Origin of the sequence: Streptomyces sp. NPDC017520 (assembly GCF_044329855.1) — a bacterium.
Taxonomy (GTDB): Bacteria; Actinomycetota; Actinomycetes; order Streptomycetales; family Streptomycetaceae; genus Streptomyces.
Window position 1 is genome coordinate 748,790 of the sequence record NZ_JBIRKB010000002.1, and the last position, 57,671, is coordinate 806,460.

General features: G+C 71.8%; 41 protein-coding genes (2 of these 41 running past the window's edge). 19 read left to right on the top strand and 22 right to left on the bottom strand.

The window, feature by feature from the left end:
• The 3 genes from ACH4KB_RS07245 to ACH4KB_RS07255 form a co-directional block, all read left to right on the top strand.
• On the top strand, positions 1–492 hold the 3' portion of the coding sequence (locus tag ACH4KB_RS07245) for a hypothetical protein (protein WP_398064457.1). Its footprint begins 78 nt before the window's first position; the window shows 492 of its 570 coding nt (coding positions 79–570); its start codon lies beyond the left edge, outside the window; the stop codon is at positions 490–492.
• Between the two features lie 137 nt (positions 493–629).
• The gene (locus tag ACH4KB_RS07250) at positions 630–1,667 is read left to right on the top strand and encodes a rod shape-determining protein (protein WP_398064459.1); all 1,038 of its coding nucleotides are present in this window, start codon (positions 630–632) and stop codon (positions 1,665–1,667) included.
• Positions 1,668–1,764: 97 nt separating this feature from the next.
• On the top strand, positions 1,765–3,303 hold the full coding sequence (locus tag ACH4KB_RS07255) for a GAF domain-containing protein (RefSeq protein ID WP_398064686.1): 1,539 nt from the start codon (positions 1,765–1,767) through the stop codon (positions 3,301–3,303).
• Positions 3,304–3,523: 220 nt separating this feature from the next.
• Here the strand turns inward: ACH4KB_RS07255 and ACH4KB_RS07260 are convergent, their stop codons facing one another.
• The gene (locus ACH4KB_RS07260) at positions 3,524–3,955 is read right to left on the bottom strand and encodes an Lrp/AsnC family transcriptional regulator (RefSeq protein WP_018958355.1); all 432 of its coding nucleotides are present in this window, start codon (positions 3,953–3,955) and stop codon (positions 3,524–3,526) included.
• 146 nt (positions 3,956–4,101) lie between these two features.
• Here ACH4KB_RS07260 and ACH4KB_RS07265 point away from each other — a divergent pair, with 146 nt between their 5' ends.
• A complete protein-coding gene (locus ACH4KB_RS07265; RefSeq protein ID WP_398064461.1) occupies positions 4,102–5,325 on the top strand; it encodes a nitrate/nitrite transporter in 1,224 nt (407 codons plus the stop codon).
• 110 nt (positions 5,326–5,435) lie between these two features.
• Here the strand turns inward: ACH4KB_RS07265 and ACH4KB_RS07270 are convergent, their stop codons facing one another.
• The gene (locus ACH4KB_RS07270; RefSeq protein WP_398064463.1) at positions 5,436–7,595 is read right to left on the bottom strand and encodes a ThuA domain-containing protein; all 2,160 of its coding nucleotides are present in this window, start codon (positions 7,593–7,595) and stop codon (positions 5,436–5,438) included.
• On the bottom strand, positions 7,592–10,081 hold the full coding sequence (locus ACH4KB_RS07275) for a PQQ-dependent sugar dehydrogenase (RefSeq protein WP_398064465.1): 2,490 nt from the start codon (positions 10,079–10,081) through the stop codon (positions 7,592–7,594). The genes ACH4KB_RS07270 and ACH4KB_RS07275 overlap by 4 nt, the downstream gene beginning before the upstream one ends.
• 414 nt (positions 10,082–10,495) lie before the next feature.
• Between ACH4KB_RS07275 and ACH4KB_RS07280 the strand changes: the two genes are divergently transcribed.
• Entirely contained in the window at positions 10,496–12,067 is a 1,572-nt protein-coding gene (locus ACH4KB_RS07280) for an acyl-CoA synthetase (protein ID WP_398064467.1), read from the top strand.
• Positions 12,057–13,472 (top strand): carboxyl transferase domain-containing protein, encoded by a 1,416-nt coding sequence (locus tag ACH4KB_RS07285; RefSeq protein WP_398064469.1) that lies wholly within the window; start codon positions 12,057–12,059, stop codon positions 13,470–13,472. The genes ACH4KB_RS07280 and ACH4KB_RS07285 overlap by 11 nt, the downstream gene beginning before the upstream one ends.
• A gap of 43 nt (positions 13,473–13,515) precedes the next feature.
• Here the strand turns inward: ACH4KB_RS07285 and ACH4KB_RS07290 are convergent, their stop codons facing one another.
• The gene (locus ACH4KB_RS07290; RefSeq protein ID WP_398064471.1) at positions 13,516–14,781 is read right to left on the bottom strand and encodes an MFS transporter; all 1,266 of its coding nucleotides are present in this window, start codon (positions 14,779–14,781) and stop codon (positions 13,516–13,518) included.
• Between the two features lie 70 nt (positions 14,782–14,851).
• Here ACH4KB_RS07290 and ACH4KB_RS07295 point away from each other — a divergent pair, with 70 nt between their 5' ends.
• The 4 genes from ACH4KB_RS07295 (at position 14,852) to ACH4KB_RS07310 (ending at position 18,719) form a co-directional block, all read left to right on the top strand.
• Positions 14,852–15,007 (top strand): hypothetical protein, encoded by a 156-nt coding sequence (locus tag ACH4KB_RS07295; protein WP_398064473.1) that lies wholly within the window; start codon positions 14,852–14,854, stop codon positions 15,005–15,007.
• A 255-nt stretch (positions 15,008–15,262) separates the two neighbouring features.
• Complete coding sequence (locus ACH4KB_RS07300; protein ID WP_398064475.1) at positions 15,263–15,757, top strand: hypothetical protein; 495 nt, start codon at positions 15,263–15,265, stop codon at positions 15,755–15,757.
• Positions 15,758–15,794: 37 nt separating this feature from the next.
• A complete protein-coding gene (locus ACH4KB_RS07305) occupies positions 15,795–18,095 on the top strand; it encodes a hypothetical protein (RefSeq protein ID WP_398064477.1) in 2,301 nt (766 codons plus the stop codon).
• A 63-nt stretch (positions 18,096–18,158) separates the two neighbouring features.
• Positions 18,159–18,719, top strand: coding sequence for a hypothetical protein (locus tag ACH4KB_RS07310; protein WP_398064479.1), 561 nt, complete (start codon positions 18,159–18,161; stop codon positions 18,717–18,719).
• 52 nt (positions 18,720–18,771) lie between these two features.
• Here the strand turns inward: ACH4KB_RS07310 and ACH4KB_RS07315 are convergent, their stop codons facing one another.
• Complete coding sequence (locus ACH4KB_RS07315; protein ID WP_398064481.1) at positions 18,772–19,392, bottom strand: TetR/AcrR family transcriptional regulator; 621 nt, start codon at positions 19,390–19,392, stop codon at positions 18,772–18,774.
• Between the two features lie 100 nt (positions 19,393–19,492).
• On the opposite strand from ACH4KB_RS07315, the gene ACH4KB_RS07320 reads away from it, so the two are divergent.
• On the top strand, positions 19,493–20,233 hold the full coding sequence (locus ACH4KB_RS07320) for an SDR family NAD(P)-dependent oxidoreductase (RefSeq protein ID WP_398064483.1): 741 nt from the start codon (positions 19,493–19,495) through the stop codon (positions 20,231–20,233).
• A gap of 167 nt (positions 20,234–20,400) precedes the next feature.
• Positions 20,401–21,204, top strand: coding sequence for a potassium channel family protein (locus ACH4KB_RS07325; RefSeq protein ID WP_398064485.1), 804 nt, complete (start codon positions 20,401–20,403; stop codon positions 21,202–21,204).
• A 28-nt stretch (positions 21,205–21,232) separates the two neighbouring features.
• Here ACH4KB_RS07325 and ACH4KB_RS07330 read toward each other — a convergent pair whose 3' ends face one another.
• Entirely contained in the window at positions 21,233–21,370 is a 138-nt protein-coding gene (locus ACH4KB_RS07330) for a methionine/alanine import family NSS transporter small subunit (RefSeq protein WP_398064487.1), read from the bottom strand.
• Positions 21,370–22,902: a sodium-dependent transporter gene (locus tag ACH4KB_RS07335; RefSeq protein WP_398064489.1), complete on the bottom strand. Its 1,533-nt coding sequence runs from the start codon at positions 22,900–22,902 to the stop codon at positions 21,370–21,372. The genes ACH4KB_RS07330 and ACH4KB_RS07335 overlap by 1 nt, the downstream gene beginning before the upstream one ends.
• A gap of 367 nt (positions 22,903–23,269) precedes the next feature.
• Here ACH4KB_RS07335 and ACH4KB_RS07340 point away from each other — a divergent pair, with 367 nt between their 5' ends.
• Entirely contained in the window at positions 23,270–24,313 is a 1,044-nt protein-coding gene (locus ACH4KB_RS07340) for a substrate-binding domain-containing protein (protein ID WP_398064490.1), read from the top strand.
• Here the strand turns inward: ACH4KB_RS07340 and ACH4KB_RS07345 are convergent.
• From ACH4KB_RS07345 to ACH4KB_RS07355, 3 genes are read right to left on the bottom strand one after another with little or no spacing between them, the layout of a single operon-like run.
• Positions 24,297–25,007, bottom strand: coding sequence for a sulfite exporter TauE/SafE family protein (locus ACH4KB_RS07345; protein ID WP_398064492.1), 711 nt, complete (start codon positions 25,005–25,007; stop codon positions 24,297–24,299). The genes ACH4KB_RS07340 and ACH4KB_RS07345 overlap by 17 nt on opposite strands.
• Positions 25,004–26,509, bottom strand: a complete 1,506-nt coding sequence (locus ACH4KB_RS07350; protein ID WP_398064494.1) for an amidohydrolase family protein — start codon at positions 26,507–26,509, stop codon at positions 25,004–25,006. The genes ACH4KB_RS07345 and ACH4KB_RS07350 overlap by 4 nt, the downstream gene beginning before the upstream one ends.
• Positions 26,506–27,834: a uracil-xanthine permease family protein gene (locus ACH4KB_RS07355; protein WP_398064687.1), complete on the bottom strand. Its 1,329-nt coding sequence runs from the start codon at positions 27,832–27,834 to the stop codon at positions 26,506–26,508. The genes ACH4KB_RS07350 and ACH4KB_RS07355 overlap by 4 nt, the downstream gene beginning before the upstream one ends.
• Positions 27,835–28,329: 495 nt before the next feature.
• Between ACH4KB_RS07355 and ACH4KB_RS07360 the strand changes: the two genes are divergently transcribed.
• From ACH4KB_RS07360 to xdhC, 4 genes are all read left to right on the top strand, one after another.
• A complete protein-coding gene (locus ACH4KB_RS07360) occupies positions 28,330–28,485 on the top strand; it encodes a hypothetical protein (protein WP_398064496.1) in 156 nt (51 codons plus the stop codon).
• A 225-nt stretch (positions 28,486–28,710) separates the two neighbouring features.
• The gene (locus tag ACH4KB_RS07365) at positions 28,711–30,174 is read left to right on the top strand and encodes a xanthine dehydrogenase small subunit (protein ID WP_398064498.1); all 1,464 of its coding nucleotides are present in this window, start codon (positions 28,711–28,713) and stop codon (positions 30,172–30,174) included.
• On the top strand, positions 30,171–32,597 hold the full coding sequence (gene xdhB / locus ACH4KB_RS07370) for a xanthine dehydrogenase molybdopterin binding subunit (protein ID WP_398064500.1): 2,427 nt from the start codon (positions 30,171–30,173) through the stop codon (positions 32,595–32,597). The genes ACH4KB_RS07365 and xdhB overlap by 4 nt, the downstream gene beginning before the upstream one ends.
• A gap of 1 nt (position 32,598) precedes the next feature.
• Positions 32,599–33,489, top strand: a complete 891-nt coding sequence (xdhC, locus tag ACH4KB_RS07375) for a xanthine dehydrogenase accessory protein XdhC (protein WP_398064502.1) — start codon at positions 32,599–32,601, stop codon at positions 33,487–33,489.
• A gap of 124 nt (positions 33,490–33,613) precedes the next feature.
• Here xdhC and ACH4KB_RS07380 read toward each other — a convergent pair whose 3' ends face one another.
• From ACH4KB_RS07380 to ACH4KB_RS07400, 5 genes are all read right to left on the bottom strand, one after another.
• Complete coding sequence (locus ACH4KB_RS07380) at positions 33,614–35,134, bottom strand: AMP-binding protein (RefSeq protein WP_398064504.1); 1,521 nt, start codon at positions 35,132–35,134, stop codon at positions 33,614–33,616.
• The gene (locus ACH4KB_RS07385; RefSeq protein ID WP_398064506.1) at positions 35,131–35,427 is read right to left on the bottom strand and encodes an acyl carrier protein; all 297 of its coding nucleotides are present in this window, start codon (positions 35,425–35,427) and stop codon (positions 35,131–35,133) included. The genes ACH4KB_RS07380 and ACH4KB_RS07385 overlap by 4 nt, the downstream gene beginning before the upstream one ends.
• A 61-nt stretch (positions 35,428–35,488) precedes the next feature.
• Positions 35,489–36,517, bottom strand: a complete 1,029-nt coding sequence (locus tag ACH4KB_RS07390; RefSeq protein ID WP_398064508.1) for a 3-oxoacyl-ACP synthase III family protein — start codon at positions 36,515–36,517, stop codon at positions 35,489–35,491.
• A gap of 10 nt (positions 36,518–36,527) precedes the next feature.
• The gene (locus ACH4KB_RS07395) at positions 36,528–37,856 is read right to left on the bottom strand and encodes an amidase (RefSeq protein WP_398064509.1); all 1,329 of its coding nucleotides are present in this window, start codon (positions 37,854–37,856) and stop codon (positions 36,528–36,530) included.
• Between the two features lie 79 nt (positions 37,857–37,935).
• The gene (locus ACH4KB_RS07400) at positions 37,936–39,330 is read right to left on the bottom strand and encodes an MFS transporter (RefSeq protein WP_398064511.1); all 1,395 of its coding nucleotides are present in this window, start codon (positions 39,328–39,330) and stop codon (positions 37,936–37,938) included.
• A gap of 288 nt (positions 39,331–39,618) precedes the next feature.
• On the opposite strand from ACH4KB_RS07400, the gene ACH4KB_RS07405 reads away from it, so the two are divergent.
• Together ACH4KB_RS07405 and ACH4KB_RS07410 are read left to right on the top strand one after the other, a co-directional pair.
• Entirely contained in the window at positions 39,619–40,335 is a 717-nt protein-coding gene (locus ACH4KB_RS07405; RefSeq protein ID WP_398064513.1) for a 4'-phosphopantetheinyl transferase, read from the top strand.
• Between the two features lie 751 nt (positions 40,336–41,086).
• Entirely contained in the window at positions 41,087–42,487 is a 1,401-nt protein-coding gene (locus tag ACH4KB_RS07410) for a helix-turn-helix domain-containing protein (RefSeq protein ID WP_398064515.1), read from the top strand.
• 25 nt (positions 42,488–42,512) lie between these two features.
• Here the strand turns inward: ACH4KB_RS07410 and ACH4KB_RS07415 are convergent, their stop codons facing one another.
• From ACH4KB_RS07415 to ACH4KB_RS07445, 7 genes are all read right to left on the bottom strand, one after another.
• A complete protein-coding gene (locus ACH4KB_RS07415) occupies positions 42,513–44,261 on the bottom strand; it encodes an acyl-CoA dehydrogenase family protein (RefSeq protein WP_398064516.1) in 1,749 nt (582 codons plus the stop codon).
• A complete protein-coding gene (locus ACH4KB_RS07420; protein WP_398064518.1) occupies positions 44,258–44,602 on the bottom strand; it encodes an acyl carrier protein in 345 nt (114 codons plus the stop codon). The genes ACH4KB_RS07415 and ACH4KB_RS07420 overlap by 4 nt, the downstream gene beginning before the upstream one ends.
• A 446-nt stretch (positions 44,603–45,048) precedes the next feature.
• Positions 45,049–46,392, bottom strand: coding sequence for a cytochrome P450 (locus ACH4KB_RS07425; protein WP_398064520.1), 1,344 nt, complete (start codon positions 46,390–46,392; stop codon positions 45,049–45,051).
• Positions 46,393–46,523: 131 nt separating this feature from the next.
• Positions 46,524–47,294 (bottom strand): SDR family NAD(P)-dependent oxidoreductase, encoded by a 771-nt coding sequence (locus ACH4KB_RS07430; protein WP_398064522.1) that lies wholly within the window; start codon positions 47,292–47,294, stop codon positions 46,524–46,526.
• 32 nt (positions 47,295–47,326) lie between these two features.
• Positions 47,327–48,415 carry a guanitoxin biosynthesis L-enduracididine beta-hydroxylase GntD gene (gene gntD, locus ACH4KB_RS07435; RefSeq protein WP_398064524.1) on the bottom strand — a complete coding sequence of 363 codons (1,089 nt, stop codon included), beginning with the start codon at positions 48,413–48,415 and terminating at the stop codon, positions 47,327–47,329.
• A gap of 197 nt (positions 48,416–48,612) precedes the next feature.
• The gene (locus ACH4KB_RS07440) at positions 48,613–55,119 is read right to left on the bottom strand and encodes an amino acid adenylation domain-containing protein (protein WP_398064526.1); all 6,507 of its coding nucleotides are present in this window, start codon (positions 55,117–55,119) and stop codon (positions 48,613–48,615) included.
• A protein-coding gene (locus ACH4KB_RS07445) for an amino acid adenylation domain-containing protein (RefSeq protein ID WP_398064528.1) crosses the window boundary here: on the bottom strand, positions 55,116–57,671 show its 3' portion. The gene runs 678 nt beyond the window's last position; only the last 2,556 of its 3,234 coding nucleotides appear in the window; its start codon lies beyond the right edge, outside the window — the gene reads right to left on this strand; its stop codon occupies positions 55,116–55,118. Before ACH4KB_RS07445 ends, ACH4KB_RS07440 begins: the two co-directional genes overlap by 4 nt.

Here is a 57,671-nt window from a genome sequence, read left to right on the forward strand (position 1 = left end):
CTGGTCGACCAGGCCCGGCAGGAACTGAGCGCCTCGCTCGCCGACATGCGGGAGGCCAACCGCCGCTGGCAGGCCATGGTCCGGGCGCCCCGGGGGCGAGGGTCACTGCGGCGCTACCGCTCGGTGCTCGGCGAACCGGAGGCGATTCTGCCGCGCCGGGTCGGGGAGCTGGAGTGCGAGGCGCTGCTGTGGCCGGTGCCGCTCTGGCCCGACCTGCGGTTCGAGGTGATGGCCGGGCCCGGCGGGGCCGTGTGGAACGAGTGGCTGGTGCGGGCCCCGGGCGCGGCCGGACCGGAGCTGACCTCTCCGGACGCGCTGCTCCCGTGGTCGTGCACCGTGGACGAGGCGGCCCGCGCCTTCCCCCCGGCCCGGCCGATGGAGGGCAGCGCCCCGACCCGGTGGTCGCTGGCCGTCACCGACCCGGCCACCGGCGGGGAGCGGGTCGCGGAGTTCACCTGGGGCCTGTTCCAGCGGCTGCTACCGGGCCGTTGAGCTGAGGTGTCGTCAGCTCCTCCCCCCCTTCCGGCTCATCCCAACGCGCGCGACGGGCCGGACAGCGCCAAAGTTGTGAAGAGAGATACCGGCTGCCGCCGGTGCCCCCCTCCATCCGCGCGCTCGGGAGAATCGCCGTGACCGTCAGCCTTGAGCAGTTGCAGCGTTGCCACGTCGCCGTCGATCTCGGGGCCGCGAGGACCCGGGTGTACGTCAAGGGGCTCGGCCTCGTCGTCGACGAACCGAGCGTCGCCGCCGTCAACACCCGTACCGGCTCCCTCATCGCCGTCGGTGCGCTCGCCGAGCAGATGACCGGTCGCACCCCCGATTACATCCGGGTGGCCCGCCCGGTCTCCGGCGGCACCGTCGTCGACATCGAGATGGCCCAGCGGATGCTGCGCCATCTGCTGGGCGACAAGCTCCGCCGTCAACTGCGCCGCAAGCCCCGGCTGCGCGCCGCCGCCTGCACCCCGCACGAGGCCGACCCGCTGGCCCAGCGCGCCACGGTGGAGACCCTGGTCGGGCTCGGCGCCCGCCGGGTCGAGCTGGTGGACACCCTGATCGCGGCGGCCGTGGGCTGCGGGCTGCCGGTCGAGCAGCCGACCGCGACCATGATCATGGTGTGCGGGGCCGCCACCACCCAGATCGCGGTGCTCTCGCTCGGCTCGATCGTGACCGCCGTCCGGATCCCGGTGGGCGGCAACGCGATCGACGAGGCGATCATCCAACACCTGCGCCAGCACCACGAGCTGGTGCTCCCGAGCCAGTCCGTGCGCCCGCTCCAACTGGCGCTGCACGGCAACGGCCTCCAGCTGACCGGCCCCGCCCTCACCGAGATCCACGGTCGCGACGTGGCGACCGGGCTGGCCCGCTCTGTGCAGGTCGACACCGCCGCCGTACGGCAGGCCATCCACACGCCGCTCACCGCGGTGCTCGACGGGGTGGGCAAGGTGCTCCGCGACTGCCCGCCGGACCTGGTGGCCGACCTCGCGGACCGGGGCATCATGATGGTGGGCGGCAGCGCGCTGCTCCCGGGCCTCGACCAGATGCTGCGCGACGCGACCGGGATGCCGGTGCACATCGCGGAGCGTCCCGACGTCTGCTCGGTGCTCGGTCTGGGCGCGATGCTGGACGGCAAGATCCAGCCGATGGTCCTCAACCCGCTGGCGGGGTGAGCGCGTCGGCAGGGACGGGGTGGTGGAACGGCCGACGCGGGCGGAGCCTGTGAAGGGGCCCGTGGAGCCCGGCCCGGCCGACGCCGGGCGGCTGCCGATGCTCCTGGAGGCGCTCCTCGACGTCGGCAGCGACCTGGAGCTGGGCTCCACCCTCCAGCAGATCGTGGACACCTCCACCGCCCTCACCGGGGCCCGCCACGGTGCGCTCGGTGTGCTGGACCCGGACCGCGACCGGGTCGAGGAGCTCTACACCGCCGGGATGACGGAGGCGGAGCGGCAGCACCTCGACCTCTTGCCGGACGACTCCTCCGGGGGGCCGGCCGCCCTGGTCGAGGCCGCTCTGGTCGAGGAGGACCGGCAGGAGCGTCCCCCCGGCGGTCCCCCGGCGCGCGGCTTCCTGCGGGCGCCGATCCTGGTCCATACCGAGGTCTTCGGGCATCTCTGTCTCGCCGAGAAGCCGTCGGGGCCGTTCAGTGACACGGACCGGGCCCTGCTGCGGGTCCTCGCCGCCCAGGCGGGCATCGCGATCGGCAACGCCCGGCTGTACGGGACGGCCCGGCAGCGCGAGCGCTGGATCGCGGGGGCGGCGGCCGTCACCACGGCCCTGCTGACCGGTACCGACGCGGCCGACGCGCTGATGACGGTGGCCGAGCGGGCCCGGGTGCTGGCGGGTGCGTCGGCCGGGGTGATCCTCCAGCCGACGGAGGAGGGCGGGATGGAGATCGTCACCGCGTCCACCCTGGACGATCCGGCGGGCATCGTCGGCACGGTGATCGAGCCCGGCTCCGCGGTGCTGGTGCAGCTGCTCGGCGGCGAACCGGTCTTCGTCGAGGACTCGGCCACCGACCCCCGGATGACCACCGGCGTACGCTCCCGCTTCGGACCGAGCATGATGCTGCCGCTCCAGAGCGGCGGGCGGCTCATCGGCACGCTCGCCCTGCCCCGGCGGCGCGGCGAGCGGCCGTACACGGAGATGGACCGGCTGCTGGCGACCCAGTTCGCCTCGCAGGCGGCGCTGGCCCTGGTGCTGGCGGACGCGCAGGCCGACCGGGAGCAGCTCGCGGTGTACGAGGACCGTGACCGGATCGCCCGTGACCTGCACGATCTGGTGGTCCAGCGGCTCTTCGCCACCGAGATGATGCTGGAGTCGACCCGCCGCCGGGCGGCGTCGGAGGAGGCCGGCGGCTCAGAGGCGGAGACCGGCGGCAGCGTAGAGACGCAGACCGATGAGCTGCTGGGGCGGGCCGTGGACGAGCTGGACTCCACCATCCAGGAGGTCCGCACCGCGATCTTCGCGCTCCAGCAGCCGCCGGCCGGGGCCCCGAGCACCTTCCGGGGCCGGGTGCTGCGCGAGACCGGGGGCGCGGCGGCCCTGCTGGGTTTCCCGCCGTCGGTGCGGTTCGCCGGGGCGGTGGACGCGCTGGTGGACGAGGAGACGGGGCGGCAGCTGCTGGCCGCCCTGCGCGGGGCGCTGGCCGCCGCGCACCGCAGGCCCGGGGTGTCGGCCATCGAGGTGGAGGTGGACGCCACGGTCCGGCTGCCGGACGGGCGGACCGGGGTGCGGCTGGTGGTCGCGGACGACGGGCGCGGCGAGGACGGCCGTCCGACGACGGTGACCTGGCAGACCCCGGCCTGACCCGGCGGCCCCGGTGGCCCGGCGGCCCCGGTGGCTCCGGTGGCTCCGGCGGCTCCGGCGGCTCCGGCGGCTCCGGCGGCTCCGGCGGCTCCGGCGGCTCCGGCGGCTCCGGTGGCTCCGGTGGTTCCGGCGGCCCGGCGGCCCGGCGGCCCCGGTGGCTCCGGTGGTTCCGGCGGCCCGGCGGCCCGGCGGCCCCGGTGGCTCCGGCGGCTCCGGCGGCTCAGTGCTTCGGGGCCGCCCGCAGGGCGATCCGGGTGTTGGAGTGGGCGATGCCCGCCTCCCGTTTCAGCCGGCGCAGCAGGGTGTCCAGCGCCCCGGGGTCGGCGACGGTGGCCCGTACGAGGTAGTCGTGGCCGCCCGTCACGTGTACCACCTCCGTGATTCCGGGCAGCATCAGCACCGAGCGTTCGAACTCCTCGTTCGTCGTGTCGAGCCGCAACGTCACATCGATGAAGACAACCAGGCCCGAACGGGTGTCGGCGGCCGGGTCGACGATGACGGTGAAGCCCCGGATGACCCCGTCGCGGCGCATCCGGCGGACGCGGTCGCCCGCCGCGTTGGCGCTGAGCCCCACGCGTACGCCCAGATCCCGGTACGAGATCCGCGCGTCCTCCTGGAGAATGCCGAGGATTTCCCTGTCCAGCCGATCCATACCGTGATTGTCCCAGTTCATGGCAGTATCGGCTGGTGGAGACCGCCGGAGACCGCCGGAGACCGCCGGGTGCCCCGGGCCCCGCTGTCCCCCCGGTCGGCGCAGCCCAGCGGGCCGTGCGGCGTCCCGCGCCCTTGACTGGTCGGGTGGACACCTCCGCCAAGCAGTCTCCCGAGCCGCCCGTCCCGGCGGCAGCCGCACCTCCGTCGGCCGCGTACCGCAATCTCGTCCTGGCGACGGTCGGCTTCGCGCTGACCTTCTGGGCGTGGAATCTGATCGCGCCGATGTCCGGGGAGTACAAGGACCGGCTGGGGCTCAGCTCGTTCCAGCAGTCCTTCCTGGTGGCCGTGCCGGTGCTCGTGGGGTCGCTGGGCCGGATCCCGGTGGGGGCGCTGACGGACAAGTACGGCGCGAAGCTGATGTTCCCGCTCGTGTCGGCGCTGACGATCGTGCCGGTGCTGCTGCTGATCCCGGCGAAGAACTCCTACGGGGCGATGCTCGCGGTCGGCTTTCTCCTGGGGCTCGGCGGGACGACGTTCGCGATCGGCGTTCCGCTGGTCAACTCCTGGTTCCCGCCGGCCAAACGGGGCTTCGCCCTGGGGGTGTTCGGGATGGGCATGGGCGGGGTGGCGCTGTCGGGCTACTTCACGCCGCGCATCGCGAAGCACGGCGACGATCTGCCGTTCCTCGTGGTCGCGGGGGCACTGGTGGTGTACGCGCTGGTGGCGGCCGTCCTGGTCAGCGACCACCCCGGCCGGAAGGTCCCCACGGACACGCTGGCGCACCGGCTCGGCGAGGCCGGGAAGCTGCGGGTGACCTGGGAGCTGTCGGCCCTGTACGCGATCGGCTTCGGCGGCATCGTGGCGTTCGGGGTGTATCTGCCGACGTATCTGAAGACCTGGTACGAGATGTCGCCGACCGAGGCGGGCACCAAGGCGGCCGGGTTCGCCCTGGTCACGGTGGTCTTCCGGCCGATCGGCGGCTGGCTCTCGGACCGGGCGCACCCGGCGCTGGTGACCTCGGTCGCCCTGCTGCTGGCCGCGCTGATGGCGATCGTGCAGGCCTTCGAGCCGCCGCTGAACCCGGTCGGCACGATCGCGCTGCTGGCCATGGCGGCCGGGCTCGGCACCGCGAGCGGCAGTGTGTTCGCCCTGGTCTCGCAGGTGACGCCGCAGCCGAAGGTGGGCAGCGTGACGGGCATCGTCGGGGCGATGGGCGGGCTGGGCGGCTTCGTGCCGCCGCTGGTGATGGGCGCGATCTACAGCGCCAAGGACAGTTACGCGATCGGCTTCATGCTGCTGTCCGATCTGGCGCTGGCGGGGTGCGTGTACGCGTACGGGCGGATGCGGACCGTCCAGCGCGAGGAGTGAGGCCTCGCAACGGAGAGACCCGGTCGCGGCAGGAGCCGGTCAGGGAGAGAGCATCGGAACGGCCGCGTTCCCGCCGGAACGCGGCCGTCCGCGCGAGGGCTCCGGTGCGGTCAGCCGCGCTGCCGGAGCTGCTGTTCGAACCGGTCCGCCCAGTACGCGGTCCGGTCGAGGTAGGCCGTCTCGGCGGCCTCACCGGTCTTGCCGTACGCCCCCTCGTAGGTCTCGTAGCCGTGGCCCGGGGGCGGGCTGGAGGAGGCCGGTTCGATGGAACTTCCCTCGTGCCACTCGTTGAACGAGGTGACGGAGACCCAGGTGGGGTTCCCGCCGATGGCCGGGTCGAGGGCGTTGTTCCACTCCAGGTCGTAGGAGGCGCCGTCCGCGCGGCCCAGGGTGGGGGTGGTGTTGCCGGGCACGGCCCGGTCGTCGAGGTAGCCGGGGGCGACCGAGGGGGCCCAGACCAGGCCGTTGGCCTTGGCGTAGTCGCCGGCGTTCTTCCAGCCGGGCGCGGTGGCCCCGGCGATGCCGTCGTAGGTGTAGATCCCGCCGAAGTGGTCGACCTTGCTGGTGTCGGTGGTCTGGGCGAGGACGATGGCGGTGTCCTTGACGGCGTCCAGCGCCGACCAGTCCTGGATCCTCAGGCTCTCGAAGACGTAGTAGGCGTTGCGGTCGCCGTTCGCCGCGTCCCGGTAGAAGGCGGGGTGGTCGCCGAACTTCCCTTCCAGATAAGCGATGTCGTCGACGACGGATTCGGCGGTACGGCCGCTGTAGGGCTCGATGTGCCAGGCGACCTCGATGCCGTGGCGGGCGGCGGCGTCCATGACGTCACCGGCGAGGGAGTCCTCGTATCCCCCTTGCCCCCACCAGCTGTAGACGATGACGCCCGCGCCGGACCGCTGGATCCACTTCATGTGCTGGTCGACGGCTCCGGTGATGTCCCCGGAGTCGTACGGGCCGAGCTTCGGGTAGAGGTCGGCTCCGATGGAGTCCGGCGGGGTGTGGCCGCCCTGCTGCCAGTGCCGCCAGCTCCCCGAGCCCTCGGGGGTGCCGTACCAGGCGTAGTAGAAGAGGTGCACGTTGGACGAGCCCTCGTCCTCGGTGGCCGGGGCGCGGGTCAGGGTGAGGCGGTCGATGTCGAAGAGGGCGCCGGCTCCCCCGGTGAACCGCAGGAACAGCGGGCCTGTTCCGGCGGTCAGGGTGGTGGTGACCTCGGTGAAGGTCTCCCAGCCGCCGGTCGGGGCGACGTACGCCGAGCCGAGGAGCGGCCCGGTGGCGGAGCCGGAGCGGACCTCGATGGTGCCGCCCGCGCCGGCCGAGGAGACCCGGGCGGTGAAGGCGGTGGCCCCGGCGGTGTCGAGTGCGGAGTAGCCCGCCCAGTCGCCGTGGTCGATGTAGCCGAGGGTGGCTCCCCCGCTCGCCGAGCCGTGGGCGGCGCTCTGGACGCCGGAGGAGGAGGTGTACGCCTCCGCCTCCGCGCTGTCGCCGCCCGGGCCCGGTCCGCCCGCACCGCAGTCGGCCTCCACGGCTCCGGCCGCGTACTGGACGCCGCCGAGGAGCAGTTGGCGGAAGTCGGGGTCGGCGAAGGACTCGATGGTGTGGCCGAGTCCGGTGTAGAAGGAGCGGCCCTCCTGCTGCTGGTGGCACCAGGTGATGGGGTGGTCGCCGCCCATCTCGCCGCCGCTGTAGCTGGATTCGTCCAGGGACTGGAGGACGTGGACGTCGGAGCGGGGGTTGGAGCGGTAGTTGTACCACTCGTCGGTCCGCGTCCAGGTGTCGTCCAGGTGCGCGGTCGCCGGGTGGACGTGGTCCTCGGTGGTGAGGCGGGCCTCATGGATCGCGGGGTGACTACGGAACCAGGCGCCGACGAGGTCCTCGTACTCCGGCCAGTCGTACTCGGTGTCGGCCGCCGCGTGGACGCCGACGAATCCGCCGCCGCCGTCCACATACCCCTTGAGGGCGCTCTGCTGGGTGCCGTTCAGGACGTCGCCGGTGGTGGAGAGGAAGACGACGGCCTCGTACCCGGCGAGGTTCGCCGGGGTGAAGGCGGTCGCGTCCTCGGTGGCGGTCACGGTGAACGCGTTGGCCGCGCCGAGCTGTTGAAGGGCGGTGATGCCCGCCGGGATGGAGTCGTGCCGGAATCCGGCAGTCTTGGAGAAGACGAGGACCTGGTAGGGGTCGGCTGCTGCCGCGCTCTGCACTCCGGGGCTCAGGAAGGCCGCCCCGAGGGTGAGGGCCACTGCGCAGGCGAGGCGGCGTACGCGGGATCGTCTCATCGGTGGTCCACCTGCGCTCCCTGCGTGTTGAACGTGAAGGCGTCCAGGTCGAAGAGGCTGCCCCGGCCTGTCGGGCCCTTGAAGACGAAGAACAGCTCGGTTGTCCCGGCGGGGGCGTTGTTCACGTCCGCCGTGACGTTCACGAAGTTCTCCCAGCCGCCCGTCGGGGCGACGGCGAGCGAGGAGAGCAGCGTCCCGGTGGCGGAGCCGGCCCGCACCTCCAGGGTGCCGCCCGCGCCGCCGGAGGAGACCCGCGCGGTGATGGAGGTGGCGTTGGACAGGACGTACGGCGTGAAGGAGACCCAGTCGCCGTCGTCCGTGTAGCCGACGGTCGCACCGCCCTCGGCGGGGCCGTGCGGGGCGACCTGGATGCCGTTGTGGGCGGCGAAGTGCTCGCCCTGGCGGTGGCGCGGCTGGAGGACGGAGTCGCTGTGCGTGGTGAGCCCGCTCGTGTCGGTGTACTCGGCATCGAAGACCCCGTAGATGTTGGCGGCGGTGTCGTGCTCCCCGTCGACGGGGACGTCGATGGTGCCGGAGCAGCCGTTCTTCGAGGTGATCTGGTGGCGGTGGCTGTCATGGCCGAGGAGGTAGGTGACCTTGACCTTGGAGCAGTCGATCGTGCCGTCCTCGGGGTCGCTGACGCTCACGGTGAAGGGAACGGAGTCGCCGAAGGAGAAGAGCGAGCCGTCCGCGGGGGTGTTGAGCGTGACGGTGGGAGCGCTGTTGCCCGCCGTCACGACCAGGCTCGCGGAGCCGGTGAGCCCTGCGGGGTCGGTGACGGTCAACGTCGGGCGGAAGGTCCCGGCGGTGGTGTAGGTGTGGGTGGGGTTGGCGGCGGTGGAGGTGGTCCCGTCGCCGAAGTCCCAGGCGTAGCTGAGGTTTCCGCCCTCGGGGTCGGCGCTGCCGGCCGAGGAGAAGGAGACCGCGAGCGGGGTGGGTCCGGTGGTCCTGTCGGCGGCGGCCCTGGCGACCGGGGAGCGGTTGTTGCCCGCGAGGTACTCGACGCGGTACAGGGCCTGGTTGTTCGCGCCGGTGCCGTAGTCGAGGACGTACAGCGCGCCGTCGGGTCCGAACGCGGAGTCCATGACCTGGGTGCCGGTCCACGGGAAGGTGTCGATGGTTCCGGGCGATCCGTCAGCCTCGATCTCGACCGGCTTGATCCACTTGCGGCCGTACTCGGTGGCGAAGAAGCGGCCGTCGAGGGAGGCGGGGAATTTCACGGCCGAGTCGAGGTCCGGGTCGAAGTTGTACACGGGTCCGGCCATCGGGGACTCCGAGCCGCCGCCGAACTCCGGCGGGGAGCCCGCGTCACCGGCGTACCGGATCCAGGCGGGCCGGGCCGGAGGCAGCGTGGCCTGGCCGGTGTTCCGGAAGGAGTTGTTGGCGGGGCCGGAGGCACAGGTGTACTTGCCGGCGGACGGGCCGCTGGGGAAGGCGTACTCGCCGTACGTCTCCGTGGGCGTGTTGGTGCCCGTGCAGTACGGCCAGCCGAAGTTGCCGGGCTGGGTGACCCGGTTGAACTCGACCTGGCCGCTGGGTCCCCGGGCCGGGTCGGTGCCGCCGGCGTCGGGGCCGTAGTCGCCGATGTAGACGGCTCCGGACTTCTTGTCGACGGACATCCGGAACGGGTTGCGGAAGCCCATCGCGTAGATCTCGGGGCGGGTCTTCGCGGTGCCGGGGGCGAAGAGGTTGCCCGCCGGGATCGTGTAGCCGCCGTCCGCGGTGGGCTTGATCCGCAGCAGCTTGCCGCGCAGGTCGTTGGTGTTGCCGGAGGAGCGCTGGGCGTCGAACTGCGGGTTGCGGTTGGTGCGTTCGTCGATGGGGGCGTAGCCGGCCGACTCGAAGGGGTTGGTGTCGTCGCCGGTGGTGAGGTAGAGGTTCCCGGCGGCGTCGAAGTCGATGTCGCCGCCGACGTGGCAGCACTGGCCCCGGTCGCTCGCGACTTCCAGTACGACCTTCTCGCTGGCGGTGTCGAGGGTGCCGTCCGCCCTGAGGACGAAGCGGGAGAGGTTCAGATGCCCTTTCCACGCCTCGAAGTCGGCGGCGGATCCGGTGGTGGGGGCGTCGCCCGGCGGGGTGTTCAGGACCGGCGAGTAGTAGAGGTAGACGAAGCGGTTCGCCGAGAAGCCCGGGTCGACGGCGATGCCCTGGAGGCCCTCCTCGTCGTGGGTGTAGACGTCGAGTTTCCCGGCGGTCTTCGTCGCCCCGGCGGCGTTGGTCAGCCGGACCGTGCCGTCGCGGGCGGTGTGCAGCACGGACCGGTCCGGCAGCACGGCGAGCGACATCGCCTCGCCCAGTTCGGCGCCGCCGAGGGCCAGTTGGACCTGCTGGTAGTCGGCGGCGGGGATGTCGGCCGCGACGCGCGGGGCGCGGGCCTCGGGGTCGGCGGCGACGGCCGGCCCCGCCGCGGGGACGGCGAGCGTGGCCGCGAGCAGTGCGGCGAGCGCGGTGGCGCGTCTGGACCACCGTGGGGGTGCGGGTGACATGGTCGTTCCTTCCTGACGGTACGTGGGGCCCCTCAGGCAAGGCGCTGTCGCGCTTTGCGGCGTACGGTTCCCGGCGCACGGGACGTACGACATGCGATGTGCAGACGTGTGATGTGCAGGCGTGCGTGTGCAGACGTGCGTGTGCAGACGTGCGATGTGCAGACGTACGACGACTGCGCCGATGCAGGCCGCAGGCAGCTTTTTTCTTGGAGAGAGCGCTCCAACTCTCCCTACTGGGAGGCTTTTTGCATGCTGGCAACGCAAAATTAATTTGTCAAGGTCGTGTCAAAATTGCGATTGGGTGCTCCGTGCAGCAATGCGGAGGGCGGCACGGGCTGTCCGGAAACCAAGCCGGGCGACGCCGCCCTCGTCGCCATCCGGGTCCGGGCGGGGACAGCCCTTAGGCTTCCGGGCGTGACCCTCCTTCTTCCCGCGCTCCAGTCCTCCACCGGCCCGGCGGCCTCCCGGGAGGCCGTCCGCTTCGGTGACCTGTCCCTGACCTACGGCCGGCTGGCCGGAACCGCCGACGCGCTCGCCGCCCGCATCGCGGACGCGGGCCGGGTCGCCGTCTGGGCCACCCCGACACCGGAGACGGTGATCGCGGTGGTGGCGGCGCTGCGGGCCGGAGTCCCGGCCGTGCCGCTCAACCCCCGTACCGGAGAGCGCGAGTTGGCGCACATCCTGGCCGACAGCGCACCCACGGCCGTACTCGCGGGACCGGACGACGCGCTGCCGCCCGCGCTGGCGAAGCTGCGGCGCGTGACCGTGGACGCGCGGGCGGCAGGCGCTCTCGTGGAGGACACGGCGGGCGAGGGCCCTCCGGCCGAAGAGGAGCCGACGGCCACGGCGGGCGGGGGCCCTCCGGCCGAGGAGGACCCCGAGTCCCCCGCCCTGATCGTCTACACCTCCGGCACCACCGGCCCGCCCAAGGGCGCCGTCCTGTCCCGACGGGCCGTCGCCGCGTCGCTGGACGCTCTGGAGGACGCCTGGGGGTGGACCGGCGACGACGTCCTGGTCCACGCGCTGCCGCTGTTCCATGTGCACGGGCTGATCCTGGGCGTCCTCGGGCCGCTGCGGCGCGGCGGCTCCGTCCGCCACCTGGGGAGGTTCTCACCCGAGGGCGTGGCCCGTGAGCTGGCCTCCGGCGGCACCATGCTGTTCGGGGTGCCGACGATGTACCACCGGCTGGCGGAGGTGCTGGACGGCCCGGCGGGCGGGGGCGGACACGGCTCCCCGGCGGACGGCGGCGGACGGGACGCCCTGGCCGGGGCGCTGGCCGGGGCGCTGGCCGGGGCCCGGCTGCTGGTCTCCGGCTCGGCGGCGCTGCCCGTGCACGACCACGAACGCATCGCGGCGGCGACCGGGCGGCGGGTGATCGAGCGGTACGGGATGACGGAGACCCTGATGAATACGGGGATCCGGGCGGACGACGCCCCGCGCCCCGGCACGGTGGGCCCGCCGCTCGCCGGGGTGGAGCTGCGCCTGGCGGAGGAGGACGGCACGGTGCTCGGCGAGCCCGGGGCGATCGGTGAGATCCAGGTCCGGGGCCCGAACCTGTTCACCGGCTACCTCAACCGGCCCGACGCCACCGCCGCAGCGCACACGGCGGACGGCTGGTTCCGTACGGGGGACGTCGGCACGGTCGACGAGGACGGCTACGTCACGATCGTCGGGCGCAAGGCCACCGACCTGATCAAGAGCGGCGGCTACAAGATCGGCGCGGGCGAGATCGAGAACGTGCTGCTCGCGCACCCCGGCGTCCGGGAAGCCGCCGTGACCGGCGAGGAGGACCCGGACCTGGGCGAACGGGTCGTGGCCTGGGTGGTCGCGGCCGACCCCGGCTCCCCGCCCGCCGCCGAGGAGCTGGCGGACCATGTGGCGGCCCAGCTGGCCCCGCACAAACGCCCGCGCACCGTGCACTACCTGGACACCCTGCCCCGCAACGACCTGGGCAAGATCATGAAGAGGTCGCTCCATGCCCGCTGACTCCCCCGCCCGGGCTACGGCCCGGGAGACGATCGCGCTGCTCACCGGAGCGGCGGGCTTCACCGAGCACCGCCCGTCGTCGCACCCCCTGCCGCCGGACGGTCCGCTCGGCTGGGCGGGGTACGACGCGGCGCGGGAGCGGGCCGCGACGCGGACCGGCGAGGAGGAGTCCGTGGTGTACGGCACCGGGGTCGTCGGCGACCGCGCGTGCGTGCTGCTCGCCTTCGAATTCGGTTTCCTGGGTGGCTCGTTGGGCCGGTCTACGGGCGACCGGCTGGCCGCCGCGTACGAGCTGGCCCTGACCCGGCGGCTGCCCCTGCTCGCACTCGTCGCGACCGGCGGCAGCCGGATGCAGGAGGGCATGGTCGCGTTGACCCAGCTCCAGCGGGTGGCCGCCGCCTCCACCCGGCTGCGGGCGGCCGGGCTCCCGCAGATCGCGGTGGTCCGCGACCCGACGACCGGCGGCGGCTGGGCCACGGTGGGGGCGGGCGCCGATGTGGTGCTGGCGCTGCCGGGCGCGCAGGTCGGCTTCGCCGGTTCCCGGGTGCGGCCGGCGGACGCGGATCCCCATGCGTACAGCGCGGAGGGGCAGTTCGCTGCGGGCCAGGTGGACGCGGTCGTCCCGCCCGGCGAGCTGGCCCGGGCGGTGACGCACTGGCTGCGCGCGCTCGGCCCGCACGCGGTGGCCGACATGCCCCGGCCCGACCCGCACGCGGTGACCGGCGCGCCCCGGGCCGACGCACCCGACGCGCTCCCCGCCGCCCCGTTGCCCCGCGCACGGTCGGCGGCCCGGCTTCCGGAGACCGGGCGGGAGGCGGTGGCGGCGGCCCGCGATCCGCTGCGGCCCCGCGCTGAGGCCTATCTGGCCGACTACTTCGCCGTACGGCTTCCGCTCCACGGGGACCGGTGCGGCGGTACGGACCCGGGGCTGCTGTGCGGCTTCGGGCTGCGCGCGGACGGGCTGCCCGTCGCGTACGTCGCCCAGTGCGGGACGCCGACCCGCCCGGCCGGGTACCGCGCGGCGGCCCGGACCATCCGGCTGGCGGACCGGCTCGGCGTCCCCGTCCTCACCCTCGTCGACACCCCGGGCGCGGCCAACGACGCCGAGGCGGAGCGGGCGGGCGCGGGCGCGGCCATCGCGGACGCCTTCGCGGCCGTCGCGGCGGCCCGGGTGCCGGTGACGACGCTGGTGATCGGCGAGGGCGGCTCGGGCGGGGCGCTGGCCCTCGCGGCGCCGGACAACACCCATGTCACGGCGGACAGTTACTTCTCCGTCATCGCCCCGGAACTGGCCGCCGCGATCCTCAAGCGGCCGCCGTCGGAGACCGGCGCCACCGCCGACCAGTTGCGGCTGCGCCCGCAGGACCTGCTGGAGCTCGGGTTCGCCCGCTCGATCGTGAGCTGAGCGGGCGGCGCCCGGTCGGGCCGGGGCCGCTCACCGCTGCGGCCTACGGCTGCGGGTCGTGGGCGTCGTAGCGGGCGAAGGCGCGCCACTTCAGCGCGAGCAGGGCCACGCCGGTCACGCACAGGACGCCGCCGCCGGTGACGGCGACGGCCGGGGTGGCGAGGTCGGCCACCGAGCCTGCCAGGAAGTCCCCGAGGCGGGGGCCGCCCGCCACGACGACGATGAAGACGCCCTGGAGCCGGCCGCGCATCTCGTCGGGCACGGCTGCCTGGAGCATGGTGTTGCGGAAGACCATGGAGATGGTGTCCGCGCATCCGGCGAGCGCCAGGAACAGCAGCCCCAGCCAGAGGTTGCGGGTGAGCCCGAAGACGGCGATGGCGACGCCCCAGGAGCCGACGGCCAGCAGGATCGCGAGCCCGTGCCGCCGGATCCGGCCGAGCCAGCCGGAGAACACGCCGCCGAGCAGCGCGCCGAGGGCCGGGGCGGCGACGAGCAGGCCGGCGGTCCGGGCGTCACCCCCGTACCAGAGGACGGCGACGACCGGGAAGAGGGCGCGGGGGTGGGCGAGGACCATCGCGCACAGGTCGGTGAAGAAGGTCATCCGCAGGTTCGGCCGGGTCCCGAGAAAACGCAGCCCGTCCAGGACGGAGGCCCGCTTCCCCGTGCCGCCGTCCTGCCGCTCGGGCAGCATGGAGGGCAGCCGCCACATCGCGTACAGGGAGGCGGTGAAACAGACGGCGTCCACGGTGTACGCGGAGCGGTAGCCCCACCAGCCGACGATCAGGCCTCCCAGCATCGGCCCGACGAGCATGCCCGTCGTGCTGGTGATGGAGTTCAGCGCGTTGGCGGCGGGCAGTTGCTCGGCCGGGAGCAGCCGGGCGATCATCGAGGAGCGGGCCGGTGCGTTGAGGGCGAAGCAGACGGCCTGGAGGGCGACGACCGCGTACAGCAGCCCGACCCGTTCGATGCCCACGGCCGTCGCCGCCACCAGGACGACGGACAGGAGAAACGACCCGGCGGCGCTGAACAGGCCGAGCTTGCGCCGGTCGACGGTGTCCGCGACGGCCCCGCCGTAGAGCCCGAAGACGACCAGCGGCACCAGTGAGCAGAACCCGATGAGCCCCACGGAGAACGCGGACCCGGTGATGTCGTAGACCTGGAGCGAGACCGCCAGCGACGTCATGCCCTGGCCGATCCAGGAGACGGTGTTCCCGAACCAGAGCCGTCGGTAGTCGGGCGAGAGCCGCAGCGGGGTGAGGTCGGCGAATATGGGGGCGCGGCGCCCGGGCGGTTCGGTCGTTTCGGTCACACGGGATGTTAGCCGCGCCCGCCGCGGGGCCACCCACCTGGCCTGCCGCCGGGTGATGGAGCGGACCGGGATGTCCTGGGCGAGAACCGTACGGCTGCCGCACGAGGAGGCGGCCCTCCACGTATGCCCCCGGTCCGGGGTCCTGCCCGCGTCCGCGCCCGAGTGGCCGGGCGTCGCGGCACCTCGCGGCGGACGGCGGTCGGCGGCCCGGCACCCGGCCGCCTGAAGTCCGTAGGCCCGCTCGCGTGGCCCGCCGGGGCGTACCAGCGGGCCACGCAGGGCGCGGACGCAAACCCATCACGTGATCCCGGGACATCGGACAGCGCTGGCCCCCGACGTCTCCACGAGATGGTCACAACCACGGCCCGAGGATCGGGCTTCCCCCGCTCGGCCACCCGGTCGAGTTGCTAGCTTGGCCTGAGACAGAGACGCCCACCGGGCGCGACGGAAAGCAGCGGAACACGCGGGGGAAGGGTTTTCCATGGCATGGGACGAGTGGGAACAGCTGAAGGCGGACGCCGCCCATCGGCAGTCCACCGGGATGCAGTTGAACCAGCTCGACCCCGGGGGCGGCGGCTCGGCGGCCCTGCCCGGACAGACCGGTGACCTCAAGGTGACCAACGGCGATCTGGTGAAGATCGGCAGCCAGGCACACGGCCTCTACGACGAGCTGTGGGGCAAGGCCCGGGTAGCCGTTCCCAGCAGTGACAAAGCGGCCGGCGACCTGAGTGGCCAGGGTTTCGCGTTGGGCGGCGGACTCAAGCACGTATCGAAGCGGTGGGACGAGCAGCTGAAGTCGCTCATGGACGCCTGCGCCCATATCGCCAACCACATGCAGGTCACCAAGAAGGTGCACGCCGGCGACGACCACTACATCCAGCGGCAGATGAGCAGCATCGACGCCCTGGATGCCGGATTCGACGAGCGGGCCGGCGGGCCAGGGAAGAAGAACCCGGCGTACGAGCAGAAGAAGTAGCAGCGCGACCAGGACGCACAGGGAGAAACGACCACTCATGGATCTTGACGCGCTGCGCTTCGGCAACTTCGCGACGCTCGACGAAGCCGTCTCCGACTGGGGCCTGCTCGTACGCAACCTCGTGCAACTGAAGAAGCAGGCAGAGAGCGGATTGCGCAAAGCCGCCAACTCTGCCGACTGGGCCGGCCTGAACGCCCAGGTCACCAAGGAGTTCGTCGGTAAGACCGCCGGTGAGTTCGCCGACGCCCACACCCAGGCCAACACCATTCACAAGATCCTCACCGACACCCGCGACGAGCTGCGGCAGCACAAGAAGGACGTCGAGGAGGCCATCAGCCGCGGAGCCCGGAAGAATCTGACCGTCGTCGACAACGGCGGCGGCGGTTTCACCGTCACGATGAACATCCACCCGGATCGAGCGGCGAAAGGCACCTCCGTCCCGGAGCACGACCAGAGCGATGTCACCGCGCTGCGCGACGAAGTGCAGGGGATTCTCAAGAAGGCCACGGAGAGCGACACCTCGGCGAGCAAGGTACTGACCGCGATTGCCAACCAGTCCACGATGGGCTTCTCGGACGCCTCCTACAAGGACCGTGACTCCGCGGTCGAGGCCGTCCAGGCGGCCGAGGACCTCGCCAAGATCGCGGCGAAGAACCCCGAGGACCTCACCCCCGCCGACTTCGACAAGATCAACAACGGTCTGGACAAGTACAAGAACGATCCGCTGTTCGCCGAGCGGTTCGCCACACAGCTCGGGCCCAAGAAGACCCTGGAATTCTGGCAGGGCATCAACGACCCGGCCGTCAACCCGCACGTGGGCAGCGAACGGCTCGACAAGCTCGACGACCTCCAGCGCAATCTCGGCCTCACGCTCGCCACCGCCACCCAGAGCGACTCCGCCGACATGACGAGCTGGAAGGGCAACATGATCAAGCTGGGCGAGCAGCCCATCGGCCGGGACGGCGGCGGCCCCATGGGCTTCCAGGTCATGAGCAACCTGATGCGGACCGGCGACTACGACGACCAGTTCCTCAAGAGCTACGGCAACAAGCTCATGGAGACGGAACGCAGGCTCACCGGCAACGGCGAGCACGAGAACATGGCGTGGCAGCACCGGGGCCCGGACCCGTGGCTCAACCGGATCGGCGAGGACAGCGGCGACGACCCGCTGACCGGCTACCTCAAGGGCCTCTCCAACAGCCCGGACGCGGCGACCGACTTCTTCAACCAGGAGTACATCTCCAAGGAGAACTCCCCCTTCGAGCGTGATACCGACGGCAACGGCAAGAACGGGAAGATTCCGCTCTCCAACTTCCAGTACCTCTTCGAGGAGCGGGAGTGGCCGCAGGAGACCAACTTCAAGGGCGACGACGACAACACCGGCCGCAACACCCTCGCCCACGCCCTGGAGGCCGCCACGACCGGGCACCCGGCAGGCGAGCTGCCGACGGTGGACACTCCGGCCCACAACGAGGGGCAGACCAAGCTCTTCGAGTCGCTCGTGGCCTCCGTCGCGGACGACAACGAACGGCTCACCAAGCACAACTACATGACCGACAGCATCGGGCAGATCACCTCGGAGTACCTGCCGGACATCAACCGGGCCATGACGAACGACTCGGACGGCGAAACGGACAAGCTGTTCCCCGTCGCCGGCAGCTCCGCCACGCTCAACCACCGCGATGTCAACGCCCTGTTGTTGACCGTGGGCCAGAACGCCGAGGGGTACGCGGCCGTGGAGGTGGCCAACAAGCAGTACATGGCGAACCTCATGGACTACCACATGAACCCGGATCTGCCGGCCGACAAGGTCTACTCGAAGGACACGGAGTTCGCCGTCCGTGAGATCGCCCACGGTTCGGGCGAGGTGTCCGGCACGCTGGCCATCGGCCGCCAGGAGGCGGTCGCCGGCGAAGCCGAGGAAAAGGACAAGAAGTACGAGCAGTCCGTGGCGCAGTGGAAGAATGCCATCTCCGGGGGCATCGGTACGGGTATTGGCGTGGGTACGTCGTTCGTCGCCAGCCCGGTCGGCGGCGCGGTGGCCGGTGGCTTGGCGGAGACGGCGAGCAGCATGGTCCTGGAATCCTTCTTCAAGGACGCCGAGGGGAAGGCCAAGGACGACGCCGGCCCTGTCATGGGCGAACTGTGGGAGAACGGCGTCGAGAAGAACTCGGAATACACCGAGCAAGCCGTAGAGGAAGCGGCGAAGGCGCACGGCCGCGACGACCTGATGGACAACAGCATCGACGAGAAGGCCCGCAGGGCCACCCAGGACGGGTTCCTGGCCGCCGGTACAAGCACCGAGCAGATGAACCCCCATTTGAAGACGGACATCTGACCGCATTCCCGGGGACAGCGCCTGCCGCGTCTTCCCCGCCCCCACATCGAAAGGCTTCTCGCGTTGTCTGTCAGTGGAACTCCTCGCCGTCGCCGGTTCATCGGCAGGATCGTCTCCGTGTCAGCCACCGTCGCTCTCGCCGCTACCTTGTCGGCGTGCTCCGGCGACGCCCCGCCCAAGAAGGCGTACACCGTGCCCGCCTCCCTGTGCGGGATCACCGTGGACCCCGCACAGGTGAAGGCCGTACTGCCCGGCGGCGACTCTCTCACCACTGCCACCCAGAAACCGAACGGCGGAACGATCCGCTGCAACCTGTCCGTGGACGGCAAGCTGGTCCTCAGCCTCGCGCAGGCCTGGTGGAGTGAGGGGCACACCACGGCGGCGGTCTCGCAGGCGTACCCCGGCACGGACGACGGGACTATGTCGGAAAACGAACGCTTCGTCCACACCGGGCAAGCCGGCGTAGGCAAGACCGTCCCTTCCTGCAAGGCTTCGGAGCATCCGGAGCAGGACCTCTACATCACAGTCGAGACCCGCGACTCGGGCGTCGACGACCCGGCCGCCATCGAGAAACTGCTCGTCGCCTACACCAAGGCGGTCGAGGGGACAGCCGCCTGCGGGTGACCCCGCCCGGCGTACAAGGGGGCGTCCGGCCCTGATACAGCCGGGCGCCCCCTCACCGCTGTCCGGCCGGCTGTCGCACCAGGGAGTCCCACAGGGCCACGGCGTGGTCCACGGTGGAGCGGAGCCGTTCCAGGGGCACGCCGTCCCGGGCCTCTATCGACAGCCCGTGCAGGACGGTCGCGTAGAAGGCGGCGATCGCGCGGACGTCCGTCCCCGGCTCCAGCTCGCCCTCCTCCACGGCCCGCCCCAGCCGCTTCTCCAGCTCCGCTACCGAGGTCCGCCGCCACTGGGCCAGGTGGTCGGCGACTTGCTTGTTCTGGTGCGAGCAGTTCGTGGCCGCCAGCACGATCATGCAGCCGCTCGGGGTCTCCGGCTCGGTGAAGGTGTCGAGGTTGCCGCGCAGCATGGCCTCCACCGCGGCCCGCGCCGTCGGTGCCTCGCGCAGCGCGCGGTTGGTCGCCGAGCCCGCGGTGCGGTCGTAGAGCTCGACGGCCTCGCGGAACAACTGCTCCTTCGAGCCGAAGGTGTTGTACAGGCTGGCGGAGTTGATGCCCATGACGGCGGTCAGGTCCGTGAGCTTCGTGCCCTCGTAACCGAGCTCCCAGAACGTCACCATCGCGCGCCGCAGCGCCGCGGCCCGGTCGAACGCGCGCGGTCGGCCTCTTTCGGCCATGTCTGCCTCCTCGGGGATGGGTTGACCCTCGGTCATCCTGCCTGTTTAGTATTTCTGGATCGTTCGACCCAGAACTCAACCCTAGCGTGAATGGAGCGAGATGGCTCAGCTTGCGGGCAAGGTGGCACTGGTGACCGGGGGAAGCCGCGGCATCGGTGCCGCGACCGCCCTCCGACTGGCGGAGGAGGGCGCGGACGTCTCCCTGACGTATGTGAGCGCGGCCGACAAGGCCCGGGAGGTCGTGAAGGCGATCGAGGCGCTCGGACGCAGGGGCCTGGCCATCCGGGCCGACAGCGCGGACCCGGCGGCCGTCGTCCGGTCCGTCGAGCAGACCGCGGTGGAGCTCGGCCGGCTCGACATCCTGGTGAACAACGCCGGCGTCTTCCCCTACGGCCCGATCGAGGGCGTGACGCCGGAGGAGATCGACCGCACGCTGGCCGTCCACGTGCGCGCCGTCTTCCTGGCCACCCAGGCGGCCATCCCCCACCTGGGACACGGCGGCCGCGTCATCAGCATCGGCAGCTGCTGGGCCAACCGCGTGCCGGTCCCCGGCGTGACGCTGTACGCCATGAGCAAGTCGGCGCTGATCGGCTTCACCAAGGGCCTGGCCCACGACGTGGCGTCCAAGGGGATCACCGCGAACATCGTGGACCCCGGGCCCACCGTCACCGACATGAACCCGGACGGCACCGAGGAGGCGGAGGAGGAGCGGCTGAGGACCGCGGCGAAGGTGCTGGGCGCGGCGGCCGACACCGCGAAGGCCGTGGCCTTCCTCGCCGGCCCGGACGCCCAGTGGATCACCGGTACCTCACTGGCGGTCGACGGCGGCTACACCGCCTGACCGCGAACGGTTCGCCGGTCGGCGACGAAGAGGAGGCGACGGGGCCGTCGCCCTGCCCGCCTGGCCGGGACAGCCCTTTCCGGCCCACGTCACCGATCGGCGCCCCGTACGGGGTCACGCACGGAGGCCCCCGGGGGTGCCGCCCGTCCAGTTCCTACGATGCCCGTATGAAGTATCGAATCGCCCAGGACCAGTGGGAACAGCGCACACGGACCCCCTTGCTCGCGCTGGCCGTGGTGTTCGCCGTCGCCTACGCCGTCCCCGTCCTCGCTCCTGACGCACCGGGCTGGACGCACACGGCGTGCCGGGCGGCCGAGTGGGCGGTGTGGGCGGCGTTCGCCGGTGACTACGTGACGCGGCTGCTGCTCGCTCCCCGGAGGTGGGCTTTCGTCCGCAGCCACCCGCTGGATCTGCTGGCGGTGGTCCTGCCGCTGGTGCAGCCGCTGCGTCTGCTGCGGCTGGTGTCCACCCTTCTGCTGGTGGGCCGGCGGGCCCGGCACGCCCCGCAGATCACGATGACCGTCTACGTCGCCGGGGCCGTCGTCGGCCTCATGATGTTCGGTTCGCTGGCGGTGCTCCAGGTCGAGCGGGACGCGCCGAGCGGCAACATCCGCACGATCGGGGACGCGGTGTGGTGGTCCTTCACCACCATGACGACGGTGGGATACGGAGACCTGGCGCCCGCCACCGGACTCGGCCGTCTGCTCGCCGTGGGGCTGATGCTCTCCGGCATCGCGCTGCTCGGCGTCGTAACGGCGAACATCGCGGCCTGGTTCATCTCGCGATTCGAGCGGGACAACGCCGAGGGGCGGAAGCAGACGGCCCTCCTGGAAGCCCTGACGGCGGAGGTCACCGCGCTGCGGGCAGAGGTCGCGGGCCTGGCGGGCGCCTCCGGGCTCGAAGCGCCGAGGGTGCCCGGCCCGTCCTCTGCCGGGCCGTGTGCGCACGGACCGGCAGAGGGCCCCGGGTGAGCGGGGCGACGCTACCGCCGGGGCCCGGTCATTCGGCCGGGTGGGAGCCGGACGGCAGGGGATCCGGGGCGTCCGGGTGCTTTCTCAGCCGGAGGATGGCGGCGATCAGCCCACCCCAGACGATGAGAATGGCGATGATCATCATGACGATGGCGCTGGTGGACATCAGCGGTCCTTCCGGTCGGCTGGCGACTCCATGTCCAGGTCGACGTCCTCACCACCGGCCGGCCATGGCATCAGCGTGAGGATCACCCCGACCAGCAGTGCTCCGATGGCGACGCTCCACCCCGCGGCGAGCAGGAACCCGGTCGAGTAGCCCTCGTAGTTCTCTTCGAACTCGGTCCGCAGGCTGTCGACCATCATCCAGCCCAGCACGAGCGGTGTGATGACGCCGAGGCAGATGCGCCACCAGCGGCCGAGCCGGACGGCGGAGGTGGCGTCGGCGTTCTGCTGGAGGCCGGGCAACTGCCGCAGCACCCAGACGACGACGATCAGCGCGACCAGGGCGGCCAGCGCGATGCCGTACTGGTTGATGAAGTGGTCGGACGCGTCGAGCAGGTAGATGCCGGACTTGCTCGGGAAGAGCAGGACCGACACCAGCGCGATCAGACCGCCGATGCTCAGAACCGCCGGCATACGGCGCATGCCGGTCCGGTCCTGCACGGCGGAGACGACCACCTGCACGATGGAGATCAGCGACGAAAGCCCCGCGATCACCAGGGAGCCGAAGAACAGCACACCGAAGAGGCCGCCGAGCGGCATCTCCGAGATCACCGCGGGGAAGGCGACGAACGCCAGGCCGATGCCCGCGCCGGCGACTTCGTCGACGCCGACCCCCGAAGCGGTCGCCAGATAGCCCAGGGTCGCGAAGACCCCGATGCCCGCGAGGATCTCGAACGAGCTGTTGGCGAAGCCCGCCACCATCGCGGAGCCCGTCAGGTCGGCCCGGCGGCCCAGGTACGACGCGTAGGTGACCATGATGCCGAAGCCGATGGACAGCGAGAAGAAGATCTGCCCGTAGGCCGCGACCCAGACGCTGCCGTTGGCGAGTTCCGACCAGTCCGGCGTGAAGAGGGCGTCAAGTCCGAGGGCCGCCCCGTCCAGCATGAGCGCGCGGACCACCAGCGCGGCGAACAGGACGAAGAGCAGGGGAATGAAGATCTTGTTGGCTCGCTCGATGCCTCGCCGGACACCGAACGCCAGGATGACCAGCACGACCGCCCACACGATGATGAGCGGCCAGAACACCCCGGGGACGAAGCCGTCCATGAAGCCCGGTGTCTCCGGTGCCCGCAGGAAGTCGCCGAAGAGGAACGCCTCCGGCTCGTCACCCCACTGCCGGCCGACGGAGAAGCCCACATAACGGACGGCCCAGGCGATGATGACGGCGTAGTAGGTCGCGATCACGAAGGAGATCACGACCTGCCACCATCCGATGGCCTCCGCCGGCCGCGCCATCCTGCGCAGCGCGGCGGGCGGCGAAAGCCGGTACTTCCGCCCGATGGTGTACTCCATGATCAGCAGCGGGATGCCCGCTGTGAGGAGAGCGATGAGATACGGCAGCAGGAAGGCGCCGCCGCCGTTCTCGTAGGCGATGGCGGGGAACCGCCAGATATTGCCGAGCCCGACGGCCGAACCGATGGCCGCCAGCAGGAATCCCGTGCGGGTGGACCATTGCTCACGTGGCTGCACTGTCATCTGCGGTCCTCGGGTCATATGCGGTCCTCGGGTCTCCTCATGCCGCTGGGGATCGAGCTGATGGCACGTTAGCGCGGAGAGGGGCCCGAAGGCGGGGTGACCGGGCCCGGGAGATGGCGGCCGCAGGGCCGGGGCCCGTCGTCGAACAGTTGTCGTCACCCGAAGCGCGGTCGCGCAGAATCGCCGGCGCGGCCGGGTGCGGATGCGGGACGGTGTTCGGCGCGGGAGGCTCCGCGTGCTTGCCTGTGGCGGATCGCGCGGGCCGCCAGGAGCGACAGGGCCAGGAACCCGGCCGGAGCTGCGGGGCCGGGAGGCCGGTGGGCGAAGATGGGGTGCCCCGTCCTCAGCCCGCAAGGAGTGTCCGTCGATGCCAACCTCCGGTCCCGGCTCGCGGCCACCGACGATCGCCGATGTCGCGCGGCTCGCCGAGGTGTCGCGTACGACGGTCTCCCACGCCCTCAACGGGATCGGCAAGGTCGATCCGCGGACCAGGGAACGTATCAAGCGGGTCGCCGCCGAGCTCGGCTACCGGCCCAACCTCCGGGCCCAGCGGCTGCGCCGGGGGGAGGCGAAGGCCATCGCGCTCGCCTCCTCGATGCCGTTCGCGGTGGTCGGCGGGCCGTCGCGGCTCGGGTTCTACATGGAGATCGCCGCCGCCGCCGCGGAGAGCGCCTTGCTGCACGGTTACGCGCTGGTGCTCGTACCGCCCGTGCAGTCGGGGGCCGCGCTGTACTCCGTCGACATCGACGGCGCCATCGTCGTCGAGCCGGACGTGAACGACGCCGCCGCGGCGCAGTTGAGGGAGCGGGGCCTGCCCTATGTGTCACTCGGCCGGCCGGTGTCGCCGGACGACACGTCGCCGTACGTCGATCTGCGCGGCGGGCCGGTCGCCGAGTTGCTGTTCGCGCATCTGCGCGAGCAGGGCGCCCGGCGGCCCGCGCTGATCGTCGGCTCCGGATCACGCCACTCGTCGGTCGACGCGCTCGCCGCGTACGAGCGGGTCGCCGAGCGGTACGGCTGGGAGCCCGTCGTGGCGAGTGCCCCCGAGGCGGGCGGCGAGCAGGCCGGGTACGAGAGCTGTGCCGCCCTGCTGGCCGAGCACCCCGGGACCGACGCGGTCTGCGCGCTGGTGGACGCGTTCGCGGTGGGCGCGGTGCGGGCGATCCGGGACAGCGGGCGGACCGTACCGGGCGACGTCATGGTGGTCACCCGCTACGACGGGCTGCGGGCGCGCACCTGCGAGCCGCCGCTGACCGCCGTGGACCTTCATCTGGACCGTGCGGCGGCAGCCGCGGTGGAGCTGCTGCTCGGCCGGCTGCGCGGTGAGGGCGCCGCCGCCACGGTGGCGACGGCGCCCGAGCCGCGGGTCGTTCCGCGCGCCTCGTCGCTGCGGGTCACAGCCCGAGCATGAGCACCAGACCGGAGACCAGGGCGAAGACGAGGACGCACAGCCTCATGCGGCGGGCGTCCAGCCGGTGGTGCACCAGCCGGCTCAGCCACGCGCCCACGGCGATCACCGGCAGCAGCGCCACCGCGAGACCCAGGTGTCCGGGCTCGCCCTCCCCGGTCGCGAACAGCAGGCCCAGCGAGGCCACTTCCCCGACGAGGAAGCAGGCGGCGACGGTCGAGCGCAGCTCCGCGGGCGGCCGGTGCTGGTAGACGAGGGCGAGCGGGGGGCCACCGACGCCGGTCGCGGTCTCCGTGAGTCCGGTCACCACGCCCGCCCCGAGGTAGGCCGCCCGGCCGGGGGTGAAGGCGGGGGCGACCAGGCTCACGACCGCGGCCAGCACGGTGGCGATGCCGACGAACAGGCCGATGCTGCGGTCCGGGATCAGCCAGAGCAGCGCGAGCCCGGCGGGCGTGGCGGCCAGCCGGGCCCCGGTGATCCAGCCCGCGCCGCGCAGGTCGATCGAGGCGCGTTCGCGCCAGGCGACGTACAGGTTGAGCGGGATCATGGCCGCGAGGACGAACACCGGGAGCAGACCCGGGTCGAGGATCCCGGCCACGGGCGCGACGATCAGGGCGAAGCCGAGACCGCTGCTGCCCTGGACGAACGCGGCGACGGCCACCGTGACGGCGAGGACCACCAGTGCTTCCGTACTCACCGTGCGGTACTCCCCTGCCGTGCCGCCGTGGACGCGGTACCCCCCTGCCGTGCCGCCGTGGACGCGATACTCCCCTGCCGTGCCGCCGAGGACGCGATACTCCCCTGCCGTGCCGCCGAGGACGTGGGGTGTACGCGGGTGATGGGCGCCCTTTCGACGGCGGCACGGGCCAGTTCGGCCGCCTGCCGCACGAAGGCCGGGCCGTCCCAGCCGGTGGGCAGGCCGTGCCACAGCCGTAGCTCTCCGGCGACGAACACGGCGGTGATCTGGTCGCGGTTGCCCCGGCGTACCAGCTCCCACGGCACGTCCCGGGAGAGGGCGAGCTCGGGGGTGGTGATGTCGACGAGGAGGAAGTCGGCGGCCAGCCCCTCGGCGACCGTGCCGGTGCGGGCGCCGAGGCCGACCGCGTCGGCGCCGCCGGCGGTGGCGTGTTCGAGCCAGGTCCAGCCGGCGCCGCACGACGAGTCCCCGGTGGCCAGCCCGTAGGCGATCCGCTGGGCGAACTCGGCCGCGTCCGCGAGCCGGAACCCGTCGCCACGGGTGCCGTCGGTGCCGAGCCCGAAGCGGATGCCGCGCTCGGCCATCGCGGTGGCCGGGGCGACGGCGTTGCCCTTCCAGGCGCTGGCCACCGGGTTGTAGCTGACGGCGGTCCCGGTGTCGGCGAGCAGGGACAGTTCGCGGGGGGTGAGCAAGGTGGCGTGGGCGGCGAGCAGTTGGGGGCCGAGCGCGCCGATCCTGTGCAGGTGTTCGAGCGGACGCAGTCCGTGCCGTACGAGGGAGCGTTCGACACCGGCCAGGTGCTCGTTGACGTGGATCTGCACGATCGCGCCGGCTTCCGCCGCGAGACGTGCGGTGCGGTGGAGGGTCGTCGAGGTGGCCGCCTCGGGGATCGAGACGGCGAGGGAGGCGTGGATCAGCGGATCGCCGTCGTACCGGGCGAGGTGCTTCTCGGCGCCTTCGAGGACGGCGGTACTCGCGGAGTCCTCGGCGGCGGTCGCGGGGCCGTCGGCGACGTCGTTGCAGACGAGGCCGAGTACGCAGCGGATTCCGGCGTCACGAGCGGCCGACGCGACGATGTCGACGTCCACATCGGCGCGCGTACCGGCATCGGTGACGGTGGTGAAGCCGCCGCGCAGGGCCTCCAGCGCCGCCAGTTTGGCCGCGGCATAGGCCGATTCCTCGTCCAGCGCCCCCTCCAGCGGGACCCAGACCCTGCGGAAGATCTCCGACGGCTCACCGAACGCGAGCGCGGAGCCGAAGCTCTGGGTCAGATGGTGGTGGGCGTCGACGAAGCCGGGCATGAGGAGATGGCCGGGCAGCGTGACGGCGTCGAGGTGCGGGTGTGTACGCGCCAGTTCATCGGCGGGTCCGACGGCGCGGAAGGAGCCGTCGGCGACGACGACGGCGTATCCGTCGATGGGCCCTTCCGGCAGCAGCACGGCGTCGGGTACGAGGAGGAGCGGGCCGGAGGAGTCGAGGTGGTCGCGGGTGAGCTGGTTCATCGGTCGCTTTCCGTGCGTGAGGCGGTCAGCCGGGCGGTGACGCGCGGCCTGAGGTGGTGGAACAGGATGTTGAGTACGGCGGCGACGAACGCGCCGACGGCTACGCCGCTTTCGAGGAGGATGCGGACGTTCGGCGGGAAGCCGGCGTAGACGCCGGGGATCAGGATCGGCAGCAGGCCCAGCGCCAGGGCGACGGCGCAGATGAACGTGGAGGTGTGCTGGTCGAGGTCGGAACGGCCGAGCATCTGCACGCCGAGCACGGTGATCACCGCGAAGACGACCATCGCCGTGCCGCCGACCACGGCGGACGGGACGACACTGATCGCGCGGGTCACCGGCGCGAGGAACCCGATGACGATGAGGACCACCCCGGCGGCGGCGGTCACGTAGCGGCTGCGGACGCCGGTGACCCGGACGATCCCGATGTTCTCGCCGCTGGTCACCATCAGCGGCAGCCCGAAGAACCCGCCGAAGAGGGAGGTCACCGCGTCACCGCGGACGGTCCTGGGGACGTCGGTTCGGGTGTCGATCTCCTTGCCGACGGCCTCCGCGTTGATGACCGTCTGGCCGGTGGCCTCCGCCATGGAGGCGAGGCTGTAGAGCATCAGCGGCAGGGCGGCGATCAGGCTGAACTGGGGCGAGCCGAACGGCATCAGCTCCGGCACGCTGACCAGACCGCCTTCGGCCGCGCCACCGAGGTCGATGCGGCCGAGGAACCCGGCCAGCACCGTGCCGGCGACCAGTCCGAGCATGACCGCGAGTTGCCGCAGTATGCCGGTGAACAGCAGGTAGAAGACGACGGTGAATCCGATCGTCGCCATGCCGAGCGCGAGGTTCGTCGTGTTCGCGAATCCGGGCTCGCCGGGCCGGCCGGTGACGAGGACCGCCCCGACCTTCACCAGGTTGACCCCGACGATGACGATCATGGTGCCGATGACCAGGGCCGGGAAGAACCTGAGCAGCCGCGAGAAGACCGGCAGGACGACGAAGTAGAAGGCCGCGGTGAGAATGACCGCGCCGGTGGCGGTGCGCAGACCGTGCTGCTCGGCGATGGCGATGAACAGGATGAGCGGCGCGCCGCCGGGCAGCATCACGAACGGCAGCCGGGGACCGAACTTCCACGGCCCCAGCGACTGGATCAGCGACCCGACGCCGGAGAGCACGAAGGCCGCCGAGAGCAGGTTCACGGTCAGGCCGGCGTCGAGCCGGAGGGTGGCGCTCATCAGGAAGATCGCCGAGATGGGGGTGGCGGCCATGACGAGGACGTGCTGAAGCCCGAAGAGGACGATCCGCCCCAGGGGGCGCGACTCGTCGACGGGGTGCACGGCGGGGCGCGACTCGTCGACGGGGTGCACGGCGGGGCGCGACTCGTCGGCCGAGTGCGGGGCGGGGCGTGACTCGTCGGCCGAGTGCGGGGCGTCGGCGGGACGCGGGGCGTCGTGCGTGACCGGCTCCGGCGTCGGTGGTTGTTGTTCCGCTCCGGGTGCGGGCTGGCGATGACTGGACACGTTGGAGCTCCATTCGGGCGTGACGAACGCTCGGACATCAGCCGCGATCCAGCCCCGAACGGAGGGCCAAATCGATTTGGCCAAATCGATTTGGCCGTCAGTATGGGGAGCCCTCACGACCATCGTCAAGAGTTGCGACGACGGCCCGCAGGATGGACGGGTCCGCCGGGCCAGACCATGAGGACGAAGAGCAACCCGACCGGAATCCAGGGTTCGGGGACAGAGACCCCCATGCTCGTTCCTGGAGGCGCTCACGCGAGGTGCGGCGCCGGACGGCCTCTTGACCTCCCTGACGGGAGCAACTACGTTGCCGTGAACCGCCGACCGCCGACCGCCGACCCCCGGCCCTCGGCCCTCGGCCCCCGGCCCTCGAAAGGAGGCGACCAGCTGATGTTCACCTACTCCGACCTCGGTCGCCTCGCCGAGTGCACCGCCTGGGTCCCGGGGCGTATCGCGCACGGCTGCTGAGCGCGCCCCCTTCTCCTGCGCCCTTCCGTGGCACCTTTCGGCTGCCCCGCTTCGCCGCTCTGCCCCCTTTTCCGTCACTTCTTCAGCGGCGCACCACTGTCGTGCGCCGCTTCGCGCCCGCTCCTCTCCCGTGGCGCGTCCGAATCAAGAGAGCTGTCCGACATTGACGAAGATATCGACGAAAATGATGAACCGGCCCACCGCGCAACGGAACGAGGGCCTGTCGTGACGGCGCCACGCATCACGGTCAACGGGACCGAAGCCCCGATCTCGCCGGCCTCGCCCCACACCACGGTGCTGGACTTCCTGCGCGAGCGCGGCCTCACCGGCACCAAGGAGGGCTGCGCCGAGGGCGAGTGCGGCGCCTGCGCGGTCCTGGTCGCCCGCCCCGGGACGGACGAGCCCACCGACTGGGTGGCGGTCAACGCCTGCCTCCTCCCGGCCGCGGCGCTCGACGGACAGGAGGTGGTCACCTCCGAGGGGCTCGCCACCGTCGGCGCGGCCGGCCCGCCGGGCACGCTTCACCCGGTGCAGGAGGAGATGGCGGTCCGCGGCGGCTCCCAATGCGGTTACTGCACACCGGGGTTCGTCTGCAGCATGGCCGCCGAGTACTACCGGCCCGACCGCTGCGCCCACGCCGAACCGGCCCAAGGCGCAGACCCCGAGCACGGGCCGAACGGCTTCGATCTGCACGCGCTGAGCGGAAACCTGTGCCGCTGCACCGGATACCGTCCGATTCGCGATGCCGCGTTCGCCGTCGGCGCGCCCACCGACGAGGACCCGCTCGCCCGGCGTCGTGCGCAGTCCCCTCCCGCGCCCGTCGCCACCGAGTACGTCCGGGACGGCAGCACGTTCCTGCGGAGGGACACCCTGGGCGAGACCCTGCGGCTGTTGCGCGAGCGCCCCGACGCGGTGGTGGTCGCCGGCTCCACCGACTGGGGCGTCGAGGTGAACATCCGTGCCCGCAGGGCGGATTGCGTGATCGCCGTCGACCGGCTGCCCGAACTGCGGGAGCTGCGCGTCGAGCCCGGCGCCGTCGAGATCGGGGCGGCTCTGACGCTCACCGAGATCGAACGCCGTCTGGACGGCCAAGTCCCGCTGCTGGCAGAGCTGTTCCCGCAGTTCGCGTCGCGGCTCATCCGCAACGGCGCGACGCTGGGCGGCAATCTGGGGACCGGCTCCCCCATCGGGGACAGCCCGCCCGTGCTGCTCGCACTGGAGGCGTCGGTGGTGCTCGCCGACGCCGACGGAGAACGACGGGTTCCCCTCGCGGAGTACTTCACCGGCTACCGGCAGAGCGTGCGCCGTCCCGGCGAGCTGATCCGCGCGGTGCGCGTCCCGCTGCCGCTGTCGCCGGTCGTGGCCTTCCACAAGATCGCCAAGCGCCGCTTCGACGACATCTCCAGCGTGGCGGTCGCCTTCGCGCTCGACGTCGAGGGCGGGATCGTCCGGAAGGCCCGCATCGGTCTGGGCGGCGTCGCCGCCACTCCGATCCGCGCCCTGACCACCGAGAAGGCCCTGGAGGGCAGGCCGTGGGCGGCGGAGACCGTCGAGGCCGCGGCCCGGTTGCTGCGGGCGGAGGGCACACCGATGAACGACCAACGCGCCAGCGCCGCCTACCGCTCCGCGATGCTGGGCCAGAGCCTGCTGAAGCTGTACGCGCAGACCACCGAGGCGGTTTCCTCATGAGCCAGCTGTCCCAGCGCCCCGAGAAGCCGGTCGTCGGCGTGTCGATGCCGCACGAGAGTGCCGTCCAGCACGTCACCGGCAGCGCGCTCTACACCGACGACCTGGTCCATCGCACGAAGGACGTACTGCACGCCTACCCGGTCCAGGTCATGAAGGCCCACGGCAGGATCAGCCGGCTGGACACCGGGCCCGCGCTCGCCGTGCCCGGTGTGGTCCGTGTGCTGACCGGCGCCGATGTGCCCGGTGTCAACGACGCCGGCATGAAGCACGACGAACCGCTGTTCCCCGACACGGTGATGTTCTACGGCCACGCGGTCGCCTGGGTGCTCGGCGAGACGCTGGAGGCGGCCCGGCTCGGGGCGGCGGCCGTCGAGGTCGACCTCGACGAACAGCCCTCCCTGATCGCGCTGCGGGACGCGATCGCGGCCGGAAGCTTCCACGGCGCCCGGCCAGTGATGCTCACCGGCGACGTCGACGCCGGCTTCGCCGATTCCGCGCACGTGTTCTCGGGCGAATTCCACTTCTCCGACCAGGAACACTTCTATCTGGAGACGCACGCGGCGCTGGCCCTGGTCGACGAGAGCGGGCAGCTGTTCGTCCAGAGCAGCACCCAACATCCCTCCGAGACCCAGGAGATCGTCGCGCACGTGCTCGGCCTGCACAGTCACGAGGTGACCGTGCAGTGCCTGCGGATGGGCGGCGGCTTCGGCGGCAAGGAGATGCAGCCGCACGGCTTCGCGGCCGTCGCCGCGCTCGGCGCCCGGCTGACCGGCCGGCCGGTCCGGGTCCGGCTCAACCGCACCCAGGACCTGACCATGTCGGGCAAGCGCCACGGGTTCCACGCCCAGTGGCGGATCGGCTTCGACGCCGAAGGCCGTATCCAGGCCCTGGACGCCACCCTGACCGCGGACGGCGGCTGGAGCCTGGACCTGTCCGAGCCGGTGGTCGCCCGTGCGCTGTGCCACATCGACAACACCTACTGGATCCCCAACGCCCGGGTCGCGGGCCGTATCGCCAGGACCAACAAGGTCTCCAACACCGCCTTCCGCGGCTTCGGCGGACCTCAGGGCATGCTGGTGATCGAGGACATCATGGGCAGGTGCGCGCCGCTGCTCGGCCTGGACCCGATGGAGCTGCGGGAGCGCAACTTCTACCGGCCGGGGCAGGGGCAGACGACGCCGTACGGGCAGGTGGTCACGCACCCCGAACGGATCTCCACCGTCTGGCAGCAGGTGTGCGCCGACGGCCACGTGGCCGACCGACGGCGGGAGATCGCGGCGTTCAACGCCGCACACCCGAACACCAAGCGGGGGCTCGCGGTCACCGGGATCAAGTTCGGCATCTCGTTCAACCTCACCGCCTTCAACCAGGGCGGCGCACTGGTCCTGGTCTACAAGGACGGCTCGGTCCTGATCAACCACGGCGGCACCGAGATGGGCCAGGGCCTGCACACCAAGATGCTCCAGGTGGCCGCGACGACGCTGGGCATCCCCCTGCACAAGGTGCGGCTCGCCCCGACGCGGACCGACAAGGTGCCCAACACCTCCGCCACCGCGGCCAGCGCGGGGGCGGACCTCAACGGCGCGGCGGTGAAGAACGCCTGCGAGCAGATCCGCGAGCGGCTGCTCCAGGTGGCCGGTGGCCGGCTGGGGGCGAACGCCTCGGACGTGCGCATCGTCGAGGGCGTCGCGCGTGCCCTCGGCAGCGACGACGAGCTGGCCTGGGACGACCTGGTGCGTACCGCGTACCTCCAGCGCGTGCAGCTGTCGGCGGCGGGCTTCTACCGGACCGAGGGGTTGCACTGGGACGCGAAGGCGTTCCAGGGCTCACCGTTCAAGTACTTCTCCTACGGCGCCGCCGCGGCCGAGGTGGAGGTGGACGGCTTCACCGGCGCCTACCGCGTCCGGCGGGTGGACATCGTGCACGACGTCGGCGACAGCCTCTCCCCGATGATCGACATCGGTCAGGTCGAGGGCGGTTTCGTGCAGGGCGCGGGCTGGCTGACGCTGGAGGACCTGCGCTGGGACACCGGTGACGGGCCGGGCCGCGGCCGGTTGCTGACGCAGGCGGCCAGTACGTACAAGCTGCCCAGCTTCTCGGAGATGCCGCAGGAGTTCCACGTACGGCTGCTGGAGAACGCCACCGAGGAGGGCGCGGTCTACGGCTCGAAGGCCGTGGGTGAGCCGCCGCTGATGCTGGCGTTCTCGCTACGGGAGGCGCTGCGGCAGGCCGCCGCGGCGTTCGGGCCGGCCGGCGTGAGCGTGGAACTCGCCTCGCCCGCCACGCCGGAGGCGGTGTACTGGGCGATCGAGGCGAGCCGTCGGGCCGTCCCCTCCCCGCCCTCCCCGAACGGTCACGCCGGCGACGGGTGCGCCACCGAAGCCGGGACTCCGACCGGGACAGCGGCGTTGAGCGGTGCCTGACATGACCTGGTTCGGCGCGGTGGCGCGGCTGCGAGCACGCCGGGAGGCCGGCGTGCTGGTGACCGTCGCGACCGTGCGCGGCCACGCCCCCCGGAACGCCGGTGCGAAACTCGTCGTGGGGCGGAGCGAGACCTGGGGCTCGATCGGTGGCGGCAACGTCGAGGCGGTCACGATCGACCGGGCCCGGGAGATGATCTCCACGTCCGCGACCGAACCGGAGCTGCTGGATTTCGCGCTCAACGACAAGGTGACCAACCGGCACGGCGTGCAGTGCTGCGGCGGCACGGTCTCGGTGCTGCTCGAACCGCTCCCGGTGGTACGGGCGGTGGCGATCTTCGGCGTCGGGCACGTCGGGATGGAGCTGGCGCGCGTCCTCGCACGGCAGGACCTCGACCTCCATCTGGTCGACAGCCGCTCGGACATCCTGGCCGAGGAGCGGCTCGCCGTCCTCGCGGACGCGGTGGCGGAGGTGCGGGTACACCACACTCCGCTGCTGCCCGAGGAGGTCCTCGACGAGTTGCCGCGCGGCGCCCACGTCCTGATCATGACCCACGATCACGCCGAGGACGCCGCTCTGTGCGACGCCGCCCTGCGGACACCCCACCTCGGCTCGATCGGACTGATCGGGTCGGCGGCAAAGTGGGTGCGGTTCCGCAAGCGCCTCCTCGCGGAGGGAGGTCACGACGAGGCGGCCGTCGACCGGATCAAGACCCCGATCGGGCTGGCGGACATCACCGGCAAGGACCCCGCGACCATCGCGGTGTCCGTCGCGGCCGATCTGCTGCGCACCTTCGAGGCCGAGGGGAGCTCGGAGCGGGAACACCACCGTGACGAGCGTCCACGTGGCCCGCAACCTCTTCCGCCGCTTCAGGACGCGATATCCCGCTCCTGACACCGCGCCCCCGGGCGACCGCGCCGACACCCCGCCCGCCCGCCCGCCCGACGACCGAACTCGTCCGCCGTGGCGGTCCACCAGATATCGGGCGGACCGCCACGCTCGGACGAACTGCGGCTCCTCAGGGCGTCGGTGTCCGGGCCGGCTCCTCCTCGGCCGCGAGAACGCAGGCCTTGATCCGGTTGCGGTCGACCTTTCCGGTGGAGGTCCTGGGCAGCGGGTCCGTCACCATCTCGATCACGCCGGGGATCGCCGCGCGCACGGTCCGCTCCGAGCAATGGCGGCGCAGCGCGAGGCTGTTCACACTTCCCGCATCGGTCAGCCGAAGACGGGCATGCAGGCGATGACCGGCGACCGGATCGGGGAGGGCGATGACGGCGGCCTCGGCCACGGCCGGGTGGTCCAGGAGGATCTGCTCCACACTCTGGGTGCTGACCTGGAAACCCCGCACCTTCACCAGGTAGTCGGTCCGGCCGATCACGCTCAGGGCGCCGCCCTCGTGCAGGGTGACCATGTCTCCGGTGCGGTAGTAGACAAGGCCGGGTGCGCCCTCCGGGTGCGGGGCGAAGGTCTTCCCGTTGGGCGCGTTCACGTATCCCGCGCTCTGGAAGGGGGTGTTGACCAAGAGCTCGCCCTGTCCGGGGCCGGTCAGCGCCCGGCCGTCCTGGCCGATGATCAGCCAGCGCACACCGGCCAGCGGCCGGCCGATCGGCAGCGGGGTACGGAGGGGCCGGTCCTGGTCCACTTCGTGGAGGAAGCTGTTGTTCGTCTCGGTACACCCGTAGTTGTTGTACCAGCGCGCCTTGGAGAAGGTGGCGGACACCCCGGCCAGCACACGAGCGGGCATGCTGTCACCGGCGAAGATGACGTGCTCGGGGGTGTCGAGAGGACCGCTTTCCGCCGTCGCCTCCGCGAGCAGCTGGAAGAGCATCGGCACACCCTGCACCACGGACACCGCGTGATCGGCGACCAGATCACGCAGATAGCCGGCCGAGGCGCCCCTGCCCGGGTCGACCAGCACGACGGTGCCGCCGTACGCCAGCGTCGTCCACACGTCCAGCATGCAGAGATCGAAGTTGAGCGGCGCGTAGTTGAGAACGGCGACGCCGGTCGTGATCCCGAAGGTCTCGGCCGCCCACTCGGTGAAACGGCCGACCGCCCCGGACGACAGCGGAACGACCTTGGGCAGACCGGTCGAGCCGGACGTGGTGAGCATGAAGGTCACGGCTTCGTCGTCGACGGCCGCGGCGGGAGGGTACTCCTCACCACCCCGGGGAGCCCCGGCCGGATCCACCACCCGGTCGACGGGTGCGGCGTCGGCGAGGCCGAGCACCACCACGCATCCCGCCTGCTGGAAGAGGGCTTTCAGGGGTGCCTCGGGCAGCTCGTGCGAGGGCAGGAGGAAGGAGCGGCCGGCCATCAGGCAGCCGAGGACCAGGGCCACGGCTTCCGGTGACTTGCGTACCAGCAGACCGACGGGACGGTCGGGGTCCGGCGCCGCGTCCTCGACCTGGCCGCGCGCCCTGACCGCCATGGCGTACAGATCGCCGTAACTTACGGGACGGTCCTCCCAGATGAGCGCGGGTGCGTCGGGCTGGGCGGCCGCGCGGGCCGTGAACGATGCGACGAGTGAGCGGGTCATGCCACGCCACCCGCTTCCGCCCGCTCGGCCGTCGCCCGGATGGTCCGCACGGAACGGAAGTTCCCGGACGTCAGTTCAGGGCCGGCCAGGGTGATGCCGTGCTGCTTCGCCAGCCAGCTCGCGATCTGCAGCACCCCGAGGCTGTCGATCACCCCGGTCGTCAACAGGTCGTAGTCCGCGTCGAGTTCGGTCCACTCGACATCGGAGAGAAAGCGCTCGACGACGAATCGGGCGATCTCGTCCTCGGAGATCCTGATCAGTTGCTCCGGCTCGATCCCGGACTCGGTGGTCATTTCTGTTTCCCATCCTGCGGTCGTGACATGGGGAGCAGGGCCTTGTCTCGATGTTCCGGTCTCACACCTCGAGGAGCGTGCAGAACCAGTGCATGCCGGGGGAGGCGACACCCGCGAGGGCGACGAGGTCACCCGGCGCCAGCTCTCCGGCCTCCGCGTGCAGATGGAGGGAGACCAGTTGATCGGCGGCGCCCATGTGGCCGAGCCGACGGGCGAGTTCGGCGTTGGTGCGGTCGGCGTGGAGGCCGATCGCGTCGGCGGCACCGTGGATCGCCCGTGCGTTGTCGTTGAAGTAGACGAGCCGGGCCAGTTCGCTCCGGTCCCGGCCGGCCAGCGCCAGAGCCTGATCGACCACGTCGGTGAACCGTCCGACGACCTCCCCGATGAACCGCCCGAAGCGCTCGGGGTCCGCGCCGAAGTGCTCGTAGACCGCGATCATCGGGTCCAGGTCGCGATGGGTGCGGCCCGGGGGCGGTACGGGGTGGGCGGAACCACCGATCTCGATACGGAACAGATCCGCGAACTCGGGATTGGTGAAGTGGGCGGAGGAGAGCCGGCGGAGGCGTGGATGCCCCCGGCGCAGGACGGCGGCGGCGGCTCCGTCACTGGCGATGGTGCCGTTGAAGTCCATCCGGTTGGTGTGCGTCTCGCTGACCACGTTGACCATGGCCACCAGTACGGTGCCCGTGTCGGGCGAGAGCGCCATCGCACCGGCCGCGTGGTCCAGGGCCAACGACCACGCGGCGCAGGACTGGGTGAACAGCACGGTCGGGGTGCCCTTGGCGTCGAGCGCCCTGGCCATCGCCGCCGAGGGGTCCCATCCCAGGTACTGGGGGATGTCGGAGTGGCCGAGGACGATCAGGTCCACGTCCGCGATGTCGAGGCCGGCGTTCTTCAGGGCGGCACGGGACGCCTCGGCCGCCAGGTCGACCGCCGTCACCCCGTCGGCCACCCGGTGATAGCCCTCGTAGCCCAGCTTGGTGACAGCCTCGGGATCGGGAAGGTACTCGTGCGCGGTCCCGGCCACATCACGCGGGGTGCCGAACGCGGTACCGGTCGCGACGATGCCCATCTCCACCGATGTCTCCACTGGCCGTCCTTCAGCTCTCACGGGTATCGGTCCCCGGGGTGGTGAGTACGGCTTCGAGGTCGAGTCCCCAGTGCAGCAGGCGCTCGTCCTCACCGGCACGGCCGACGCACTGGAAGCCGAGCGGCAGGGCGCCCGCGGGACGGGCGGTGGGGATGGTGAGGCACGGAAGGCCGACGCCGCTCCACGGCAGGGACATCACCGAGTCTCCGGCGCTCTCCAGGCCGAGCGGAGCCGGCCCGGTGGCGGCAGGAGTGATCCACAGGTCGACGCCGTGCTCGGTCGTGGAGGCGGCCAGCCGGTCACGGAACGCTTCGCGTCGCGCCAGCGAGTCGGCGTGGTCGGACGCCTGGGCGCCCTGGCCCTGGCGGATGGCCTCGGCGGTGCGCTCGTCGTAGAGCTCCTCGTAGCGTGGGAACCAGTCGGCGTGCGCCTGGGACAGCTCGTAGAGGTTGATCACGAAGAAGTCGAAGACTTCTTCCTCGAAGTTCTCGAACAGGGGGACGCTCACGACGTCGTAGCCGGCCGTGCGCAGCGCGGCCACCTGCTCGTCGAAGGCGCTCCGGGCCTCCGGCTCGGCGAAGTCCAGGTACGGGCCCTCCGGGATGCCGAGCACCGGCCGGCCGGGGGTCGCACGGTCGGACCGCCAGTCGTCGCACAGGCAGCTCGCGGCCAGCGCGACGTCGGCGACCCGGGCGGTGATCATGCCGACGGTGTCGAAGGTCGGGGCGACGGGGAGGACACCGTCCAGCGGAATGCGTCCGTGGCTGGGCTTGAAGCCGACCACTCCGCAGTACGCGGCGGGGCGGATGAGCGACCCGATGGTCTGGGTACCGATGGCGAGGGGCACCAGACCCGCGGCGACGGCCGCGGCGGAGCCGCTGCTCGTTCCGCCCGGAGTGTGCTCGGGGCGGTGGGGATTACGGGTGGGCCCCGGCGCCGTGACGGCGAACTCGCCCGTCACCGTCTTTCCCGCGATGACCGCCCCGGCCTTGAGCAGGCGGTCCACGACCGTGGCCTGCCCTCCGGCCAGGGCCTCGGGCGGCAGCGCCGAACCCGCCCCGGTGGGCAGCCCCTCGACGTGGATGATGTCCTTGATCCCGACCGGGATTCCATACAGCGGAGGCCGGTCTCCCGGCTCCGTCCCGCGCCGGCCGGCTTCCTGGGCCGCGTGGGCCAACCGGTCCGCCCGGCCGGGCTCCGCCACGAAGGACTGGACGGTACCGTCCACTTCCGCGATGCGCTCGATGGTCCTGGCCGCGTACTTCCGCGGCTCGACAGCGCCCGTCCGCAGGCTTTCGGCGGCGTCCGTCAGCGATATGGGCTGAACAAGATCTTCCATGACTTCCTTCATACGTTCCGGTCGGCGGGCATGTTTTCCGGTCGGCGGGCATGTGTTCCGGCCGGCGGGCCGTGGCCCGTCATCGCTGCTGTGCCTCTCCCAGCGTCTTGGTCCCGGTCGCCGGAGTCGGGCTGTCGTCCTCCTCCGGAGGGTTCGCCGGGCCGCTCTCCTCGCCGGTGGGCGGGGCGCCCGGCGGGAGCAGTTCCGCCACGTCGGCCAGCGGGAGGTCGAGCACCCTGAGATACCGCCGCGCCGCGTGCAGGGTGATGGCGAGCAGGGCCATGGCGGCGGCCAGCACCAGGATGGCCCGCTCCACGCCCGCCGCGTCGGCGAGGATGCCCGCGCCCAACGGGCCGATCCACTGGACCCCTTGGACGAAGAAGCGGCTGGTCGCCGCGACTCTGCCCTGGTACTGGTCCGGGACCAGCCGGACCTCGTACGACTCGGTCACGACGTTCATCGGCACCATGCTGATCATGGCGACCATCACCACCAGGCCGATCTGCCACGGCTGGGAGACCGACACCACCACGGCGAAGGAGGCCATGAAGACCCACGCGGAGATGATCAGGACCCGCCGTGCGCCCAGCTTGCCCATCAGCAAAGGGCCGAGGACCGCTCCGATGACACCACCGGTGACCGCGAGCGAGGTGGCGAGACCGACCGCCGTCGGCCCGCCTCCCCGGTGCTGTATCAGCACCACGAAGAGCAGGATGAAGCCCTCGGCGACGGCGTTGAGTACAGCGCCCCAGATGAGCGTGAACACCAGGTAGTCGCTGCGCCGGATCATGCGCAGGCCGTCGCCCACGTCCTTGGCCAGGCTGGACCTGGGCCCGTCGCCGGGGTGCCGGTCCGGGCCGAGAGGCCGGCGGATCAACAGGGAGCCCAGGGTGACGAAGAGGAAGGAGACCGCGTCGAAGAGGAACGGGATCCAGCGGCCCATCGCGTAGAGCAGGCCACCGAGCGGAGCGCCGATCAGCTGGGCGACCATGTCGCGCCCCATGCCCTGGGCCGTCGCGTTCGCTATCTGCTCCTTGGGCACGATCCTGCGGAGAACCGGCATCGAGACAGCGACCCGCAGGCCGGCCGCGAGACCACTGACCAGGGCCATCGTGCCGATCGCGGTGATCGAGGGGGCGCCCCGGTACACCAGCAGGGCGACGACGCCCATCGACACCGCCTGGACCAGCGGTGCGAGGCACAGGATGGCGCGGCGGGACACCCGGTCCGCCAGCGCCCCGCCCACCGCGAGGGTAGCCAGTTTGCCGACCATGTGGAGGACGGTGATCACGCCGGCCTGGGTGGCGGATCCGGTCAGGTGAAGGACCAGGAGCGGGAAGGCGAGCGTCGAGACGCTGGTGCCCAGCGTCGACAGACCGTTGCCGGACCACCAGTACATGTAGTCGCGGTCCCGCCACAGTGACGGGGGGCCGGCCGGAGCCGGCCCGGGCTCTTCGGGACGCGCCTGCGCCATGGCTGTCGTCCCCTGTCCTTTGTCTGCACGCTCGTCCGGGCGTACGCCGCCGACCTGCGATGCATGCTGGTCGATAGGGAACGGGCCGGGCCAGGCAGCGCACCGGCAACTCACGGGGCGGGAATTGCCGCTCGGTGGACCGGACCACGGTCGGACGCCTCGACGGGCCCGGCGCGGTTCCGGCCCGCCACCGGATCGAACCCCCGGCGGCGGGACCGGTGCACCGCTACCGGGAGAATCGCGACGCCCACGTGACCCGTTGTGGAGCAGGAGGAGGCGAGGCGAGGCGTGATCGCTGAGGTGGTGCCCACCGGGGTGCGGGCGCGGGAGGCGTTCGACGACGACGGCCCGGACGGCGCCGTCCCCCTCTTCGCCACCGAACAGGCAGTGGTGGAGGGGGTGTTCGACGAGCGGCGCAAGGAGTTCACCACGGTGCGCGGGTGCGCCCGTGCGGCGCTGACCGCTCTCGGGGTGGACCCGGCGCCCTTGGTACCCGGCCCCCTGGGCGCACCCGGCTGGCCTGCCGGGGTCGTGGGGAGCATGACCCACTGCCGGAACTATCGCGCGGCCGCAGTCGCGCTGACCAGGGACTTCGCCGCTCTGGGCATCGACGCGGAACCGCGGGAGCCCCTCTCCCGCTTCATGGCGGAGCGGATCGTCACGGACGTCGAAGCGAGCTGGCTGCGGCAGGACTTCCCCTCGGCCGTCGGTCTGCCGCTGGACCGTCTGCTCTTCTGCGCCAAAGAGGCTTCCTACAAGGCCCTCTCGCCGTGGACGGGAACCCGTTTCGGCTTTCGGGACTTCACCGTTCGGCTGCGGCCCGACGGCACGTTCCTCGCGGTCCCCCCGACGCCCGAACCACCCGCTTCGTCCCCCGGCCCAGCCGGGTTCGCCGGCCGCTGGGCGGCACGTTCCGGCCTCCTCCTGACCGTGGTGGCACTTTCGGCCAGCTATTTATCGCCTGACCTCCTGGACGATTTGGCACCGAAAGCAGGGAAAAATTAGGACAATCGGAAACAATCAACCCAGCGAAACAGGTGAGCTTCATCATGCAGTAATGTTATTTTAAGCCAATCTTACCTGTTCTTGGGCGCGCCGATGCGGTACTTTCGGGCCGTCATGAGCGTTCGTCGACTCGGTCAACTCCCCTTCGGGGCCGGGAGCCCCGATCGACCTCGGGAGAGTGCGGCGTTTCCTGTCCGGGCGCCCGGAAGGACGACGTGACCGGGATCCGCAGGGGGCAGGATGACTCGTCGAAGTCCGATCCGACGCCCCAGACAGGAAAGGCTACCGATCAGTGCTGGACACCTTGAACTTCGGTTTCCCGCCTCTTCGACGGGGGCTGCGCAGGCCGTACGGGCGACCAGATCCCTGCCGTACCCCTGCCTCCCCAAGTACTCGCTCCACAAGGTGCGCATAGGCACATGCTGAGGATTTCAGCATGTACACCGGTGGGCCGCGCGCTTACCGACGCGTCACAGCCGGTCAAAGCCGGAGCGGTCGGAGCCGAGCTACTCGGCCGAATTTTCTGCCGCCTCCACATCTCCCACACGGATGAGGTCTTGGAGTAGGGTCCTCCGTAATTGCAGGAGATGTCTCACTGAGCCGCTCGTCAGCGCAAACGCGAACCTCTCGGCGCTACAAACGCCACGGCTCGCCTATCGGTACCACCGCTCTCATAAAGAATGCGGCGACCGGATTTTCGCATCACGGGGATGCGCACGACTGGCACTGTTAATAATCACGGGGGACTTACATGCCGATTCTGAAGGAACACTACTCTTTCGACAGAACAGACATCCGCCAGCTCCGCGACTTCCTGGTCAATCAACGCAGGCTGTCCGGCTGGACGCAGGAGGAGCTGTCCGACCGCTCCGGCGTCAGTGTCCGGACCATCCGCAATCTGGAGACCGGCTCCAACACCAATCCCCGTCGGACCTCCGTCAGCCTGCTGCTCACCGCGCTCGGCGCCACCGCCACCGCGTTCTCCGAGCCGGCGCCCTGGGACAGCGGACGCAGGCCGGCGCTCGGGCAGCCCCCGGACGTCCCCTCCGACCCGGCAGCGCTCCCGTCGTGGCAGGGCCCCCGGCCCCTGGGTGACGCGTTGGTGGGCCGCCAGGCCGACCTGAGGCACGTCCTCTCCGCCGCACAGCGCAGCCGGCTGATCGTTCTCACCGGACCCGGCGGCGTGGGCAAGACCCGCATCGCCCTGGCAGCGGCATCCCGGCTGCGCCCGCTGTTCCAGGGCGGAGTGGCCGTCGCCGAACTGCACGACATCCCGCCCCAGCATCTCGAACCCGCAGCCTCGGCGGCAGAGTTGACGCGTGTAGTACGGCGCCTGACCAGTAACGAAGGCGGTGCGCGGGGCGGTGCCGGGCTCGGACGGCGGCTGCTGGTCCTGGACAGCGCCGAGCATGTCTCGCAGCAGACGGCGCGGATCGCGCGGCAGCTCCTCGACGAGCACCCCGGGCTCCAGATCATCGTGACCTCGCGCCGCGCCCTGGCCGTCGGCGCGGCCGAGACCTGGGAGGTCGAGCCGCTCTCGTGCGACCAGCGGGACGGCTCGGACACCGAGCTGCCGAGCGCGGTGGAGCTGTTCCTCCGCCGGGTACGGGCAAGTCTGCCGACGCTCGACCTGGGCAACCGCATGCCGCTGGTGCAGCAGCTCTGCCGGCTCCTCGACGGCATGCCACTCGCGATAGAAGTGGCCGCGCGAGGGCTCAGATCCCTCCCTCTCACCACCCTTCTGCACGACAGGACGCTCTTCCACCTGCTCGCACACGTCGACGCCGGCGACCTGTCGCGGCACCGCACGCTCTCGGACAGCGTGCGGTGGAGCTACGAACTGTTGCCTCCCCCTCATCGCCAGCTCCTCCGCGAACTGTCCTCGCTTCCCGCCACGTTCTCCCTGGACGCGATCCCGGCCCAGCCGGGCGGGGGGTTCGGAAGCACCCGCGTCGCCCATCTCCTGGCCGAACTCGCCGACGTCTCACTGGTCCAGATCCATCGGGGCGGGCAGCAGTACAGATACGGGGTCCACGCACTCGTGCGGCACTGGGTCACACAGGAGGAAGCCTCGACCGACCTCGGACGCTCCGCCGAGCAGGGCTGCGACCGGCCCGTGCTCGCGGGCAGCGCCTGGCGCCGGGCCATCTGACGCGCCGCCGGGGACGGTGCCCCGCTCATACCGACGCCCGCCCGGCAGCTGACCTGACGGCCTGGATCGAGAAGTGCCGCGGGCCTTCGAGGCTCGACAGCATCAGCTCTTCCAGCCACGGCAGGCAGCTCTCCTCCAGCTCGGTCGTGTGGTCCAGCCGCCGCAGCAGTCGCTGGAGCGCCAGCACCAGCCATCCACTGCCGCCCGGCGCCGCACGCTCCCGCTCGAAGGAGTAGAGCCAGGTGTAGAGACAGGAGGCGGCCGCGTGGTGGACGCTGTGCTCGGTGGCCTGATCCTGCCCCTGCGTGGAGGCGGCGTCGGGCGCCTCGGCGGCGATCCGCGCGTAGAAGTCGGTCCGGCGCCGCGACAGCTCGCCGAGAACCTTGACGAGCGCGGCGCCCTCGGGCCCGACGAGTTCGCGTTCCGCGATCCGGCGGGCCTCGGCGGCGGCCGGGCCCCAGCCCCGGGTGATCTCGTCCTCGCTGGCGTTGGTCAGCCGCAGCGCCCTGCCCGACGGATGCCACTGCGGGGCGTCCTCGGACCAGTCGAAGAGCTGCCGCAGCACCTCTTCCCCGCCGACGGCGGGACGGTCGGCCACGCGCGCCACCGCGGGGAGCTGGGAGGCGATGCTGTGGAGGTTGACGTGCGTGGTCCCCTCGAAGATGCTCGCTATCGCATGGTCGCGCTGGAGCTTCTGGAACACGCCGGAGGCCACGCCTTCCCGCAGATAGCTCCGGGCTCCGAGAACCCTGGCCGCCTCCTGCACCACCTCCTCGCCGAGGGTCGGGACGAGGTATTTGACCACGGACGACCACAGGCTGAGCCGGGACGGCACGATGGAGAGCGAACGCGCCACCGGCAGCGCCGTACATTCCGCGATCAGCAGGTCCACATGGGAGTGGACCAGATGCCGCCGGATGACCGGAAGCCGGTAGATCTCCTGCCCGTAGAGCACTCGCTCACGCGCGTGCCGCAGAGCGATCCGCAACACCGAGTCCATGGTGCCGATGGACAGTGCTCCGATCGCCGTACGGGTGATCTGGAGCACCTGAAGGATTCCGACCAGTCCTGCGCCGGGACGGCCGAGGAGTGCGCCGGCGGGCACCCTGGTACGTTCGAAGGTGATCCCGCTGAGGTCGTGACCGCGCAGCCCGACCGTTCTCACGAACGGGTGGTTGGTCCAACTGCCTGGCTCCAGCTGCTCCTTGTCAAGGAGCAGCAGAGAGGAGCGCGAACCGTCGATCGCCGCGTACACGGTAACGAAGCGGCCCCGGGTCGCGTTGCCGACGGGCCACTTCTCCCCGGTCAGGAGGAAGTCGTCACCGTCGGACTCGGCAATGGTCTCGTTCGTGCCGAGATCGCTGCCGTGGTCGGGTTCGGACACCGCGAAGCAGGCGAGTTCTCCGTCCAGGAGGGCACGCGCGACCCGTGCGCGCTGCTCGTCGTTCCCCCACAGCCAGACCGAGTTGACCCCGAGAAGGGCGGAGCCGAACATCACCGCGAGCGTCAGATTGCGGCGCGCGAGCGTACGGGTGAGCAGGAAGAGGTCTTCGAGGTTCCGGAGCCGGCCGCCGAACTCCTCGGGCACCAGGTAACCGGAGAAGCCCCACGATCCGAGCAGCTCCACCGCTCCTGGTGGAAGACTGTCGGTCTCCTCGTGCGCCACGATCTCGGCAAAGCTGAAGGGGCCGCTCCCGGCGGCCGGGTCACCGAGCGTCCGCTCCAGATCGGCGACCAGCGCGTGGGCCGGGCGCTCGCCCGCGTGGCCGCTCATACCAGGGGGCTGTCGACGCCGTAGCGGCTGAACATGCCGCTCAGTGCTTCGGCGTCGGGCAGCTCCGCCCGGCCCGCGGCCACCTCGGCGCTGACCAGCTCGATCACGTCACTGACCCGTTCCAGCTTCATGGCGGCCTCGGGATTCAGCGCCTGGAGGGTGAAGAGATCCTCCAGGTTGTATCCGAGCTCCGCGAGGACCAAGGAGTGGAAGCCGAGGTCACCGACGAGCCGGTGGTCCAGATCGATCCGGTCCAGCTTGCGGGGCGCGACCACCTGGACCATACCGATCACCACGGGAGCGATGGCCTCGGTGCCGATGGCGGCAGGAGTGTGAGTCATGCCGTCGACGCTAGGACCTGCCGGTGACCGGGCCCAGGCAACGGGCCCGGCAAGCGCGCGGCAACTAGGTCCTGTCGTCGAACTCCCGCCGTCGCCCGAAGGGCGGCCCTGCGGGGTCAGGTGCGTGCTCTCGGTGTGCCGGGCGCAGGTCCGCGTACTGGACGTACTCGGGCGTGTGCCCGGTGCGGCGAGAGTGCGTGCATGGCGCCGCGGGGCAGGCGGGAGTTCGACGACAGGGCCTAGGATCCTGTCGGGCAATCCGACCGACCGCCTGTTCAGGGCGTCATGACGCCTCGTCAGTCACCCTGGCCAAGGGAGGTGGAACCGGCCCGTCGTCGAGGCGCGGCCATCGGACCGAAAGGCCGCCGCCCCGCCGAAGTTGCCGCCCGGCTGCCTTGCCGGAACTTGGCTCGGCGACGACGACACGGTGGCCCCGGTGGCAGAGGTCAGGCCGTGGGCCGCGTACACACCGGCGGAGCAGCGGGCCCGGGTGCTGCCCGGCGGTCGCTCGTTCCCGGGCACCCGCCCCCGGCAGACGATCTCAGCGGTGCTCGGCGCCCCGCCGGCTCTCCGGTGAGGCTCACCGGCTGGGACGAGAGACCGCTCAGGAAGTTGGAGTACACGTAGGTCGGGGGGCCCGTCGGACGAGCCTGTGCGACCAGGTCGCGCAGGCTCTCCAGGAGGGCCGTCAGCTCGGCGCGGGCCAGGAACGCGCCGAGGCAGAAGTGGGGCCCGTAGGCGAACGACAGGTGCTTGTTGGGGGTCCTCGCCAGGTCGAACTCGTCGGGCTCGGCGAAGACCCGGCCGTCGCGGTTGGCGGAGGCCAGCCAGGTGGTGACGATGTCGCCCTCCTCGACGAACTGGTCGCCGAGGAAGAGGTCCTGGGTCGCGGTCCGCCCGCTGTGCAGGGCGGGGCTCGTCCAGCGCAGCACCTCCTCGACCGCCGAGTCCGTCGCCACTTCGCCGGACTTGAGGGCCCGCCACTGGCCGGGCCGCTCCATCAGCGCCTGGAGCCCGCCGACCATCGAGAAGCGGGTCGTCTCGTGGCCGCCCATGATGATGCTGTAGCAGTTGAAGACGATCTCCTCGTGCGTGAGGGGCCGCCCGTCGATCTCCTTGGTCACCAGCAGGCTGACGACGTCGTCGTACGGTTTGGCGTGCCGGGCGGCGGCCAGCTCCGAGAAGTAGAGCAGCAGTCCGTTGCGCGACGCCCAGGTCGCCTCCTCGTCGGGGAGCCCGTCCTCGGTGGAGAGGGCGGAGGAGGTGAGTTCGATGATGTGCTGCCGGTCGGTGGGCGGCACGCCGAGCAGGTCGCAGATGGCGGCGAGCGGGATGTGCGCGGCCACGTCGGCGGCGAAGTCCACCTCGCCCCGTTCCACCGCCTCCTCGACCAGCCGCCGGGTACCCCGCCGCACGCTCTCGACCACCACGGCGAGGGATCGCGGCGAGAACGGCTTCAGCAGGGCGCTGCGCAGCGCCTTGTGCGGCTGGCCGTCCGTGACGGCCAGCATCCTCCCGGCCGCCGAGTCACCGCCGGCGAGCAGGGTGTCCAGCACGTTGCCCCGCTCCGAGGTGTAGCTCGCGCTGTCGCTGAGCACCGTGGCGACGTCCGCGTAACCACTGATCACCCAGAACCCCGGGCGGCCGTCGCTCTCGGGTTGCCAGTGCACCGGCGCCTCGTCCCGCAGTCGGCGCCACAACGGTCCCAGGTCGTGGTGGGCGTGCAGGAGCGGGTCGGCCAGATCGACAGCGTCGAGCGGGCCCTGATCGAGTGCGGGGCGGGTGTCCATGGGGCGGTTTCCTCGGACTCGGTTACGGGCGGAAGGGCGCGGGGCGGACGGGCGACGGCGGAAGGGCGCGGGGGCGGACGGGCGACGGCGGAAGGGCGCGGGGCGGACGCGGCTGGGCGCCGCCGTCCGGGTCAGTGCATCGGCTCGGTGGGGCCGGGGAAGAACGCCGTGGTGGCACCGGCTGTCTCCGCGCCGTCCACGGTGAACTGCTGACCGGAGATGAAGGCTGCCTGCGGCGAGGCCAGGAAGTGGAACACGTCCGCGATCTCCTCGGGCAGGGCGTGCCGCCGGGCCGGGATGCGTTCGTTGACCTCATCGAGCATCGCGTCGGTGTACTCGGCGCGCTGCATGGGTGTCAGTACGGCGCCGGGGGCGACACACGCCGTCCTGATCAGCGGACTCAGCTCCACGGCGAAGGTCTGGCACAGCGAGGCGACACCCGCCTTGCTGGCGTTGTAGTCCGCGTAGAGGGGGTAGCCGCGCGACCCGTTGACGGACGCCGTCGCCAGGAGCACTCCGCGTCCCTCGCGCAGCATGTGCGGAACGGCGTGCCGCCACAGGGCCAGGACGCCCATCAGGTTGACGTCCAGGGTGCGCCGGGCGTCCGCCTCGGTGAGGTCGAGGATGGAGTGCCGGACGCTGATGCCCGCGTTGGCGATGACGACGTCGATGCGGCCGCGCTCGGCGTGCACCCGGTCGACGGCCGCACCCACGGCGGTCCAGTCGGCGATGTCGAGCATGACCGTCCGGATCTCACCGCCCCCCTCGCGAGGGCCGTCCGCCGCGCCGCCGGTGAGTGCCTGGATGTCGAGGTTGACCACGTGGTCGCCCGAGCGGGCGAACCGCTCGGCGGTGGCGAGTCCGATACCGCTGGACGCGCCGGACACGATGACTGTGCGCATGATGCCTCTCCTGCTCCTTCCGCCCGACCGGCTCAGACGATGACGCGGTGGTTGCCGAGTACGTATCCGCTGACGTTGCGGCGCAGGTTGCGGCTGACGGTGAGCTTCTTCAGCCAGCGGTCGGTGCCGTCGTACCGGGCCGTGAACGACCGGCGGCCGTGCACGGCCCGGTAGTTGTCCACGATGAGCAGTGAGCCGGGGCCGACCGCGACGTCCCGCTGTACCCGGTGCAGCTCGGCCATCAGCCGGTCGAGCGCGCCCTCTGCCTCGGTGTCCCCCGGCGCGACGTCCATGAACGGCCGGTCGATGCGCAGGTAGGGATGGAAACGGTCGCCCGACAGAACGGCGGTCGGAACGGCGCTGTCGATCATCCCGTACAGCTTCTCCAGCGCGGGATGTGCGGGGTCCAGGGCCTCCAACTGCCGTATGTGCTCGGTGTCCGGCATGATCCGGAAGCGGGGCTCGGCGAGCACCGCGCGGTCGTGCTCGCTCAGCCGGACGTCACCGACGGAGGCGACGATGGTCGGCACCAGGTCGGGGTTGCGCAGCCCGAGGAGCAGGAGGTAGTCGCAGCGGTTGGGGTGGAAGCCGTCCTCGGTGTGGAACTCCAGCAGGCTCTCGCTGCCGTAGCCGCTCTGCCGCAGCTCGTCGCCCCGGATCGGCAGGATGTTCTGGATGATGCGCCCCTCCTGGAGGGTCTCCCAGCCGAACGGGTCGCCCAGCACCATGCCGCACATCGCCAGCCACAGCTCCTGGGACCGGGCCGCGTCGGAGCGGATGGCCCGGCGCCAGTGGTCGGGTGTGGGTCCGATCAGCGCGTCGTCCACCGGGAAGCCGTGCACCAGGCATGCGGCGGTCCTCTCGGTCCTGCGGTAGGAGAGGAGGAATCTCCGCAGGCCGGCGGGGAGCAGCTCCTCGGCCGTGGGGGCGTGGTCGTAGAAGTCCGGCAGACCGGGCGCCCCGTGGGCGTCACGGAGCCGTGCGGCGGCCTCCTCCAGCTGGGCGACTTCGGTGGCGTCCAGGTGGTATTCGGCGGGAGTGTCGCCGCGGTCCTTCCCCGGCGAGGCCACCGCGGCCACGTCCGGGGAAGGTACGTCAACAGTCGGGGTGCTGCTGGTCATGTCGGTTGTCCTCACCTGGTCGTGACCGCTCGGGTCGTCCGTCGTTCGGTCCTGTGCGTCCCGCGCCGGGTGGCCGGGCCGCGTGGTGGTGCGCACCGGACCGGCCTGGCAGGGTCCAGGCCTTCCGTGGTCCGGTGATGGCGCTCGGTGCGGTGGTGCGTGTTCGGTGGCGCGTCGGCCCCGGGTGCGAGGGCCGGCTACCTCCAGTCCTCGGCGAACTCGTCGAGTTCGCTCTGGTCCAGGGTGATCAACGGTTCCTGCGAGTCGGCCTCGTCGGCGTCCGCCGCGGGAACCAGGTCCTTGGTCGCGGTGGCGAGCGCCGCCACGGTCTTGTGGGCGAACACGTCGCGCGGGGCGATGTCCAGGCCCTCCGCGTGGGCCATCGTGACGAGCTTGATGGAGACGATCGAGTCGCCGCCCAGATCGAAGAAACTGTCGTCGATGCCGACGCCCTCCGTGCCGAGGGCCTTCTCGAACAACGCGCACAGCAGCTTCTCGCGCTCGGTCCGCGGTGCCCGGCCGCCGTCGGCTCCGGAGAAGTCGGGTGCGGGCAGAGCGGCGCGGTCGAGCTTGCCGCTCGGCGTCACCGGCAGCCGGTCGAGGGCGACGACGGCCACGGGCACCATGTGCTCCGGCAGCACGGCGGCGACGCGTTCGCGGAGCGCCGCCGGATCGAGCCGGCCGGCCGTCACCGGTGCCGCGTACGCCACCAGGCGTGGTGAGCCGGGGGTGTCCTCCCGTACGACCACGACGGTCTGGCCCACCGAGGGGTCGGCGGCGAGCACCGCCTCGATCTCGCCGGGCTCGATACGGAAGCCCCGTACCTTGACCTGCTCGTCGACGCGGCCCAGGTACTCCAGGCCCCCGTCCGCCGTGCGCCGCGCCAGGTCGCCCGAACGGTACATCCGCGCGCCCGGCGGGCCGAACGGGTCGGCCACGAAGCGCTCCGCGGTGAGCCCGGGCCGCCGCAGATAGCCGCGGGCGAGGCCCTGGCCCGCCAGGTAGAGCTCACCCGCCACCCCGACGGGTGCCGGCCGCAGGGAGTCGTCCAGCACATGGACCCGGGCGCCGATGACCGGTCCGCCCATCGGCGGAGCGGTCCGCCCGGACAGCGGGCGGCTCATCGTCGCCATGACGGTCGCCTCGGTGGGACCGTACGCGTTGACCATGCGGCGCCCGGCCGACCAGCGTGCGACCAGGTCCGGCGGGCACGCCTCGCCGCCCACGACGAGGGTGACACCGTGGGGCAGGGCGTCCTCGGGCAGCACGGCGAGCGAGGACGGCGGCAGCAGGAGGGCGGTCACACCGTGGCGTGCCACGGTCCGCGCCAGGGCCGGTCCGGGGAGCAGCTCGTCGGGGTCCGCGGTCACCGCGCTCGCCCCGGTCAGGAGCGCCGTGGCCAGTTCCCATACGGACGCGTCGAAGCTCGGCGAGGCGAACAGCAGCACCCGCTCCCGCGCACGGAGCGCGAGCCCGTCACGCTGCTGGGCGATCAGAGCGGCGATCCCGAGGTGGGACACCACCACGCCCTTGGGGCGGCCGGTCGAGCCGGAGGTGTAGATCAGATAGGCGGCGTGCGCGGGCCGCAGCGGCGCGATCCGGTCGGCGTCGGTGAGCGTCGCCCCGGAGAGACCGGCAGTCAACTCCGCTTCGGAGTACAGGGGTTCGGTGACGTTCTCGGCATCCGGCCCGGGACCGTCCAGGCACAGCACCTTCCCCGCACCGGCCTCGGCCATGACCGCCGCGCCCTCACCGGTGGTGAGGACGAGATCGGGCCGGGCGTCACCGATCAGGTAGCGGAGCCGGTCCGGCGGGTAGCCGAGGTCCAGCGGAAGATAGGCCGCGCCGGCCTTGAGGACCGCCAGGACCGCGAGGACGGACCGCGCCGACTTCGGCATCGCGATCGCCACGACACGCTCCGGACCGATGCCCCGGTCCACCAGCGCGCGGGCGAGCCGGTTGGCCCGGACATCGAGGTCCCCGTAGGTGAGGGCCAGCTCGTGGTCGTACACCGCGACGGCGTCGGGGGTGGCCCGTACCTGCTCCTCGAAGAGCTCCGGGAAGGTCGCCGTCCGCTCGTGGGCCGCTCCTTCCGCCGCGGCCAGGAGCTGACCGCGTTCCCGGTCCGTGAGCAGGTCGATCCGGCCCAGAGGTACGGTCCGGTCGCGCACGAAGCAGTCGAGGACCTTGCGCACCCGGGCCAGCAGCGCACCGGCCGCCTCGGCCGTGAACAGGTCGGCCCGGTAGCTGAGTTCGAGACTGAGACGCTCGTCGGGCATGACGACCAGGCTGAGCGGATAGTGCGAAGCGCCGGGTACGGGGTCCTCGTCGAGGGAGATCCGCAGGCCCGGGACCTGCTCCTGGATGGCCGCCCCGTCGAAGGGGGTGTTCTCGAACCCGATGACGGTGTCGAAGAGCTCCCCCAGCCCCAGAGCCCGCTGTACGTCGGGGAGCCCGAGATGGTGGTACGGGCGCAGCTCGGCCTGGTGCGACTGGAGGTCGGTCAGGATGTGGTCGAGCGATCGTGCGGGGTCCAGCCGTACCCGTACGGCGACGGTGTTCATGAACAGGCCGACGATCTCCTCGACGCCGGCCAGTTCCGGTGGGCGCCCGGCGGTCGTCGCGCCGAACACGACGTCGTCGCTTCCCAGTTGGTGACCGAGTGCCACCGCCCAGGCTCCTTGGACGACCGTGTTGAGCGTCAGGCCCGCGCCGCGCGCCGCGGCGGTGAGCGCCTCGGTCCCCTCCGTGTCCAGGACCTCCGTGACCAGGTGCGGCACGGTCGCGGTGGCCGCCTCGGCGCCCGGGGCGACCAGCGTCGGTTCGTCGATGCCGGCCAGGGCCTCGCTCCAGGCCAGCGTCGCCCGCTCGTCCTCCTGCCGGCCGAGCCAGCCGAGGAAGTCGGTGAACTGGGCCACCGGCCGGCCCCGGTCGGCTCCGCCGCGGGCGTAGAGGGAGAAGACGTCACGGAAGAACAGCGGCAGCGACCACCCGTCGAGCAGGGCGTGGTGGTAGGTGGTCAGCAGGGCGTGATCGTCGGTCCCGAGCCGGACCAGGGTGACCCGCATCAGCGGAGGGGCGGTGAGGTCGAAGCGGGTGACGCGGTCCTCGTCGACCAGCTCCGCCAGTCGCCGGCGGCGTTCGTCCTCACCGTGACCGGAGAGGTCGATCTCCCGCCACGGGACGCGCAGGTCCTCGTGCACCACCTGGACGGAACGGCCCGATGCCAGGAGCCGGAACGAGACGCGCAGCCCGGTGTGGCGGGCGAGAGCCGCGTCGAACGCCTTGCGCAGCACGGCGGGCGTGAGTGGTCCCTCCAGCCGTGCGGGTGCCTGGGCGGTGTAGACATCGATGCCGTCGGCGGCCAGCAGGGCGTGGAAGTGCATGCCCTGCTGGAGCGGGGTGAGGGGCAGTACGTCGGCCGGCTCGTGTCCGCCGGCGGTGATCTCCGCCAGTTCGGCGTCGTTCAGCCGCAGCAGCGGCCCGGTGCCGGAGCCGTCCGCCGCCGTGGGGGCCTTCTCCTCGACGTCCTGGGCCGTCTCGGCGAGCTTGGCGATGGTCTTGTGGACGAAGACGTCCTTGACGGCGATGGCGAGTCCGGCACGGTGGGCGCGGGCCGCGAGCTGCATCGAGATGATGGAGTCGCCGCCGAGGTCGAAGAAGCTGTCGTCGACGCCGATACGCGGCTGCCCCAGCACCTCCGCGAACACCTCGTGCAACACCAGCTCCCGCTCGGTGACCGGAGCCCGGTACGCCTGCGCCGCCCGGAACTCCGGCACCGGCAACGCCCCCCGGTCCACCTTCCCGTTCGGCGTCAGAGCGAACGACTCCACCACCATCACCACCACCGGAACCATGTACTCCGGCAACCGCCCCGCCACGAACTCACGCAACGCCACCACGTCCGGCCGCTCACCGGAGGCGGCCCGTACGTATCCGACGATCCGGCGTACGCCCTCGGCGTCGGCGGACACCGCCGCGACCGCCTGACCCACCGAGGGGTGGTCGGCCAGAGCGGCCTGGATCTCGCCGAGTTCGACGCGGTGGCCGCGTACCTTGACCTGGAAGTCGGACCGGCCGCGGTACTCCACGACACCGTCGGGCCGGCGGCGCCCCAGGTCGCCGGTGCGGTACATCCGGGCGCCCGCCGGGCCGAACACGTCGGCCACGAAGCGCTCCGCCGACAGGCCGGGGCGGCCCAGATACCCGCGGGCGACCCCGTCACCGGCGATGTACAGCTCGCCGACGACCCCGGCCGGCACCGGCCGCAGGAACGCGTCCAGGAGGTAGACCCGGGTGTTGTCGGCGGGGACGCCGATGGCGGGCGGGTCCGCCGCGGCACCGGGTGAGCCGCCGGGGTGCCAGAGCATCGCGTCGACCGTGCACTCGGCGGGACCGTAGAGGTTGTAGACCGACAGGCCGGGTATGTCGCGGAGTCCGGCCCACAGGTCGTCGCCCACCTCCTCGCCGCCGAGCGCGAGGACACGCACGCGGTGCCGCTCCCCCGCCGCCTCGAACATGCCCGCGGCGAGCATCTGACGCCCGACGGAGGGGGTGGTGTCGACGACGTCGATCCGTGCTTCCGCCGCGTGGCGGACGAGTGCCAGGGGGTCCTTGCGGACGGTGTCACCGACGATGTGCAGTTCGTGTCCGGCGACCATCCACAGGAGCTGGCTCCAGGAGGCGTCGAAGCCGAGCGAGTTGGTGAGCGCGGCACGCAGCGGCCGCCCGGCCGCCCTCGCCCGCTCGGGTTCGAAGAAGTTCGCCCGGTGGCTGTGGAACATGTTGGCCAGGTTGCGGTGTTCCACGGCCACACCCTTGGGGCGCCCCGTGGACCCCGAGGTGTAGATGACGTACGCGAGGTGGGCGGGCAGCAGCGCACCGGTGCGGTCGTCGTCGTCGAGGTCCGTCCCGTCCGCGGGCGGAATGGTCTCGTCGAGCAGCAGCGCCGGCACCGAGTCGGGTAGGTCGCCCACCGTGGCGACGGTGGCCAGGACGAGGGCCGGCCGGGCCTCCGCGCAGATCGCCGCGATGCGCTCCGCGGGGTGGTCGACGTCGATCGGCAGGTATGCCGCGCCCGACTTGAGGACTGCCAGGATCGCCACCACGGCGTCCGTGGAGCGCGGCACGGCCACGCCGACGAGGTCGCCCGGTCCCACGCCACGGGCCGCGAGCAGCCGGGCCAGGCGGTTGGCGTCGGCGTTGAGCAGAGTGAAGGTGAGGCTGGTCGTACCGTCCGTGACGGCCACCGCGTCGGGCGTCGCACGGACCTGTGCCTCGAAGAGACCGGGCAGCGTCCCGGCCGGCCGCTCGACGGCGTGTCCGCTCGCCTCGCGCAGGATCTCGCGGCGCTCGGCGTCCGTCCGCGAGGGGAGCCTACCGGCCTGCTCGTCGGGCCGGGCGGCGATGTCCTCCAGCAGACCGGTCAGGCGCCGCAGTACGCCGCTCGCGGCATCGGCGCTGTAGACGTCCTCGCGGTAGTTGAGTTCGAAGCGGAGCCGGCTACCGGGGTGGACGGCCAGGCTCAGCGGGTAGTGGGTGCCCTCGAACGCCTCGTCGACGGCGTCCCGCAGCAGGCCGACGTCGAGCCCGGGCACCGAGGCGCCCTGGACGGCCTGTTCCACGGGAACGTTCTCGAAGGCGACGGTGGTGTCGAAGAGTTCGGTGGCGCCGACGGCGCGGTGGATCTCGGCGAGGCCGAGATACTCGTGACCCATGACGGTCGTGTGGTCGTGCTGGATACGGGCCAGCAGCTCCGCCACCGGCTCTGCCGGATCGACCCGTACCCGGGCGGGCACGGTGTTCATCATCAGGCCCACCATGCGGTCGCTGCCGGGCAGTTCCGGCGGGCGGCCCGCGACGGTGTTTCCGTAGACGACGTCCTGGCGTCCGGTCAGCTCGGTCAGCAGCAGCGCCCAAGCGCCCTGGACCAGTGTGCTGATGGTGAGTTCGCGGCTCCGGGCCAGGGTGGCGAGTTCTGCCGCGGCCTGGTCGGACAGCTCTGTCACGACGCGCCGCTGTCCCCGGTCCGATGAGCCGGTGCCGGCCCCGTCCGCGACGAGCGTGGCGCCGTCGACCCCCGCGAGCACGCTCTTCCAGGCCCGTTCGGCCTGTTCCCTGTCCTGCTCGCCGACCCAGCCGAGATAGTCCTGGAAGGGCACCGTCGGCTCCAGCCGTTCGGCGGTGCCGCCGGCCCCGTAGATGCGGAACAGATCGCCCAGGATCAGCGGCAACGACCAGCCGTCCAGCAGGATGTGGTGGTTGGTGATCAGCAGGATGTGCCGTTCGGGTGCGAGCCGTATCAGCGTGAACCGGAGCAGCGGCGGCTTGGCCATGTCGAAGCGCCTCGCGCGCTCCTCGGCGAGCAGCCGGGAGAGGCGTGGCTTCCGTTCCTCCTGGCCGAAGCCGGAGAGGTCGATCTCCTCCCACGGCGGCTCGACCACCCGCGCGACGGCCTGGACGGCCTCGCCGGAGCGGCGGCGCAGGAAACCCGCCCGCAGGCTCGCGTGCCGGCCGACCAGCTCGCCGCACGAGGCACGCAGCAGGTCGGTGTCGAGCGCCCCGGTCAGCTCCAGCGGCGTCTGGACGTTGTAGAAGTCGACGTTCCCGCTGTCGGCTCGTCCCTCCTCGTAGAGGGCGTGGAAGAGAATGCCCTGCTGCAACGGCGAGAGCGGCAGGACCGCTTCCAGGGATGTCTGTCTCACAGTGCTGTCCCCCACTGGGCTTCGAGCTCGTCGAGTTCTTCCGCGTCGATCCGCACCAGGTCCCCGGTACGGGAGGTCGCGGCCCGCTCGCCGACGTCCTGGGCCGTCTCGGCGAGCTTGGCGATGGTCTTGTGGACGAAGACGTCCTTGACGGCGATGGCGAGTCCGGCCCGATGGGCCCCGGACGCCACCCGTACGGCGATGATGGAGTCGCCGCCGAGGTCGAAGAAGCTGTCGTCGACGCCGATACGCGGCTGCCCCAGCACCTCCGCGAACACCTCGTGCAACACCAGCTCCCGCTCGGTGACCGGAGCCCGGTACGCCTGCGCCGCCCGGAACTCCGGCACCGGCAACGCCCCCCGGTCCACCTTCCCGTTCGGCGTCAGAGCGAACGACTCCACCACCATCACCACCGCCGGAACCATGTACTCCGGCAACCGCCCCGCCACGAACTCACGCAACCCCACCACGTCCGGCCGCTCACCGGAGGCGGCCGGGGTCACGTAGGCCACCAGGTGCCGGTGGCCCGGCCGGTCCTCGCGGACGGCCGCCACGGCCCGGTCGACTCCAGGCGCCTCGGCGAGAACGCTCTCGACCTCGCCGAGTTCGATGCGGAAGCCCCGTACCTTGACCTGGCTGTCGGCGCGGCCCAGGTAGGACAGCTCGCCGCTCTCCGACCGCCGTGCCACGTCTCCCGTCCGGTACATCCGGGTGCCGGGCGCGCCGAAGGGGTCGGCGACGAACCGTTCCGCGGTGGTCCCGGGACGGCCGAGGTAGCCGCGGGCGAGCCCGTCGCCGCTCAGGTACACCTCGCCCGCCACTCCGGGCGGCACCGGCCGCAGCGCGTCGTCGAGCAGCCGGACGCGGGTGCCGGGGACAGCACGGCCCATGGGCGGGACGGTCCGTCCGGACAGGGCGCCGGTCTGGGTCGCGATGACCGTCGACTCGGTGGGGCCGTAGGCGTTGACCATGTGCCGGCCGGGCGACCAGCGCGCGACCAGGTCCGGCGGGCACGCCTCGGCTCCGACGACCAGGTTGATTCCGGCCGGAAGCCCCCCGGCCGGCATGGCCGCCAGCGTGGACGGGGCCAGCAGCAGGCAGTCGACGCCGAGTTCGGCGACGAGCTCGGCCAGGGGCGGCCCGGGCGTGAGCCGTTCGGCCGGCGCGACCACCGCGGCGGCGCCGGTGAGGAGCGCCGCGCACAGCTCCCATACGGAGGCGTCGAAGCTGGGCGAGGAGAACTGGAGTACGCGGGTCCCGGGTGTCAGGCGCAGCAGGTCGTTCTGGTGGCGTGTCAGCGCGGCGAGGCCGGTGTGCGTGACGACGACGCCCTTGGGCCTGCCGGTCGACCCGGAGGTGTAGATGACGTACGCCGGGTGCGTCAGGCGCAGGGGCGTGCGGCGGTCCCGGTCGTCGAGATCGTCGCCGTCGGCGCCGCCGTCCGCCTGCGGGTGGCCGACGGGATGGGCCGCCTCGTCCAGGTACAGGCGCGGCACCGCGGGGGCGAGCGTGGGGTCGTCGGCGGCGCGGGTCGTCAGCAGCAGCAGCGGTGCGGTGTCGTCGAGCATGGCGGTGACCCGGGACCGCGGGTAGTCGAGGTCGACCGGGAGACAGGCCGCGCCCGACTTCAGCACCGCCACCGTGGCGGTCGGGGCGGCGCTGCCGCGCGGCAGGGCGACCGCCACCAGTCGCTCGGGGCCGGCGCCGTGCTCGACCAGCACCCTTGCCAGGCGGTTGGCGCGGGTGTTGAGCGTCGCGTAGTCGAGGGACTCGGACGGGGAGAGCACGGCGCAGGCGTGCGGGGTCCGCCTGACCTGCTCCTCGAACAGCTGCGGGAAGGTGCGCGGGACGACGGGTTCCGCGTCCGGCCCGGGGCTGCCCGCGGCGAGTGTCCGCGGGCGTTCCGCCGCGGTCAGGACCTCGACGCGGGCGAGCGGCACAGCTGCGGGACTGGCGAGGAAGCGGGCGAGGAAGTCCGTGAACCGGTGCTGGTGGGTGCGGAGTTCGGCGAGGTCGTACCGGTCGGGGTTGGCCTCGAACTCGATGCGCATGCCTCGGCCGCCCGGATCGGGGTGGCAGGTGATGTTGAGGTCGGTGACGGGCCCCCCGGACAGGGCCATCACCTCGGCCTCGCGACCGGTGAAAGCGGTCTCGGACCCCGACGGCATGATGTTCACGAGCACCCCGAACAACTGCTCGTTGGAGCCGAGCATGCGCAGGTCGCGCCGGAGTTCGTCGTACGGGTAGCGCTGATGGGTGAGCAGCTCCCCCAGGCGCCGCGCGACCTGCCGCACCAGCTGGGCGCGGTCGGCGGCCGGGTCGACGGTGATCCGCAGCGGAAGGGTGTTCGACAGCATGCCGGGCACGTTCTGGGACCTCGCCCCGAGCCGCGCGGTGGTGGGCACCCCGATCGTCAGGTCCTGGGCGCCCGTCATCCCGTGCAAGTAGGCGGCGACCGCCGCCAGCATCGGCACCGTCCAGGGAGTGCGGGCGTCGCGCCCGGCGGTGTGCAGCGCCCGCAGTCCGGCCGGCGGAAGCATCGTCGTCGTGGC

What these genes read in the sequence shown, in the direction of transcription:
- ACH4KB_RS07255 (WP_398064686.1), top strand. Translation starts at nt 1,765, where the DNA reads ATGCTCCTGGAGGCGCTCCTCGACGTCGGCAGCGACCTGGAGCTGGGC.
- ACH4KB_RS07260 (WP_018958355.1), bottom strand. Translation starts at nt 3,955, where the DNA reads ATGGATCGGCTGGACAGGGAAATCCTCGGCATTCTCCAGGAGGACGCG.
- ACH4KB_RS07270 (WP_398064463.1), bottom strand. Translation starts at nt 7,595, where the DNA reads ATGAGACGATCCCGCGTACGCCGCCTCGCCTGCGCAGTGGCCCTCACC.
- ACH4KB_RS07275 (WP_398064465.1), bottom strand. Translation starts at nt 10,081, where the DNA reads ATGTCACCCGCACCCCCACGGTGGTCCAGACGCGCCACCGCGCTCGCC.
- ACH4KB_RS07285 (WP_398064469.1), top strand. Translation starts at nt 12,057, where the DNA reads ATGCCCGCTGACTCCCCCGCCCGGGCTACGGCCCGGGAGACGATCGCG.
- ACH4KB_RS07295 (WP_398064473.1), top strand. Translation starts at nt 14,852, where the DNA reads ATGTCCTGGGCGAGAACCGTACGGCTGCCGCACGAGGAGGCGGCCCTC.
- ACH4KB_RS07300 (WP_398064475.1), top strand. Translation starts at nt 15,263, where the DNA reads ATGGCATGGGACGAGTGGGAACAGCTGAAGGCGGACGCCGCCCATCGG.
- ACH4KB_RS07305 (WP_398064477.1), top strand. Translation starts at nt 15,795, where the DNA reads ATGGATCTTGACGCGCTGCGCTTCGGCAACTTCGCGACGCTCGACGAA.
- ACH4KB_RS07315 (WP_398064481.1), bottom strand. Translation starts at nt 19,392, where the DNA reads ATGGCCGAAAGAGGCCGACCGCGCGCGTTCGACCGGGCCGCGGCGCTG.
- ACH4KB_RS07320 (WP_398064483.1), top strand. Translation starts at nt 19,493, where the DNA reads ATGGCTCAGCTTGCGGGCAAGGTGGCACTGGTGACCGGGGGAAGCCGC.
- ACH4KB_RS07325 (WP_398064485.1), top strand. Translation starts at nt 20,401, where the DNA reads ATGAAGTATCGAATCGCCCAGGACCAGTGGGAACAGCGCACACGGACC.
- ACH4KB_RS07330 (WP_398064487.1), bottom strand. Translation starts at nt 21,370, where the DNA reads ATGTCCACCAGCGCCATCGTCATGATGATCATCGCCATTCTCATCGTC.
- ACH4KB_RS07335 (WP_398064489.1), bottom strand. Translation starts at nt 22,902, where the DNA reads ATGACAGTGCAGCCACGTGAGCAATGGTCCACCCGCACGGGATTCCTG.
- ACH4KB_RS07340 (WP_398064490.1), top strand. Translation starts at nt 23,270, where the DNA reads ATGCCAACCTCCGGTCCCGGCTCGCGGCCACCGACGATCGCCGATGTC.
- ACH4KB_RS07350 (WP_398064494.1), bottom strand. Translation starts at nt 26,509, where the DNA reads ATGAACCAGCTCACCCGCGACCACCTCGACTCCTCCGGCCCGCTCCTC.
- xdhB (WP_398064500.1), top strand. Translation starts at nt 30,171, where the DNA reads ATGAGCCAGCTGTCCCAGCGCCCCGAGAAGCCGGTCGTCGGCGTGTCG.
- xdhC (WP_398064502.1), top strand. Translation starts at nt 32,599, where the DNA reads ATGACCTGGTTCGGCGCGGTGGCGCGGCTGCGAGCACGCCGGGAGGCC.
- ACH4KB_RS07380 (WP_398064504.1), bottom strand. Translation starts at nt 35,134, where the DNA reads ATGACCCGCTCACTCGTCGCATCGTTCACGGCCCGCGCGGCCGCCCAG.
- ACH4KB_RS07385 (WP_398064506.1), bottom strand. Translation starts at nt 35,427, where the DNA reads ATGACCACCGAGTCCGGGATCGAGCCGGAGCAACTGATCAGGATCTCC.
- ACH4KB_RS07395 (WP_398064509.1), bottom strand. Translation starts at nt 37,856, where the DNA reads ATGGAAGATCTTGTTCAGCCCATATCGCTGACGGACGCCGCCGAAAGC.
- ACH4KB_RS07400 (WP_398064511.1), bottom strand. Translation starts at nt 39,330, where the DNA reads ATGGCGCAGGCGCGTCCCGAAGAGCCCGGGCCGGCTCCGGCCGGCCCC.
- ACH4KB_RS07410 (WP_398064515.1), top strand. Translation starts at nt 41,087, where the DNA reads ATGCCGATTCTGAAGGAACACTACTCTTTCGACAGAACAGACATCCGC.
- ACH4KB_RS07415 (WP_398064516.1), bottom strand. Translation starts at nt 44,261, where the DNA reads ATGAGCGGCCACGCGGGCGAGCGCCCGGCCCACGCGCTGGTCGCCGAT.
- ACH4KB_RS07420 (WP_398064518.1), bottom strand. Translation starts at nt 44,602, where the DNA reads ATGACTCACACTCCTGCCGCCATCGGCACCGAGGCCATCGCTCCCGTG.
- ACH4KB_RS07425 (WP_398064520.1), bottom strand. Translation starts at nt 46,392, where the DNA reads ATGGACACCCGCCCCGCACTCGATCAGGGCCCGCTCGACGCTGTCGAT.
- ACH4KB_RS07430 (WP_398064522.1), bottom strand. Translation starts at nt 47,294, where the DNA reads ATGCGCACAGTCATCGTGTCCGGCGCGTCCAGCGGTATCGGACTCGCC.
- gntD (WP_398064524.1), bottom strand. Translation starts at nt 48,415, where the DNA reads ATGACCAGCAGCACCCCGACTGTTGACGTACCTTCCCCGGACGTGGCC.